Below are 56,578 nucleotides of genomic sequence, written 5' to 3'. Positions count from 1 at the left end.
TCTCCCGACGGCTTCGAGATCCTTGTGCCCGACAATGAGGTCGCCCCGCGTGCTGCCGCCTCCCTGGTCCGCCGGGTACTGATTGAGCTGCATCCGTGCGGAATGCCGCTCGGCGGCATGAGCCTTCAGTTGCTCCCACTCTTCCCACGCCATGTCTGGCCTCCCCATGCCTCCTGGCGCACCGTCAGGCACCCCGGTGAACAGCCATGTACCTTACAGGGCGCTTATGACGTGACCGAGGCGGCTCGGCGCTTGCACGTCCGGCGTCGATATGGCGTTCCTGTCAGGTCTCGGACTCCCCTGGCCGGGTGGCGATCTCGGCCCAGACCGTCAGGCCGTCGACCCTGCGGCTGCTCGACAACCCGCGCGAGCGTGTGTGCCACTCGGCCTCCAGGCACCCTCGGCTGCCCGCGCGGGGGTGGTCCGGCTGTTGTGGGACACCGACACCGCGGAAACTGCGGCCCAGCATCCAGCCGACTCCTGTGCAGATCCAGGCCCCGGACCGCGCCGCACCGCACCGGCATCGTGGTGAGATGCGCGTAGGTGCACGGGGAGGTCGGCGTTCTCCCCGCACGGTCACGGTGGGGTGACCGACCCACGGCGACGTCGTTGACCACGGCATCGCGTGCATGCACATCCGACCCCCGAGGATGGAAAGTGAACACTTCTGTAAGGTGGTGTGCATGACGGAGACGACTTACTCGATCGTGGAAGCCCGCGCCCGCCTGGGCGCCATCGCGCGGGAGGTCAGCGCAACCCGTGAACCGGTTGCCATCACCGATCACGGGCAGACCATCGCGATACTGGTCAGTCCTGCTGACGCCCTCGAACTGCAGGAGATGCGGGCCCTGGCTGCCTACCGCGCACGCCAGGACCGGGGCGAGGACGCCGGCCTCCCGCACGATGCGGCGTACCGTCGTGTGTTCGGTGGAGCTGAGGCGTGAGGTACGAGGTCATCTGGGAGCCGGAAGCCCTCACTCAGGCGGAGCGGCTCGCGAAAGGCGACCCGGCCGGGGTACGCCAGGTGTTCACCGCCGTCGACCGCCTCGCCGACGACCCCCGGCCTGACGGCGCATTCGGCAGCGCCGACCTGTTGCGCATCCACGTCGGGGTCTATCGCGTGATGTACGAGATCAGCGACCAGCAGATCCGCGTCAGTGTGATCCACCTCGGACGCGTGCGCTGAGCAGATCGGGTGCTCTGACGGGCCCGGAGTTCCCCGGGCAAGGTCAGGGTCGCTGGAAGCCATCGCCCCCCCTTCACGGCAGAGGAACCGGAGGCCGTCATGCCCCGAGAGGCGCCGTACCTCGAAGTCGCCGACGCGCTGTGCGCACGGGTCCTCGCGGGAGAGTGGGAAGCCGGAACGCGTCTGCCATCCCGGGCCCAGCTCGCGGAGGAGTACGGCGTCGGCCGCAATGTCACCCAGCGGGCCATGGACCGGCTGATCGTCGAGGGGCTGCTCGAAGGACGGGCGGGATCGGGCACGTACGTGCGGAAGCCGCGGGAGCGCATGCGCATGGTCCGCTCACGTCACCGGGAACGCCGGGGCGGCTCCCCCTTCCGGGCCGACATGAAGGAACGTGGCCGGAACGGCACTTGGGAGTCACACAGTCAGGCCCGTGTCCCGGCCCCGCAGGACATCGCCGAGCGGCTCGCCATCAGCCCGGGTGAGCTCTGCGTGACCACACGCTACGAGTTCCTCGCCGACGGGCAGCCCGTCCAGCTGTCGCAGTCCTGGGAGCCGATGGCCCTCACGGACGGAACTCCGGTCGTACTGCCGGAAATGGGCCCCCTGGCAGGTGCCGGGGTCGTCGAGCGGATGCGCTCCATCGGCGTACGGATCGACAGCGCGGTCGAGGTGCCACGGCCTTCCCGCGCCGACCAGGCGCAGGCGAATCTCCTGGGCATCAACGTGGGCGACCTGGTGCTGCAGATCGAAAGGACGTACTACGACACGGACGGGCGGCCCGTCGAAACGGCGGACATCACCATCCCGGACGTGCGCTGGGAAGTGGCCTACGAATTCCCCGTCGACGAGACTTCTTGAAGCGAACCGAGAAGCAGACCGAGAAGCAGACCGACCCGGTGAAAGGAGCCCGGTCCACCATGACCACGCGCCTGGCAGATGCAGGCACGCCCCCACTTCCCCCGATGTCCACGATCGGTGAACTCCGAGCCGCCCTCAGGACAGGCTACGGCTTCTCCGGTGATGCGGACCGCTTCGAGGCAGAGTTGGCCCTCGCGATCGATCACGCCGACCCCGCCGATCTCAGCTGCGTCGTCCGTCTCGTCGAGGAGTTCCGCGGCCGGGTCATCGCCCGGCAGGATCCCGGTTTCGACACTGCCGTCGCCATTGCCGTCGCCGAGATCCGCGCCGTACGACGGGCGGCCTCATGAAGAGGAACGTCGACCTCTCCACCGCCGTATGGGCCAAGAGCGAACTGAGCAACGGCGGCGACAACTGTCTGGAGGTCGCCTTCGTGGACGGCGTCGTCGCACTCCGCGACTCCAACGACACCGGTGCGCCCGATGCCCAGGTGCTCGTCATATCCGAGGACGACTACCGCGCCTTCACCGGGGGCATCGAGCGCGGGCAGCGCAACCTGCTGCTGCCCTGAGGCCGGTAGAACGACGGCCCGGAGGAGGGCACGCCCCCGGGCCGTCGCAGCATCCGCCCCCGCGTCAGGACAGCCGAACCGCCCCCGCCGACGGCACCGCCTCGAAGACCCGCGGGATCTTGTACCCGGCCGCCGTGAACGCCTCCTCGACCGCCTTCGTGATCACCGGGACGTCCGCCTCCTCCGCGAGGACGATCGCCGAGCCGCCGAAGCCGCCGCCGGTCATGCGGGCGCCGAGGGCGCCGGAGGCCAGGGCGGTGTCGACCACCAGGTCGAGTTCGGGGCAGGAGATGCGGAAGTCGTCGCGGAGGGAGGCGTGGCCCTCGATCAGGACGGGGCCGATGGCTCGGGTGCCGCCCGACTCCAGCAGGGCTACGACGCGCTCCACCCGCTCGTCCTCCGTCACCACGTGGCGGACCAGGCGGCGTACCTCCTCGTCGTCGCCCAGGCGGGACAGGGCGGCGTCCAGGTCGTCGTACGGTACGTCCCGCAGCGCGTTGACGCCCAGCAGCGCCGCGCCCTTCTCGCAGCCCGCCCGGCGCTTGCCGTACTCGCCGTTGCTGTGGGCATGTTTGACCTGGGTGTCGACCACCAGCAGGCGCATTCCCTCCGCCGCCAGGTCGAAGGGGATCTGCTTCTGGGAGAGGTCCCTGGTGTCGAGGAACAGGGCGTGGCCTGCCGAGCAGCATGCCGACGCGGTCTGGTCCATGATGCCGGTCGGGGCGCCCACATAGACGTTCTCCGCCCGCTGGCACACACGGGCCAGCTCCCAGCGCTTCAGGCCCAGGGAGTAGAGGTCGTTCAGAGCCAGGGCCACCACCACCTCCAGCGCCGCCGAGGAGGAGAGGCCCGCGCCTGTCGGGACCGTTGAGGACAGGTGGATGTCCGCGCCCGTCACGGCATGGCCGGCCTCCCGCAATGCCCAGACCACGCCCGACGGGTACGCCGTCCACTCCGAGTCCTCGCCGGGGGTCAGGGCGTCCACACGGAGTTCCGCCACGCTGCCTTCCACGTCGGAGGAGTGGAGGCGGAGGAGGCCGTCCGTGCGGCGGGAGACGGCCGCCGTCGTCACATGCGGCAGGGCGAACGGCATGACGAAGCCGTCGTTGTAGTCGGTGTGTTCACCGATCAGGTTGACCCGGCCCGGCGCCGCCCAGACGCCCTCCGGCTCGGCCCCGTACAGCTCGGCGAAGCGGTCGCGCACCTGCTGTGCTGCCCCCATCACTGCACCCATCACTGCTCCCTTGCGATGTTCTGCGCGAACTCCCAGGCGTCCGCGACGATTCCCGCGAGGTCCGCGCGGGACGGGTGCCAGCCGAGGCGCTCGCGGGCGGTCTCGGCGGAGGCGACCAGGGCGGCGGGGTCCCCGCCCCGGCGGGGCGCCACGACCTCGGGGATCGGGTGCCCGGTGACGGCACGCACGGTCTCGACGACCTCACGGACCGAGAAGCCGTTGCCGTTGCCCAGGTTGCAGATCAGGTGCTCGCCGGAGGTGGCGGCCTTCAGGGCGAGCAGATGGGCCTCGGCGAGGTCGGCGACGTGGATGTAGTCGCGGATGCAGGTGCCGTCCGGGGTCGGGTAGTCGTCACCGAAGACGGAGATCGCCTCGCGGCGGCCCTGCGCGACCTGGAGGACCAGCGGGATGAGGTGCGACTCGGGGTTGTGGCGTTCGCCGTACGCGCCGTAGGCACCGGCCACGTTGAAGTACCGAAGGGAGACCGCGCCGAGGCCGTGGGCCGCGGCCTCGCCGGTGATCATGTGGTCGACGGCCAGCTTGGTGGCGCCGTAGGGGTTGGTGGGCTTGGTGGGGGCGCTCTCCATGATCGGGACCTGCTCGGGCTCGCCGTAGGTCGCCGCCGTGGAGGAGAACACCAGGGTGCGCACGCCCGCTTCGCGCATCGCGCCGAGCAGCGCCATGGTGCCGCCGACGTTGTTCTCCCAGTACTTCTCCGGCTTCACCACCGACTCCCCGACCTGGGAGAACGCGGCGAAGTGCAGCACGCCGTCGTAGGAGTCGTCGAGCCACTTGCCGGCGTCGCGGATGTCGCCCTCGATGAAGGCGGCACCGGAGGGCACGCCCTCGCGGAAGCCGGTGGAGAGGTTGTCGAGGACGGTGACCTCGTGGCCCGCCTCCAGCAGATGCTGGGCCACGACACTGCCGACATACCCGGCGCCACCGGTGACCAGGTACTTACCGCTCATTGCTCGCTACCTCTCGCAGTCGCTCGGCCGCGTGTTCCGGCGGCACGTCGTTGATGAACACGTTCATGCCGGACTCGGAACCCGCGAGAAACTTCAGCTTGCCGGAAGTGCGGCGGATGGTGAAAAGCTCGAGGTGGAGCGCGAAGTCGTCCCTGGTCACACCGTCGAACTCGGCCAGCATCCCGAACGGGGCCTGATGCCAGGCCGCGATGTAGGGCGTGGGCGGCTCACCTTCGCCGAAGATCCGGTCGAAGCGCCTCAAGAGTTCCAGATAGACCTTGGGGAATTCTGTGCGGGCCGCCTCGTCCAGGGCGAGCAGATCGGGGACGCGGCGCTTGGGGTGGAGGTGCACCTCGTACGGCCAGTGCGCGGCGTACGGCACGAAGGCCACCCAGTGCTCACTCTCCAGCACGAGCCGTTCACCGGCGAGTTCCCGTGCCAGGACGGCGTCGAAGAGGTTCTCCCCGCCGGTCGCCTCCTTGTGCGACGCGAGCGACCTCAGCATCAGTGCGGTACGGGGGGTGGTGAAGGGGTAGGCGTAGATCTGGCCGTGGGGGTGACCGAGCGTCACACCGATCTCCGCGCCGCGGTTCTCGAAACAGAACACCTGCTCCACGGAGGAGAATTGGGACAGCTCGCACGTCCGGTCCGTCCAGGCGTCCAGGACCAGCCGGGCCTGCTCCTCCGTGAGATCGGCGAAGGACGCGTCGTGGTCGGAGGTGAAGCAGACGACCTCGCAGCGGCCGGAGTCACCGGCGAGCGAGGGGAAGCGGTTCTCGAACACGACCACGTCGTACGACGAGTCGGGAATCTCGCTGAGGCGGTCGCCCTGGGTGGGGCACAGCGGGCACTCGTCGGCCGGCGGGTGGTAGATGCGGCCCTGGCGGTGCGAGGCGACGGCCACCGAGTCGCCGAGCAGTTCGTCACGACGGATCTCGGAGGTCGTGACGGTCCGCTCCAGCGGCCTGCGGTCGACCGCGTCCCGGACGGTGTCGTCCCGCAGGTCGAAGTAGATCAGCTCACGACCGTCGGCAAGCCGGGTCGACGTCTTCTTCACAGCCGGACTCCTCATCGCCCGCTCAGATCAGCGCTACGCATCCAACATAACCCAACAAACCAAAACACAGCCCTCCTCAGGCGTCAACATCCACCGTGGTCATCATCACAATCCAACAAAGTCCATCAACAAAAGTGTTCATTTATTGAACGCAAGCGTAGGTTCCTGAGCCGGATCTGTTCACGCAACGAAGCGAGTGCACATGCAACCCCCCACACCCGCCGTTCAGTTGGCGGTGGAGCTACGGCTCCCCACCAACTGGCTCGACTACACGATCATGGCGATCTACTTCGTCGTCGTGCTGGGCATCGGCCTCGCCGCCCGCAAGTCGGTGAAGACCAGCCTCGACTTCTTCCTCTCGGGCCGCTCACTGCCCGCCTGGATCACCGGTCTGGCGTTCATCTCGGCCAACCTGGCCGCCACCGAGATCCTCGGCATGGCCGCCAACAGCGCCCAGTACGGTGCCTACACCGTCCACTGGTACTGGATCGGCGCCATCCCCGCCATGGTCTTCCTCGGCCTGGTGATGATGCCCTTCTACTACAGCAGCAAGGTCCGCTCGGTACCCGAGATGCTGCTGCTGCGCTTCGACAAGTGGGCGCATCTGCTCAGTTCCGTGCTGTTTGCCTTCGCCGCCATCCTGATCGCGGGCGTGAACCTCTACGCCCTCGCCATCGTCGTCGAGGCGCTGCTCGGCTGGCCCCAGTGGGTGGCCATCGTGGTGGCGGGGTTCTTCGTGCTCGCGTACATCACCCTCGGCGGTCTGTCCTCCGCGATCTACAACGAGGTGCTCCAGTTCTTCGTGATCCTGGCGGCCCTCATCCCGATCTCCGTGCTCGGCCTGAAGAAGGTCGGCGGCTGGGGCGGTCTGACCGACACGCTGACCAAGCAGCACGGCGGTGACTTCGTCTCGGCGTGGGGCGGCACCGGCATCGGCAGCGCCAACCCGCTCGGCGCGAACTGGCTGACCATCGTGCTCGGCCTCGGCTTCGTGCTGTCCTTCGGCTACTGGACGACCAACTTCGCCGAGGTGCAGCGCGCCCTGTCCGCGAAGAACCTCTCCGCCGCCCAGCGCACCCCGCTGATCGCCGCCTACCCGAAGATCTTCATCGTCTTCCTGGTGATGATCCCGGGTCTGGTCGCCGCCGCCCTGGTCCCCAACATCGGCACCTCCGGCTCCGGGCTCCAGTACAACGACGCGATCCCCTATCTGATGCAGGAGCTGCTGCCCAACGGCGTGCTCGGCATCGCGGTGACCGGTCTTCTGGCGGCGTTCATGGCCGGCATGGCCGCCAACGTGTCGTCGTTCAACACGGTGTTCACCACCGACATCTGGGCGAAGTACGTGGTCATCGGCCGCGAGGACGAGTACTACGTGCGCTTCGGCCGCATCATCACGGCGGTCGGCGTGATGGCCTCGATCGGCACCGCCTTCCTGGCATCGTCGTTCTCGAACATCATGAGCTACCTCCAGACGCTGTTCTCCTTCTTCAACGTGCCGATGTTCGTGGTGTTCATCGTCGGCATGTTCTGGAAGCGCGCCTCGGCGAAGTCCGGCTTCTGGGGTCTGCTCACCGGCACGGTGACGGCAATGGTGAACTACTTCGTGCTCTACAAGCACGACATCATCTCCATCCCCACCGACCAGGGCGCCAACTTCGTGTCCGCGATCGCCGGCTTCGTCGCCGGTGGTGTGGTCATGGTGGTCGTGTCCCTGTTCACCGCACCCAAGCCCGACGAGGAGCTCCAGGGCCTGGTCTACGGAACCCGCTCCCCCGGCATGTCGGAGGCACCCGCCGCCGGCGACGACGCCTGGTACCGCCGTCCCGCCCTGCTGGGCTGGGGCGCCGTGATCATCGCCGCCGCCTGCTACATCCCGTTCTCGTTCTGACCGGGGAAGGATTGAGAAACCATGACTGACTCTTCGAGCTCTTCCGACCCTTCCGGCTCTTCCGGGTTCTCGCACTACTCCGACAAGGACGTCCAGCGCGAGGTCACCGACCTCGAGGGCAAATCGGCGACCGCGGCGCGGATCTTCGACCTGCGCCGGATCATCGGCGGACTGTTCGTGCTGTACGGGATCATCGTCACGATCACCGGTATCACCGACGACCAGGCGGCGATCGACAAGGCCCAGGGCGTCAACATCAACCTGTGGACCGGCATCGGGATGCTGCTGCTGGGGGTGTTCTTCCTCGCCTGGCTGAAGCTGCGGCCGACCCCGTCGCCGGTGCCGGAGCCTCCGGCGGATGACGAACCCTCTGTCTGAGGGCGTGGCGCGTCGTGCCACACCATGCCGTTGCTCGGCTGCGGCGGCGTCGTGGCTGGTCGCGCAGTTCCCCGCGCCCCTGAAGAGCGCCCCTGACGGGGCCGCCCTTCAGGGGCGCGCGGCATGCAGAAGGGGCGCGCAGTGTGCGGAAGCCCGGCCGCTCAGTGCCCGCCCGTGTCCGGCAGCGGGCCCGCGCGGTCCAGTAGGCCGGTGCGGGCGGCGAGGGCTGCGGCTTCCAGGCGGGAGCCCACGCCCAGTTTCATCAGGACCCGCTGCACATGGGTACGGGCCGTGCTCGGGGCGATGCCCATGCCGGCCGCGATCAGCCGGGTGTCCTCGCCGTCGGCCACCCTCACCAGGACCTCGACCTCTCTCGGGGTGAGCATCTGGAGCAGCCGCTGGCCCTCGTCGTCGGGCTGGGCGGCGGGGTTGAGGAGTTCCGCGAAGGCGCCCTGGAGCAGTTGAGGTGCGACGGCGGCCTCACCGGCGCGCGCCTTCATGATGGCCCGCTCCACTCCCTCGATGCGCTCGTCGTGCCGTACATAGCCGGAGGCGCCCGCGGCGAACGCGGCGGCGATACCGCGCGGTGACGGCACCGGGCCCAGCACCAGCACCGCGACCTGCGGACGCTCCCGTTTGATCCGTACCACCGGGTCGAAGACGCCCGGCTCGGCCGGAGCGGCCGTCCCCAGCAGGCACACCTCGGGGGCGCGTGTGATCACCAGCTCCGCTGCGCCCGCGGCCGGCGCCGCCGCGGCGAGCACCCGGTGCCCGCGCAGCTTCAGCGCCGAGGCCAGCGCCTCGGCGAGCAGTCGGTGATCGTCGACCACCATGAGCCGCACTCCCATGCGGAAACCCCCCAGTCCCCCAGCGGACGCCCCACTATGGCCGCCCGCTGTCCACCAGGACAGAGGACCCCCCGGCACCTCGCCCCTCATGCCCCCGGAAGCTACACGCTTGTTCGACGTCGCGCTGCCCCTACTGATGAGAAGTGCCCCGGATCGACGGAATTCCTGGCATTCGCGGGCGATGAGCGGTACGCGCAGGCCCCGCCCCTGAGCAGGGATGCGACAGGGATGCGACAGGGACGGGGCCGGTGGGCGGGACGCGGTCAGTCTCCGGTGCCGAAGGCGATCGCCAGGTACTCCTTGCTGCTGTACGAGGACGACGACTTGTGCCCGTACACCGCCGACATGTACAGCCGGCCCTTGCCGTAGAGGAGCTCCGCGAACTCGGGGAGCATCGCGGTCTCCGCGTCGCGCACCGACTCCGTCGCCGGGTTCTCCAGCAGGACGGTCTGCTTGAAGGTGCTCCCGTCGACGCTGACGACCTGGCCGCCCTTGTCGTACGGCGGCCGCTTGTACGCCAGCAGGTTGGTGCCGTCCACGCGCAGCGGGGAGATGTTGTAGCCGTCGCCCGCGTCGGCGCGCTGGCCGGTCTGCTTGCCGGTGGCGAGGTCGAAGGCGACGATCTCGTTGGTCTTGCTGTACTGGCCGCTGCCGTCGTGCTCCTCGGTCGGCACGTACAGCTTGTCGTTGCCGACGGCGAGTTCCTTGCACTCCTCGATACGGGTGATGCCGTCGCAGCGGGCCGCGTACTTGGCGCCCGGCGCGGAGATGTGGGCGCGCAGGGTGCCGGTCTTGTTGTCGATGGAGAAGAAGTCCGAGATGCCGCTGCCGTCACCGGCACTGTCGCCGACGTCGGCGGCCACCACCAGCGGGTCGGCGGAGACCACGCTGGCGTACTCGATGCCCTGCGTCATCTTGTACTCGGCGATCACCTTGCCGGACTTCGGGTCGATGTTCTGGATGTGCAGCTGACGGCTGCCGTACTCGCCGCACTTGCGCACCGCGACCAGCTTGGCGCCGCCCGCGTACCCGGCGTCGTAGCAGGTGTCGGCGGGCTTCGGGGACCACAGGGCCTTGCCGCTGGCGACGTCGAAGGCGGCGCCGCCGTAGGTGGAGCCGACCGCGACGGCACCGCCGCCGAGGGTGATGTTGCTGAAGCTGATCGGGCTGTCACCGGAGTCGACCGTCTTCGTCCACAGCTTGCTGCCGGTCTTCAGGTCGATCGCGGCGATCTGGCTGCATCCGGCGCTGGAGTTCTTCGCCGGCATCTTCGGCTGGAAGAGGACGGCGGTACGGCCCTCGGCGTCGACGTGGTCGGTGGTCTCGCACACCGGGCCGGACAGCTTGAGCGTCCACTTCTTGGTGCCCTTGGCCGGGTCGTAGCCGGTGATCTCGGCGATGCCGGTCTTGGCGTACACCGTGTCGGTCAGCCAGGAGCCCGCGGTGACGACCGTGTCGTCCGTCTCCGGCATCGGGACCTGGAAAAGCACCTTGGACTCGGTGTCCGAGGGCACCTTCTCGGAGCCTCCGGAGAGGACGCCGCCCTTGGAGTCGTTCTTGCCGGTGCCGCCGGAGCTCGCGGTGCCCTTCTTGCCAGCGGCGCCGTCGTCGTTCCGGGAGTACAAGATGCCGCCGCCGACGATCAGGGCGATCACCACGACCGCCGAGACGATGATGGCCAGCGGTGCCTTCGACTTCTTCGGACCGCCGGGCGGCAGCGGCATCCCGGGCGCGCCGGGGAACTGGGGCTGCGTCGGGTAGCCATAGCCGTAGCCAGGGCCCGGCTGGGGCGCGTAAGGGTTCTGCGGGGCGGTGGCGTACGGGTTCGGCTGCGGCTGCGGCTGCGGCTGCTGGCCCGGGTAGCCGTAGCCGGGCTGCGGCGGGGCCGGGGGTGACTGCGGGAAGCCGTAGCCGGGCGGAGGGGTGGGGCCGGCCGGGGGCGCCTGGGGGTAGCCGTAGCCGGGTGGGGGCGGCGGGCCCTGCGGCGCGGCCTGCGGCGGGCCGAAGCCGCCCTGCGGGGGCTGCGGAGGCTGGCTCGGCGGCTGGTTGGGGGGCTGGTTCGGGGGCTGCGGAGGCTGGTTCGGCGGCTGGTTCGGCGGCGGCGGGGGCGGCTGGGTCATGACGTGGGTACCTCAGAGGACGGCGGCGGGGACGGCGGCGGAAACGGCGGTGACGGCGCGGGGGTGCCGTGGGCAGGGGTGCCCGGGGGCGGGCTCACTTGCCGAAGGCGAGCATGAGCTTCTCCTTCGCGTCGTCGTTGCCGGTCAGCCGGGTGGTGGAGATGTAGAAGCGGCCGTCGGCCCAGGCCACGTCCCGCGAGAAGAAGCCGCTCTCGATGGTCGCGGTGCCGGACGGGTTCTGGAGCAGCTTCGACGGGGTGTGGCCGGTGCCCGCGGTCGGGATCGACACGACCTGGCCGCCGGCGTCGTAGGACGGCCCGACGTACGCGATCAGCTGTCCGCCCTCGGTGCGGAGCGGGATCATCGACTCGTCGGCCGGGGACTTCACCCGCCATTTCTCCTTGCCGGTGGAGAGGTTGATCGCGACGATCTCGTTGGCGCCGGTGGTCGCCTCGGTGGGCAGATAGAGGGTGTCCGCGTCGGCGGCCGCGCCCTGGCAGCCCTGGAGGTTGCGTTCGAGGACGGCCCAGCCGCACTGGGGGGCGAAGTCCTCGTCGAAGCCGACCTCGGAGCGGAAGGAGCCGTTGGCGTCGAACGTGGAGATGTTCCACGCCTTCTTGTCCTCGTTGGTCATATAGACGACCAGCGGGTCGACGGAGTACGCCCGCGCGACCTTCCAGCCCTTCTTCACCTTCTGCGTCCACTTGACCGCGCCGGTCGCGGGGTCGAGTTCCTGGATCTCGTCGTGCTCGTTCGCGGTGGTCGCGGCGCAGGACGCCACCGAGATCAGCCGGGAGCCGCCCGCGAAGGCGGTCGGGAAGCAGGCGGCGCCGTACTTCTTCTTCTCGAACAGCTTCTTTCCGTTGCCGATGTCGTAGGCCACGCCGGACTGCGAGCGGCCCACCATCAAGGTCTTGCCGGTGAGGGTCAGTTCGACGGTGATGACGCTGTCGAAGAGCGCGCCGTCGGGGACCTGCGCCGACCAGCCCTTCTGTCCGGTGTCCAGGTCGATCTGCTGGAGCTGGTTGCACTTGGCGCGGGTGCTGGTGCCGCTCTCGTAAGCGACGACGACCTTGCCGTCGGAGGACTGCTCGCCGGTGACCGCGCAGATCTTCTGGGGGAAGGTGAGGGTGCTCCAGGCGGGGTCGCCACTGCCGACCCTGTAGCCGAAGACCTGCTTGTACGCGGCCTTCACCGCCGTCTTCCCGGTGATCCACATGCCGGGGGCGTCCGCGCCGGAACCGGGCGCGTCCGGCGCCGACTTGTACCAGAGCACCTTCGCCTCGCCGGGTTTCCGACCGGCGTTGAGGTCCTCGGGGTCGGCTGCGCCGGTGCCGTCACCGCTGCCGTCGCCGGGGTTCACCGCGTCGTCGGTGGCGGCCGTCCCGCCGCTGTCGGTGGGCGCGGCGACGGGGTGGCCGCCTCCGCCGTCACCGGATGCGGCGGCGAGCGCGTACACCGTGCCGCCGATCACGACCAGCGCGGCGACCGCGGCGGCGACGATCAGCGCGGGCTTCCTCCTGAACGGGCCGCGCGGGCCGCCGGTGCCGGGGCCCTGCGCGCCCAGCGGCATCGTGGCCGGGCCGCCCGGGTACGAGGGCGGCTGCGGGTAGCCGTAGCCGGGCTGCGGCGGCCCGTAGGGGCCGGGCTGCGGGGCGTACGGGCCCGGTTGCGGGGCGTACGGGCCCGGTTGCGGGGCGTACGAGCCTGGTTGGGGGGCAGCGCCGTACGGGCCCGGCTGCTGGTTGTAGGGTCCCGGCTGGGCGTACGGCCCCTGCGGTGCGGGCGAGTTGTAGAACCCGGGCTGCTGGGGGGAGCCGTAGCCGGGCTGCGGGCCTGCGGGGGGCATCTGCGGGGGCGGCGGGGTCTGGGGCGGGCCTTGTGGAGCCGGCGCGGTCTGTGGCGCCCCGAAGACCCCTGCGCCGCCGCCCGATTGCTGCTGCCCGCCTTGCTGCCCGTCCTGCGGCTGCCCTTCCGCCGGTTCCTGCGGCTCCTGCGGCTCCTGCGGCGCTCCGAAACCGCCCTGCTGCGGCGGCTGGTTGGGCGGCTGCGTCATCAGCGCGTTCCCCCTCATCCACTGATTTCTAGCCACGCCCCGAGGTTCGTGATGGACCCAAGGTCGTTCTCAGTAAGTTCTCAGACAGCTCTTTGTATCACCCGCCACCGACAGCACGACGGGCCGTGACCGCCCCTGTTCCCAAGGGAGGACCGGCCCGTGATGCCCTTGTTACGCGCCTTCACGCCCCCGGTACACGGCGCGCACGCCGTACCCGCCGACCGCCGGAGCCTCCCGGCGAGGGCTTACGCGTCCTCGGCGAGTTCCAGCCAGCGCAGCTCCAGCTCGTCCCGCTCACCGGCCAACTCGCGCAGCTCGGTGTCGAGTTCCGCCACCTTGGCGAAGTCGGTGGCGTTGTCGGCGATCTGAGCGTGCAGCTTGGTCTCCTTCTCGGAGATGCGGTCCAGCTGCCGCTCGATGCGCTGGAGTTCCTTCTTGGCGGCGCGGGCGTCCGCGGCGCTCTTCTCCGCCGCGGGCCGGACGGGCGCAGGCGCGGAGGCAGCCACCGCCGCCTCCATACGGGCCCGGCGCTCCAGGTACTCGTCGATGCCACGCGGCAGCATCCGCAGGGTGGCGTCGCCGAGGAGGGCGTAGACCTTGTCGGTGGTGCGCTCGACGAAGAACCGGTCGTGGGAGATGACGATCATCGAGCCGGGCCAGCCGTCGAGGACGTCCTCGAGCTGGGTGAGGGTCTCGATGTCGAGGTCGTTGGTGGGCTCGTCGAGGAAGAGCACATTGGGCTCGTCCATGAGCAGCCGCAGCAGTTGCAGGCGACGGCGCTCACCGCCGGAGAGGTCGCTGACGGGCGTCCACTGCTTCTCCTTGGAGAAGCCGAACGTCTCGCAGAGCTGCCCGGCGGTCAGTTCGCGCCCCTTACCGAGGTCGACGCGCTCCCGTACCTGCTGCACGGCCTCCAGGACCCGCCAGTCGGGGTCGAGTTCGGCGACCTCCTGGGAGAGGTAGGCGAGCTTGACCGTCCGCCCCACGGCGACCCGGCCGCCCACCGGCTGCACCTCGCCCTCGCTGCGCGCGGCGTCCGCCATGGCCCGCAGGAGGGAGGTCTTGCCCGCGCCGTTGACGCCGACGAGGCCGATGCGGTCGCCGGGGCCGAGCTGCCAGGTGATGTGCTTGAGCAGCACCTTGGGCCCGGCCTGGACGGTGACGTCCTCCAGGTCGAAGACGGTCTTCCCGAGCCGCGAGGACGCGAACTTCATCAGCTCGGAGCTGTCCCGCGGCTCCGGCACGTCCTTGATCAGCTCGTTGGCGGCCTCGACGCGGAAGCGTGGCTTGGAGGTGCGGGCGGGCGCCCCGCGCCGCAGCCACGCCAGCTCCTTGCGGACCAGGTTCTGCCGCTTGACCTCCTCGGTGGCGGCGATGCGCTCGCGTTCGGCGCGGGCGAAGACGTAGTCGGAGTAGCCGCCCTCGTACTCGTACACCGCACCCTTCTGCACGTCCCACATGCGGGTGCAGACCTGGTCGAGGAACCAGCGGTCGTGGGTCACGCACACCAGCGCCGAGCGGCGGTCCCGGAGATGCCGGGCGAGCCAGGAGATGCCCTCGACGTCGAGGTGGTTGGTGGGCTCGTCGAGGACGATCAGGTCCTGCTCCTCGATGAGCAGCTTGGCGAGCGCGATCCGGCGTCGCTCACCGCCGGACAGCGGCCCGATGACGGTGTCGAGCCCCTTCGGGAACCCCGGCAGGTCGAGCCCGCCGAACAGCCCGGTGAGCACGTCCCGGACCTTGGCGTTCCCGGCCCACTCGTGGTCGGCCATGTCGCCGATCACCTCGTGGCGGACGGTGGCCGCGGAGTCCAGCGAGTCGTGCTGCGTCAGCACCGCGAGCCGCAGCCCCCCGGAGTGGGTGACCCGCCCGGTGTCGGCCTCCTCCAGCTTGGCCATCATCCGGATCAGCGTGGTCTTCCCGTCCCCGTTCCGCCCCACGACCCCGATCCGGTCCCCCTCGGACACGCCGAGCGACACCCCGTCGAGCAGGGCACGGGTCCCGTACACCTTGCTGACGTTCTCGACATTGACGAGGTTGACGGCCATTTCACTCCTGTGCACGGGGGTCGGTCAGCCTTCAAGGGTAGGGCCTGAGGGGGTGAGGCCGGGGTGTGAGGGTGTCGTCACCCTTTGTGATGACACGATCGGGAGAAAGATCCGAGCAGGCGGGACGGGCCAGCAGAATCAGGGCCGTGCAAGCAACCACGGACGACCTCTTCAACCTGCCGGATCTCCCGCGGCGTGCCGAGCTGATCGACGGAATCCTGGTCTTCCCCCCTCCGCAGTGCGACTTCCACAGCGTTGCGACCGACCTCCTCGTCGGCGGCCTGCGCGCCTGTCTGCCCTCTGGATTCAAGGTCAGCCGACAGATGACCATCGTCCTCGACAAGCACAACGCCCCGGAACCCGACGTGGTGGTGGTCCGCGCCGACGCGATCACCGGCTGGGACCAGATGAGCTTCCGGGGCGAGGACGTGCTCCTCGCCGTGGAGGTCGTCTCCCCGGACTCCGAATTCCGCGACCGCACGACCAAACCGCAGAAGTACGCAGCCGCTGGGATCCCTCATACGATGACCAAGGCGTACGTGCACATGGGCATGCACCGGGACCAGCTCAAGGTGGCCAAGCCCTATGACATCGCCATCGACCTGACCGCCGTCGACCACCTCTGAGACCCCCATACTCAGCCCCTCCGGCGCTTGAGGACCGGGGGTCCGGGGGCGGAGCCCCCGGGGACGGGAACGGGAAGGGGAGGCGGGGGCGAGATCAGCCCGGCCGCAGCCCGCCTCACACCACCGTCGCGCCCGCCGCCGGTGCCGGGGCGGTCCGTACCGTGCGGCAGGTGCCCGACGATCGCAGCGTCGCCGCCACCTGCTCCGCCGACTCCGCGTCCCGGGCGAGGAACGCCGTCGTCGGGCCCGAGCCGGAGACCAGGGCGGCCAGGGCGCCTGCCGTGCGGCCCGCCGCGAGGGTGTCGGCCAGCGTGGGGAAGAGGGACAGGGCGGCGGGCTGGAGGTCGTTGGTGACCGTGGCCGCCAGGGCGTCCGGGTCGCCCTTGGCCAGCGCGGCGAGGAGATCCGCCGAGGCCACCGGCTCGGGGATGTCGCGGCCCTCGGCGAGCCGGTCGAACTCACGGAACACCGCCGGGGTCGACAGCCCCCGGTCGGCCATCGCGAACACCCAGTGGAAGCCGCCGCCGACCTCCAGCACCGTCAGCTTCTCGCCCCGCCCGGTGCCCAGCGCCGCCCCGCCCACCAGGCTGAACGGCACATCGCTGCCCAGCTCGGCGCAGATGTCGAGGAGTTCGTCACGGGTTGCGCCGGTGCCCCACAGCGCGTCGCACGCCAGCAGTGCGCCCGCGCCGTCCGCGCTGCCGCCCGCCATGCCTCCGGCGACCGGGATGTCCTTGGCGATGTGGATGTGCACGTCAGCGGGGCGGCCGTAGCGGTCGGCCAGCGCGAGAGCGGCGCGCGCCGCGAGGTTGGTGCGGTCCAGCGGGACCTGGTGGGCGTCCGGGCCCGTGCAGGTGATCCGGAGTTCCTCGGCCGGGGTCACGGTGACCTCGTCGTAGAGGCCGACCGCTAGGAAGACGTTGGCCAGGTCGTGGAAGCCGTCGGCGCGCGCGGCGCCCACGGCGAGCTGGACGTTGACCTTGGCCGGAACGCGTACCGTGACGCTCACTGCTGACCGGACTCCTCGGTGTCGGCGTGCTCTTCGGTGCCTGCGTGCTCTTCGGTGCTTACGGCAGGACGTGCGGGGGCGTTCTCCGCAATACGGGCGAACTCCTCCACCGTCAGGGACTCCCCCCTGGCCTGCGGTGAGACGCCCGCGGCGACCAGCGCGGCCTCCGCCGCGGCGGAGGAACCGGCCCAGCCGGCCAGCGCCGCGCGCAGGGTCTTGCGGCGCTGCGCGAAGGCGGCGTCGACGACGGCGAAGACCTCCCGCTTCGACGCGGTCGTCTTCACCGGCTCCGCGCGCCGCACCAGCGACACCAGACCGCTGTCGACGTTCGGCGCGGGCCAGAAGACGGTGCGTCCGATGGCCCCGGCCCGCTTCACCTCGGCGTACCAGTTCGCCTTGACGGACGGGACGCCGTACACCTTCGAGCCGGGTGCCGCGGCGAGCCGGTCGGCGACCTCCGCCTGCACCATGACGAGGGTGCGCTCGATGCTCGGGAAGGTGTCGAGCATGTGCAGCAGCACGGGTACGGCGACGTTGTACGGCAGGTTCGCGACCAGCGCGGTCGGCGCGGGGCCGGGCAGTTCGGTGACGTGCATCGCGTCGGAGTGGACCAGCGCGAAGCGGTCTGCGCGGTCCGGCAGCCGTGCGGCGACGGTGGCGGGCAGCGCGGCGGCGAGGACGTCGTCGATCTCGACGGCGGTGACCCGGCCGGCGGTCTCCAGCAGCGCCAGGGTGAGCGAGCCGAGCCCGGGGCCGACCTCGACGACCACGTCGTCCGGCCGCACGTCGGCGGTGCGCACGATCCGGCGGACGGTGTTGGCGTCGATCACGAAGTTCTGGCCGCGCTGCTTCGTCGGCCGTACGCCAAGGGCTGCCGCGAGTTCACGGACGTCGGCGGGGCCCAGCAGGGCGTCGGGGGCGGGGCTGCTGCTCACGGGACAAGGGTACGGGGCCGCCGGACGGGTCCCGCCGGGAACGGGGCGACGGCGGTCTGCGAGGGTGGTCTCAGTAGCCGAAGGCGCGGGCGGTGTTCGCCGCGAGTGCCGTCGCGAGGGTGTCCTCGTCGATGCCGCGTACGGCGGCCATGGCCCGCACGGTGACCGGCACGAGATACGGCGCGTTGGGCCGCCCCCGGTAGGGCATCGGCGTCAGGAAGGGCGCGTCGGTCTCCACCAGGACCAACTCCAGCGGGGCCACGGCCAGGGCGTCGCGCAGATCCTGGGCATTCTTGAAGGTCACGTTGCCCGCGAAGGACATGAACCATCCGGCGCGGGCGCAGATCTCCGCCATCTCGGCGTCGCCGGAGTAGCAGTGGAAGACGGTCCGCTCGGGGGCGCCCTCCTCCTTGAGCACGCGCAGCACGTCGGTGTGGGCGTCGCGGTCGTGGATGACCAGGGTCTTGCCGTGCCGTTTGGCGATCTCGATGTGGGCGCGGAAGGAGCGTTCCTGGGCCGCCATGCCCTCCGGGCCGGTGCGGAAGAAGTCGAGGCCGGTCTCGCCGACGCCCTTCACGTGGGGCAGCCCGGCCAGCCGGTCGATCTCGGCGAGCGCCGCGTCGAGTCCGGCATCGCCGCCTGGTGCGCGTGTGCCCTGCCGGGACCAGCCGTCGGGGTCTCCGTGCACGATGCGGGGGGCCTCGTTCGGGTGCAGGGCGACGGCGGCATGGACGCTGTCGTACGCCGCCGCCGTCTCGGCCGCCCACCGGGAGCCGTTGATGTCGCAGCCGACCTGGACGACCGTCGTCACCCCCACCGACGCGGCCTTCGCCAGGGCCTCGTCGACAGTGCCGGACTGCATGTCGAGGTGGGTGTGGGAGTCGGCGACCGGCACCCTCAGCGGCTCCGGCAGCGGCGGCGCCGCGTTCCTGTCGGCCGTGGCCGTGGCCGTGGCCGTGGGCGTGGCCTTGGCCTTGGCCTTGGCCTTGGCCTTTACGGAGCCTGCGGCATTCGGGTCGGTCGAAGACATGCCCCGATCCTACGGAAGCGGCTCCCGCGGCCGGGGCATGCCCTCCTCCGACCGCGCTCAGCCGACGCAGCGCCGCCTCAGCCCACGCTGCGGTGGAAGGGGTGCAGAAGATCGGACAGGTGCCAGTGGTGGTGCGGCTGGTGCTGCTGGTCGTTCGCCTCCTCCGACGGCTGCCGCGTCTCCGCACGCCGCAGATGGCTCTGCACCGACGACACCTGGCCCGCCGCCATGATCCGCACAAGGTGCCCGTCGCACTTGGCGCAGGTGGGCCTGCTCAGCGGCGACGGCACGATCCGGCCGTCGGCCACGTACAGGACGAAGACGGTGCCGTCCGCGTCCGTGTGCTGCTCGATCTCGTACGACTGCTCCCAGCCGTGTCCGCACCGCATACAGGCGAAGGAATAGGACTCGTGAACAACGGTTGCTGCCGCGCCGTGGAGGTCGGTCTGCCCTGCGATCTCACTCACTGCCAGCTCCTCTTGTCCGCCGGACAAGCGCCCCGGCAACGGGGATTCCCCCCGGAATCCCGGTGGGGGCGAGGGACGGGGACGTCCCACATTCCAGTGGACGCCGCCCAGGGCCCGAATGCACCCGTCCTGTCGACTGTTGGAGCCGTTTTGGGCTTTCCTTGCCGAATTCACCCGACCGCGCCGCCGCATTTTGCCTGCGCGACAGCCCGCTTTGCCGCCGCATGGAGCGCGCGCTCAGCCGAGAAGCATCGCGCTCATACGACACAAAACCCCAGGTAGGAGGCGCACGCGCCCCACACCCGCCCCCGCGCGACACACCCGGGAGACACTCACCCCCGCCGCGCGCCCCCACCCGCGCCACCCGCGCCGCCCACGCCGCCCTCGGCGTGCTTCGCCGCCACCACCGCGTCGAACACCTCCCGCTTCGGCAGCCCCGCCGCCGCGGCGACCGCGGCGATCGCCTCCTTGCGCCGCTCCCCCGCCTCCTCCCGCACCCTCACCCGCCGCACCAGCTCGGCCGCGTCCAGTGGCTCGGCGGGCCGGTCCGGGGCACCTTCGACGACGACGGTGATCTCGCCGCGCACCCCCTGGGCGGCCCACTGCGCGAGCTCCCCCAGCGGACCTCGCCGGACCTCCTCGTAGGTCTTGGTCAGCTCGCGGCAGACGGCGGCCCGCCGCTCGGTGCCGAAGACCTCGGCCATCGCGGCGAGGGTGTCGTCGAGGCGGTGCGGGGCCTCGAAGAAGACGAGAGTGCGCCGCTCGTCCGCGGCCTCGCGCAGCCGGGAGAGCCGTTCGCCCGCCTTGCGCGGCAGGAACCCCTCGAAGCAGAACCGGTCGACGGGCAGCCCGGACAGCGCGAGCGCGGTGAGGACGGCGGACGGTCCCGGCACCGCCGTGACCCGTATGTCCCGCTCGACGGCCGCGGCCACCAGCCGGAACCCGGGGTCCGACACCGACGGCATGCCCGCGTCGGTGACGAGCAGCACCCGCGCCCCGCCGGCCAGTTCCTCCACCAGCTCGGGCGTACGGGCGGCCTCGTTGCCCTCGAAGTACGACACCACGCGCCCCTTGGGCGTCACACCCAGGGCCTGGGTGAGCCGGCGCAGCCGCCGGGTGTCCTCGGCGGCGACGACGTCGGCGGCGGCGAGTTCCTCGGCGAGCCGGGGAGGCGCGTCGGCGATGTCGCCGATGGGGGTGCCGGCAAGGACCAGGGTTCCGGGAGCACCGGGAGCAACTGTCACGTATCCATCCTCGCAGGGCCCGGCAGGGCAAGAACGAGACCGAACAAGACCGAATGCATCCGTACCGTTACGGCACATGCACGGGACTCGCACAGCCGCTTTCCCTACGATGGCGCGCGTGACCAGTACCGCGTCCTCCACGGACACCCGGCAGGGCCAGGCACCGCACGACCAGCGTCCGTCGTGGCCGCAGCGGCTGCGCCGCTTCGGCTACACCCCGAGGCCGGTCGTGGACGTCCGCGACCGGCTGGTGCCGCCGTACGCGGAACCCGGCGCGCGCATGTGGCAGGTGCTGGGGGTGCCCCCCACCCTCGCCGACCGCATCGTGCGCTGGTCGGGCTGGGGCGGGCCGCTGCTGGTGACGCTCCTGGCGGGCGTCATGCGGTTCTGGCATCTGGGCAGCCCCAAGGCGGTGATATTCGACGAGACGTACTACGCGAAGGACGCGTGGGCGCTGGTCCACCGCGGTTTCGAGGTCAACTGGGACAAGAACGCCAACGACCTGATCATCCAGTCGAACGGCCATGTGAAGATCCCGCTGGACGCGGCGTACGTGGTGCATCCGCCGGTCGGGAAGTACGTCATCGGCCTCGGCGAGCTGATGTTCGGGTTCAATCCGTTCGGCTGGCGGTTCATGACCGCCCTGCTCGGCACGCTGTCCGTGCTGATGCTGTGCCGGATCGGCCGCCGGCTGTTCCGCTCCACCTTCCTCGGCTGCCTCGCGGGCACGCTGCTGGCGGTGGACGGGCTGTCGTTCGTGATGAGCCGCACCTCGCTGCTGGACGGGGTGCTGACGTTCTTCGTGCTGGCGGCGTTCGGCTGTCTGCTGATCGACCGCGACCGGGCGCGCGCGAGACTGGCCGCGGCGCTCCCGGCGGACTCGGACGGCCGGATTCGCCCCGACGCGCACATCGCGGAGACGCTGAAGCTGGGCTGGCGGCCGTGGCGCTGGACGGCGGGCGTGCTGCTGGGGCTCGCCATCGGCACCAAGTGGAACGGCCTGTACTTCCTGGCCGCGTTCTGCGTGATGGCTGTGTTGTGGGACGCCGCCTCGCGCAGGGTCGCGGGCGCCCCGTCCGCGTTCGCGGCGGCCCTGCGGCGCGACACCGGCATCACCTTCCTGGCCACGGTCCCGGTCGCGATCGCCGTCTACCTCGCCTCCTGGATCGGCTGGATCCTGTCCCCGGCCGACGGCAGCGGCGGCTACTTCCGCAACTGGGCGGCCACCGCGGGCAAGGGCGGCTTCTTCAGCTTCCTGCCGGACTGGCTGCGCAGCCTGTGGCACTACGAGCACGAGGTCTACAAGTTCCATGTGGGCCTGTCGTCGCCGCACACCTACCAGTCGAACCCGTGGAGCTGGATCGTCGACGGCCGCCCGGTCTCGTACTACTACGTGTCCCCCTCGCCCGGCGTGGACGGCTGCCCGTCGAACGCGGGCGCCAAGTGCGCGCGCGAGGTGCTGGCGCTCGGCACCCCGCTGCTGTGGTGGGCGGCGTGCGTGGCGCTGGTGTACGTGCTGTGGCGCTGGGCGTTCCGCCGCGACTGGCGCGCGGGCGCGATCGCCTGCGCGGTGGCGGCCGGCTATCTGCCCTGGTTCATGTACCAGGAGCGCACGATCTTCTTCTTCTACGCGGTCGTGTTCACGCCATTCTTGTGCCTGGCTGTGGCGATGCTGATCGGCGCGATCATCGGTCCGCCCGGCTCCGGCGAGACCCGCCGGGTGGTGGGCGCCGTGGGTTCGGGCGTGCTGGTGCTGCTGATCGCGTGGAACTTCATCTACTTCTGGCCGCTCTACACCGGTCTGTCCATCCCGATCGAGCAGTGGCGTTCACGGATGTGGCTGGACACCTGGATCTGAGGCGCCCCGATTCCGTCTTCTGATCTCCGTTCGGCCAACAAACGTCATCCTGCAACACAGGCAACCCTCATCCGGCCTACAGTTCACTGGACCGATCAGGAGGGGAACGGCCATGCGCAAGGGGGTCAAGGCCGCTGTCGTGGGCGGGGTGTTCGTCGCGCTGGTGGGCGGGGCGGGGTACGGGGCGCTGAACATCGTGTCCGCGCTGAACAATTCCGCCACGGGCGGGGCGGCGCCGGAGCGGACCGGGCCGCCGACGGGCGACGAGGTCAAGGACACCACCGCCGCGTTCTTCGCCGCCTGGCAGAAGGGGGACGCGCACCAGGCGGCGTCGTACACCAACTACCCGGTGGCGGCGGAGAGTCTGCTCGCGGCCTACGGCGGGACCGCGCACATCACCGATGTGCGGATCACCCCGGGCACGGCGAGCGGCAGCGTCGTGCCGTTCTCCGTGAAGGCAACGGTGTCGTACCAGGGCAGGACCCAGCCCCTCGGCTACAGCAGCAAGCTGACGGTCGTACGGGGCGAGAGCACGCACCGGCCGCTCGTCGACTGGCAGCCCTCGGTCGTCCACCCGAAGCTGCACACGGGCGACACCCTGGTGACCGGCGAGTCGGAGGCGCCGCCGATCGAGGCGGTGGACCGCGACGGCAAGGTGCTGACGCAGGAGAAGTACCCGTCCCTCGGGCCGATCCTGGACGGACTGCGCCAGAAGTACGGTGACCAGGCCGGCGGTTCGCCCGCCGTGGAGCTGAGCATCAAGCACGCCGCAGCCACCACCGCCGACACCCCGCTGCTGACCCTCGCCAAGGGGAAGGCGGGCAGGCTGCGCACCACGCTGAGCGCGGCCGCCCAGGCGGCGGCGGAGACCGCGGTCACCAAGTTCGCCGAGTCGTCCGTGGTCGCCGTCAAGCCGAGCACCGGCGAGGTGCTGGCCATCGCCAACCACCGCAACGACGGCTGGAACGCGGCCTTCCTGGGGCGGCTCGCCCCCGGCTCCACCATGAAGATCATCAGCGCGGCCACCCTCATCGACAACCGCCTCACGAGCGCAAACGGCCCCGCGCCCTGCCCTGACCAGGCCGTCTGGCAGAGCGAGACCTTCCACAACCTCGACGGCATGAAGGCCGACGAGCACGCCACCCTGTCGGACAGCTTCTCCCGTTCCTGCAACACGGCGTTCGTGAAGTACGCGGACTCGGTGCAGGTGGACTCGCTGACCAAGGAGGCCGAGGACCGCTTCGGACTCGGCCGGGACAACTGGAAGGTCGGCATCCCCTCCTTCGACGGCTCGGTCCCCGCCTCCGGCGGCCCGAACACCGCGGCCAACATGATCGGCCAGGGCCAGGTGCAGCTCAGCCCGCTGAACCTCGCCTCGGTGACGGCGACCGCCATGACGGGCACCTTCCGCCAGCCGGTCCTGGTGCCGGCCAAGCTGGACCACCGCTCGCTGGCGACGGCGAAGGGGCTGTCCGCGTCGACCGTGGCGCAGCTGCGCGCGATGATGAACCGCACCGCCGTCAGCGGCACCGCGGCCCGCGCGATGGCCGGGCTCGGCGGCAGCGTCGGCGCGAAGACCGGCTCCGCCGAGGTCGACGGGCAGGAGAGGTCCAACAGCTGGTTCACCGGCTACCGCAACGACGTGTCGGCGGCGGCCATGACCCAGGAGGGCGGCCACGGCGGCGACGCGGCGGGCCCGATCGTGGCGGCGGTGCTGCGGGCGGCGGGCTGAGGACGACGATTCGAGGACGGGGGACGGGGGGCGGGGCTGAGGACGTCCGCAGTCCCGGCCGGCGCCGACCCCGGCCCGGCCCCTGTGTGGCCGACATCACCTGTGACGCACGGCCACAGATCGGGACTCTAGTGTGGTCGTCGTCGTTGAGAACGATGTGGGGCGGGGGCCCGGGGAAGGCGCGGAGGATCGGGAGCAGTGGGCACGAGGGGCAAGAGACGACGGACCGTGGAGCGGCGGGCACCGAAACCCGCCGTGCTGGCCGGAATGGCCGTGACGGTCCTCGCGGGCGCCGGTTTCGGCGTGTACGCGATCTACGGCGGTGGGGCGGCCGCCGACGAGAACGGCCGCGCGGCCGACCACAAGGCGGTCAAGACCGGACCGCTGTCCGCCACCGAGGTACAGACCGCCGCGCAGACGTTTCTGACGGCCTGGCAGTCCGGCAGCGTCACCCGGGCAGCCGCCGCCACCGACGACTCGGCCGCCGCCGCGAAGCTGCTCACCGGCTACACCAAGGACGCCCGCATCAAGGACGTCACCCTCACCCCCGGCACCCGCACCGGCGCCAAGGTCCCCTTCGCCGTGAAGGCCACCGTGTCCTACAAGGGCGTCAGCAAGCCGCTCGCCTACCACTGCGCGCTGACCGTCGTACGGCGCGCGGCGGACGGCAAGCCGCTGGTCGACTGGCACGCCTCCGTCGTCCACCCGGATCTGAAGGACGGCGACACTCTGGTCACCGGCGAGTCCGGCACCCCGCCGATCACGGCGTACGACCGTGCCGGCGGCGAGCTCACCGCCGCCAGGTACCCGTCGCTGGGCACCGTCCTGGACGGGCTGCGCGAGAAGTACGGCAAGACGGCCGGCGGCAAGGCGGGCGTCGAGCTGCGCGTGGTGCGCGGCAAGGAGTCCGAGAAGGCCAAGCTGTCCGACAAGACGCTCGTCGAACTGAGCAAGGGCACCCCGGGCTCGGTGAGGACGACGCTGAGTCCGAGCCTCCAGGCCGCCGCCGAGAAGCAGGTGGCCAAGCGCGAGCGGGCGTCGGTCGTGGTGCTGCGCCCGTCGACCGGCGAGATCCTCGCGGTGGCGAACGCCTCGCACGGCTTCAACACCGCGTTCCAGGGCTCGCTCGCCCCCGGCTCCACGATGAAGATCATCACCTCGTCGCTGCTGATCGAGAAGGACCTGGCGTCGGCGGACAAGAAGCACCCCTGCCCCAAGACGTTCAAGTACGGCGGCTGGACCTTCCACAACGACGACGACTTCGAGATCAAGGGCGGCACCTTCAAGGCGAGCTTCGCCCGCTCCTGCAACACCGCCTTCATCAGCCAGGCCGGGAAGCTGGACAACGACTCCCTGACCAAGCAGGCCCAGCAGGTCTTCGGGCTGGGCATGGACAACTGGGCGATCGGTGTGCCGTCGACGGACGGCTCGGTGCCGGTGCAGTCGGCGGCGCAGAAGGCGGCGGCGCTGATCGGGCAGGGCGCGGTCCGGATGAACCCGCTGAACATGGCGTCGGTCGCCGCGACGGTGAAGTCGGGCACCTTCCACCAGCCCTATCTGGTCTCCCCGAGCGTCGACCACCGCACGCTGGCGACCGCTTCACGCACCATGTCCGCGGGCACGCTGTCGCAGCTGCGCGAGATGATGCAGTACACGGCCGCGTACGGCACGGCCGCCGAGGCGATGGTCGGTCTCGGCCCGGACTACGGCGCGAAGACCGGCTCGGCGGAGGTCGACGGGCAGAAGAAGCCGAACGGGTGGTTCACGGCGTACAAGGGCGACCTCGCGGCTGCGGGCGTGGTCCAGGCGGGCGGCCACGGCGTCGACACGGCGGGGCCGATCGTGGCCGCGCTGCTCAAGCAGGGCAGCTGACAGACCTGACAGACCTGACAGACGTGCGCGGAGGGGCCGGCCTTCAGGGGGCCACCGGCTGCCCGGCGAGATAGGTGCGGCGCAGAAATCTGAGCAGCGCCTTGGACTCGAACTGCACCACGGACACGCCGCCCTGCTCGGAATGCAGCTCGACCACGGCCTGCACCCGCCCGCAAGGCCACACCCGTACGTCGCCCTGCTCGGTGGGGGCCCGCAGGCCCTGTTCGAGGAGTGCCCGGGAGAAGGTCCACTCGTGCGTCCCGGGCAGCCCGACCTGCACGGAGCGGGGGTCGGCGTCGGGGTCGTAGCGCAGGACGACCGGGACGGCCGCCTGTCCGTCGCGGAGCCCCTCGTCCGCGTCGGTGGTGATGTGGGCTCGCGCGTACTGTTCGACAACGGACATCGGACGGCCCCTAACGCTGCATGACCTGAGCGAAAGCTCTGCCTCCGCTTCTCATCCAACTCATCCAATGTCCCATATTCCGCGGATTACGCTTCCGGGGCACGGATCGGGCGTTTGACATGAGCGATCTCACATCGGACACGGTCTTCGGTGGCTTTCGTTGGCCTTCGGCGGTCGTCGGGGATCTTCGGGGGATCTTCCGCGTCTCCCGCATGACCGGCAAATAAACAATCGACTCGCTCTTGCAAGTAGTTCGCAACAAGCCCCTATCATCGGACCGTGCACGTACCCGACGGATTCATCGACGCCCCCACCTCCGCCGTGACCGGCGTGATAGCTGCCGGCGCCATCGCTGTCAGCCTGCGTGGCGCACGCCGCGAACTCGACGAACGCACCGCACCGTTGGCCGGTCTGGTGGCCGCGTTCATCTTCGCGGTGCAGATGCTCAACTTCCCGGTGGCCGCGGGCACCAGCGGCCATCTGCTCGGCGGCGCGCTCGCCGCGATCCTGGTCGGCCCCTACACAGGCGTGCTGTGCGTGTCCGTGGTGCTGCTGATGCAGGGCATCCTCTTCGCGGACGGCGGGCTGACCGCGCTCGGCGTGAACATCACCGACATGGCGATCGTGACGACGGTGGCGGCCTACGCCGTCTTCCGGCTGCTGGTGAGGGCGCTGCCGCGCAGCCGCCGTACGGTCACGGTCGCCGCCTTCCTCGCGGCGCTGGTCTCGGTCCCGGCGGCGGCGCTCGTCTTCACGCTGATCTATTCGGTCGGCGGCACCACGAACGTGCCGATCGGCAAGGTCGCCACCGCGATGATCGGCGTCCACGTCCTCATCGGCCTCGGCGAGGCCGTGATCACCTCGCTGACGGTCGGCGCGGTCATCGCCGTACGGCCGGACCTCGTGCACGGTGCGCGGGGGCTCGGGCGGACGCTGAAGCTGCGGGTGAACGGCGAGCTGGTCGACGCGCCCGCCGCCCACCCGGTGCCCGTCGCGCGTGCCTCCCGCCGCACGGTGTGGATCACCGGCGCGGTCGTCTCGCTGCTACTCGCCGGGTTCGTCAGCTTCTACGCCTCCGCCAGCCCCGACGGTCTGATGAAGGTCGCCCACGACCAGGGCATCGACAAGGGGGCGCAACGGCACGCGAGTGACGGCTCGCCGCTCGCCGGGTACGGCGTCAAGGACATCGCGGACGCCCGGCTGTCCGGCGGCCTCGCGGGCGTGATCGGGGTCGGCTCGACCGTCGTCGCGGGCAGCACCGTCTTCTGGGTGGTGCGCAGGCGCCGTACGGGCGAGGCGCCGTCGCAGGTGACCCGCACCGCCGAGCCCTCGCGAGCGGCCTGACATGGGAGCGGGACACGCACACCGGCTCTACCGGCAGGGGCACTCCCCCGTGCACGCCCTGCCGCCGCACACCAAGATCGCCGCCGTGTTCGCGTTCGTCGTGGTGGTCGTGTCGACGCCGCGCACGGCCGTGTGGGCTTTCGCGCTGTACGCCGTCCTGCTGGGCGGCGTCGCGTACGCCGCGCGGGTGCCGGCGGGCTTCCTGCTGGGGCGGCTGCTGATCGAGGTGCCGTTCGTGGCGTTCGCGGTGCTGATGCCGTTCGTGGCCGAGGGCCCGCGCACCGATGTCCTCGGGCTCTCGCTGAGCGTCGAGGGCTTGTGGGGCGCCTGGAACGTGCTCGCCAAGGGCACCCTGGGCGTCGCCGCCTCCGTACTGCTGGCGTCGACCACCGAACTGCGCGAACTGCTGCTCGGGCTCCAGCGGTTGCGGCTCCCGTCGCTGCTGGTGCAGATCGCGTCCTTCATGATCCGCTACGGCGATGTCATCACCGACGAGATGCGCCGGATGCGGATCGCCCGGGAGTCCCGTGGCTTCGAGGCGCGCGGGATCCGGCACTGGGGTGTGCTCGCCAAGTCGGCGGGCGCTCTGTTCATCCGGTCCTACGAGCGCGGCGAGCGGGTGCATCTCGCCATGGTCAGCCGGGGTTACGCCGGTTCGATGCCGGTCATCGACGAGGTGACCGCGTCCCGGGCGCAGTGGTCGTACGCCCTCGCCCTGCCCTCCACCGCCCTTGTCGTCTGTCTTCTGGGATGGTTCCTGTGACTGCCGTGCCCGATGTGACCGACGCGTCCGCCGTGACCGACGCGTCCGCCGTGGCTGACGCTTCTTCCGATGGTGTGCCCGCGTCCCTGGAAGTGTCCGGGCTCGCCTTCGCCTACCCCGACGGTCATCAGGCGCTGTTCGGGGTGGACTTCCGTATCGGGCGCGGTGAGCGGGTCGCCCTGCTCGGGCCGAACGGCGCGGGCAAGACGACGCTTGTGCTGCATCTCAACGGCATCCTCACCGCGGGCGCCGGGACGGTGACCGTCGCGGGGCTGCCGGTCGGGCGTCGGCACATGGCGGAGATCAGGCAGAAGGTCGGCATCGTCTTCCAGGACCCCGACGACCAGTTGTTCATGCCGACGGTCCGGGAGGACGTGGCGTTCGGGCCCGCGGCGGCCGGGCTGAGGGGCGCCGAGCTCGACGCCCGGGTGCGGACGGCGCTGGAGCGGGTGGGCATGGCGGACTTCGCGGACCGCCCGCCGCACCATCTCTCCTTCGGGCAGCGGCGCCGGGTGGCCGTGGCGACGGTGCTGGCCATGGAGCCGGAGATCCTCGTCCTCGACGAACCGTCCTCCAACCTCGACCCCGCCTCCCGACGCGAACTCGCCGACATCCTGCGGTCCCTGGATGTCACGGTCCTGATGGTCACGCACGATCTGCCGTACGCGCTGGAGCTGTGCCCGCGCTCACTGATCCTCAGCGACGGCGTGATCGCCGCCGACGGCACCACCGGCGAGCTGCTGTCCGACGACGCCCTGATGCGCGCCCACCGTCTGGAACTGCCCTTCGGCTTCGACCCGCGCTCCGTGACCCCGCCCTCGGTGACCCCGCGCTCGGTGACCCCGCGCTCGGTGACCCCGCGCTCGGTGACCCCGCGCTCGGCGGCTCCGCGTACGTGACGACGCCCACGTGCCCGGACGGGCGCGCGGCGGAATCCGGAACCCCGGGGAGATGTTGCACCGTCCGTCAAAGGCGGGCGGAAGCAACGGCGGGGACGGGAACGTGGACGTGGACCGGGACGTGGACGTGGATGTGCACGGCACCGTGGCCGAGGGCTTCGAGCCGGTCAGGGAGGCGTTCGCCCGTAACTTCACGGCGTTCGGCGAGCGGGGCGCGGCGGTCGCCGTCTACCGGCACGGCCACAGGGTCGCCGACCTGTGGGGCGGCGCCAAGAACGCCGACGAACCGGCCGACGGGACCGCCGAGGGGTCACCGTGGGAGCGGGACACCGCCCAGATCGTGCGCTCGGCGACGAAGGGCGTCGCCGCGGCCGTCGTCCTGCTGCTGCACCAGCGCGGCGAGCTGGACCTGGACGCGCCGGTCGGCCACTACTGGCCGGAGTTCAAGGCGGCGGGCAAGGAACGGACGCTGGTACGGCACCTGCTGGCGCACCGGGCCGGGGTACCGGCGCTGGACCGCCCGCTGACCCCGGCGGAGGCCGCCGACCCGGACCTCGGCGCGCAGGCGGTGGCCGCCCAGACACCGGCCTGGGAGCCGGGCACGGACCACGGCTATCACGCGCAGACGTACAGCTGGCTGACCGGCGAACTGGTGCGCCGGGTGATGGGCCGCTCGATGGGCGAGTGGATCGCCGCGGAGATCGCGGCCCCGCTGGCCGCCGACCTGTGGCTGGGCCTGCCGCCGCCCCAGGCATCGCGGGTGGGCAGGGTGGCCAAGCTCCCGGCCGCGGCGACGGCCGGTCCGACCGGCCTGAGGACGCGCCCCAAGCGGGCGGTGGCCGAGGCGTACGCAGACCCTGACTCCCTCACCCGCCGGGCGTTCGCCGCGATCACCCCACTCCCCGACGAGAACGACCCCGTCTACCGGGCCGCCGTCCTGCCCGCCTCCAACGGCATCGCCACCGCCGACGGCCTCGCCCGTGTCCACGCCGCGCTGATCGGCCCGGTCGACGGCGGACGGCGCCTGTTCACCCCGGGCACGATGGAGCTGGCGCGCGCCGAGCAGTCGGCGGGCCCGGATCGCGTGCTCGTGCTGAACACACGGTTCGGCCTCGGCTACATGCTGCACAGCGGCGCGTCCCCGCTGCTGTCCCCGGGCTCCTTCGGCCACCCCGGCAGAGGCGGCGCCCTGGCCTTCGCCGACCCGGAGCAGGGCATCGCCTTCGCCTATGTCACCAACGGCTTCCTGACCGGCGTGACCGCGGACCCGAGGGCCCAGTCCCTGGTGAGAGCCGTACGCACGTCCCTGGAACACCTGGGAACACCCGTACGACGGGACTGACCGCGCAAGCGGCTCGTACGACCGATACGACTCACGCGACTCACGCGACTCTTACGACTCTTTCGACTCTTGCGACTCTTGCGACTCCTACGACTCACACGTGGATCGGGTGGGACGTACGTCCCGAGGCCTGGTCTATTTCGACGTGGGCCTTGGTCAGCAGTTCCATCGCCAGTTCGTTGAGGGCGCGGGCTCCGGCTATCTCCTCGCCCACCCGGGGCTGGTTGGAGTCGGAGTGGTGCCGGGCGGCGTGCCCGTGCGCCCGTACTTCCGAGCCGTCGGGCAGACGTAGCAGGGCGACGGCTTTCGTGTGTTCCTCGTCCTCCATGAACTCCAGCTCGACGTGCCATCCCACAGTGCTGTGCATCATCACGACCACCTCCGGAATCCGTGCTTCCAGGGTGCGCCGCGACGGCCCGCCGGGCCACCGAAGTCACGAGAGGTCATACGGCGGCCGGTGGCTCACCCTCGTCGAAGCTGGCGTAGTAGGCGGCGGCCATGTCCTCGTCGCCGTGCCCCTGCGCCGTGGCCCGAGCGAACCGCTCGGCACTTGCGGCGGCCACGTCCAGCCGCACCCCGTGGGCCTCCCCCGCGGCGACGATGAGCCGGGCGTCCTTCTCCGCGGTGGCCACGGCGAAACTCGCCGGGGTCAGCCCGCCCTCCAGGATCAGCTTGCCCTTGGCCCGCAGATACCCCATGTCGAGCGGACCGCCGGCGATCAGGTCGAAGAAGTCCGCCGGGTCCACGTCGAGCCCCTGGGCCAGGGCCAGCGTCTCACCGGCCGCCGCGGTGACCGCGACGACCCAGCTGTTGGCGACCAGCTTGAGCCTGGTCGCGGCGGCCGTCGTACCGTCGTCGCCGGTCCACACGGTGCGCGCCCCGACCGCCTCGAACACCGGCGTCACGCTTCCGCGCCCCTCGGCGGGCCCGGCCGCCAGCACCGTGAGCTGCCCGGCCTCGGCGGGCTGGCGGGTGCCGAGCACGGGGGCGTCGTAGAAGACCAGCCCGTGCGCGGCGGCGAAGGACGCGAGGACGGGCACGGCGTCGATGCCGACGGTCGTGGACTGCACCCACACCGTGCCGGGCCGCAGTGCGGGGGCCGCCTCGCGCATGACCTCCAGGGCGGCGCCGCCGTCGTAGAGCATGGTCAGGACGACGTCGGCGCCCCGGACCGCCTCCTCGGGGCTGTCGGCGATGTGCGCGCCGTCGGCGGTGAGCGGTTCGGCCTTGGCGCGGGTGCGGTTCCAGGCACGGACGGTGTGCCCGGCGCGGGCGATGTTGCGGGCCATCGCCGCACCCATGATGCCGGTGCCGAGAACGGCCACGGTGAGCTTGCCGGTGTCGGTCATGTCGTGGGTTCCCTCATCGTCGGTCACGTTGTGCGCCGGAGACGTCGGGCTGGTGCTCCTCGACGGGTCGGCCTTCCCGGGACATGAACCCCCAGGCCAGGCCGTGCCCCAGGACGACGAGCAAGATCAGCAGGATCGCTGCGGCCTGGATCGGCTTCAGGTCCACCCGGTCCACGAGCTCGGGTCTGGCGCCCACCACCGCGATCAATGCATAGCACACAGCCGCCACCGCCTGTACCAGCCTCGGGAACCGTGAGGAGCCGTCCGGGCGAGTGCGCCGGGTCAGACGCAGTATCGACACACAGCCGATCACGGCGAGCGCAACGAAGCTGGCCCGCCAGATCTCCGGGTTCTCCGTTCCACCGACCTGCGCGAACAGGCCCATCAGTCCGGGAAGCAGGAACGAGATGTAGATGCCGCCGACCATGCGGCGCAACTGCGGATCGCGCATCCACTCCTCATGCCCCTGGCCCACTTCCCACCAGAGGCCGACCAGCGTGAAGCAGGTGGCCGAGAAGAGTGCGTAGAACGTGCTGACATCCACTGGGCCTCCACGTCAGGATTCGCACGGCCGTCGCCGGGATCCCCTCGAACGGTCATGGTTCTGGCGACACGGCCTCCTGATGGGGCGCGCGCGGAGTGCAGTGAGCGTCTCATGACCACGCCGCCGCCTTGGCGAACCAACACTCGGCTCGCACCCCATTGGGCGGTGGGCTGGACGGCATGTGCTCCCCCGCCGTCGCCACGGACGCCGGCGCCGTCCCCCACCATGGAGAAGGACCGGCCGGTGAGGGCCGCCCCGTCCCCACGGAGCCCTCACCGGCCGGTCCTTCGCTGTCCCCCGCACCCGGAGGCGTTACGGCGTCACACGCGCGCCGCCTCCAGGTCCGCGTCGGACCCGGGGTGCCCGCCGTCGGCGTCCCCGGCACCGGCACCGCCGTCGGCCAGGGCGCGCAGCCCCTCGCCCTCGACGTCCACGTCGGGCAGCGCCCGGTCCAGCCACTTCGGCAGCCACCAGGCGCGCCGCCCGAGCAGGGCCAGCACCGCCGGCACGATCGCCATGCGCACGATGAACGCGTCGAAGAACACGGCGATCGCGAGACCGAAGCCGATCATCTTGATCATCGACTCGCTGGAGCCCATGAAGCCGGAGAAGACGGCGATCATGATGATCGCGGCGGCGGTCACGACCCGCGCCCCGTGCCGGAAGCCGGTCACGATCGCCTGGCCGGGGTTCTCCCCGTGGACGTGCGCCTCGCGCATCCGGGTCACGAGGAACACCTCGTAGTCCATCGCCAGGCCGAACACCACGCCGACCATGAAGATCGGCATCATCGACATGACCGGCCCGGTCTGCTCGACGTTCATCAGGCCGGACAGCCAGCCCCACTGGAAGACGGCGACGACCGCGCCGAGGGCCGCCATGACGCTCAGCAGGAAGCCGAGGGCGGCCTTGAGCGGGACGAGCACCGAGCGGAACACCACGATCAGCAGCAGGAACGCCAGTCCGACCACCAGGACGAGATACGGCACCAGTGCGTCGTTGAGCTTCTGCGAGACGTCGATGTTCATCGCCGTCGAGCCGGTGACCAGGACCTTCGCGTCCGTGTCGGCCTTGATGTCCGCGCCCTTGCCACGGATGGCCTGCACCAGGTCCTCGGTGGAGGAGGAGGACGGCTTGGACGCGGGGATCACCGTGATGGTGGCCGTGTCACCGGCCTTGTTGTACGTCGCCGGGGTGACCGTGACGACGTCCTTGAGGCCCTTGACCGCACCGGCGACGGTGTCGACGGCCGCCTTCGGGTGATCGCTCGCACCGGCGTCGACGACGACCATGAGGGGGCCGTTGAAGCCCGGTCCGAAGCCCTCGGACAGCAGGTCGTAGGCCCGGCGCTGGGTGGTGGAGGCCGGCTGCGAGCCGTCGTCGGGCAGGCCGAGTTCGAGGGAGGCGGCGGGTATCGCGGCGGCGCCCAGGCCCACCACGCCGAGCAGCAGGACGGCGACGGGGCGGCGTACGACGAAGCTGGCCCAGCGGGTGCCCATGTTCGGCCGGGCGGGCTTCTTCGCCGTCCGCCCACCGCCCAGGAACCTGCTCTTCTCACCGGCCGGACGCACCCGGCCGCCCACATAACCGAGCAGCGCCGGTATCAGGGTCAGCGCGATCAGCACCGCGATGGCGACCGTGCCCGCGGCGGCGATGCCCATCTTCGTCAGCATCGGGATGTTGACGACGGACAGGCCGACCAGAGCGATGATCACCGTCAGACCGGCGAACACCACGGCGGAGCCCGCCGTGCCCACGGCCCGGCCCGCCGCTTCCTCGCGCTCCCGGCCCTCGGCCAGCTCGGAGCGGTAGCGGGAGACGATGAACAGCGCGTAGTCGATGCCGACGGCGAGGCCGATCATGGTGGCCAGGATGGAGGTCGTGGAGCCCAGGTCGAGGGTGTTCGCGAGGGCGGTGATCGTCGAGACGCCGATGCCGACGCCGATGAGCGCCGTCACCAGCGGCAGCCCGGCCGCGAGCAGCGAGCCGAAGGTGACGATCAGGACGACGGCCGCGATCACGACGCCGACGACCTCACCGGCGCCTGTCTCGGGGATCGTCTTCAGCGCGTCGCCGCCGAGTTCGACGGTCAGCCCGGTGTCACGGGCGTTCTGCGCGGCCTTCTTGAGGGCGTTGCGGGTGGCGTCGGTGAGTTCCAGGCCGGTGACCTTGTACTTCACGGAGGCGTAGGCGACCGTGCCGTCACGGCTGATCGCCATGGCCTGGTAGGGGTCGGCGACCGAGGCGACCTCGGAGCCGTGCTCCAGCGTGCGCACCAGCGTCTCGACGGCCGCCTTGTTGTCGGCGTCCGTCATCTTCGCGCCCTCGGGCGCCTTGAAGACGACGCGTGCGGTCGCCCCGTCGGCGCTCATCCCGGGGAAGCGCTGTTCCAGCAGATCGAAAGCTTTCTGCGCCTCGGTGCCGGGGATGGAGAAGGAGGTGGAGCCGGCGGTCGGCGCGGAGGCGGAGCCCACCCCGGCGAGAGTGAGCAGCGCCACCCAGAACAGGGCGACGAAGTGCCGTCGCCGGTGGGCCAGGCGGCCCAGCCGGTAGAGGAAGGTGGCCACGAGGACGTACTCCCGGTCAGTCGTTGACGGTTCAAGGGCAGGGTGGTCCCCCGGCAGGACGCAGGGGGGATCAGCCCGACGACGTGAGCGGTGACGTCAGGTGGTGCCGGTGCCGCTGGGAAGGGGCTGGGGTGTCAGGGGACGCGGATGCCGAGGGCGGGGAGGACCACGGCGTCCATGTACGAGGTGAGGAAGGCCCGGGTCGGCGGCTGGTCGTCGAGCAGCGCACGGGTGGCGAAACCGCCGACCAGCATGTGCACGAGGAAGTCGAGCGCCGGGCAGTCGGCCCGGATCTCGCCCCGGTCGACGGCTCGCTGGAGCATCCGCCGGAATTCCTTGATCTCGGGTTCGACCAACTGGTCGCGGAACGCCTGCCGCAGATCCGGGTTGTGATGGATCGCCATGGCCACACCGCGCATCAGCGCGGTGTTCTGTTCCATGGTGCAGTCGTCCTCCTGCGCCACCATGGCGTGCAGATCGCCCCGCAGAGACCCCGTGTCGATCTCGCCGAGCTTGCCCGGCTTGCCGTGCCGGATGGCTCTGACGACCAGTTCGGCCTTGCCGCCCCACTGGCGGTAGAGCGTCGCCTTGCTGGACCGGGTGCGCGCGGCGACGGCGTCCATGGTGAGGGCGTCGTAGCCGACCTCCCGGAGCAGATCGAGCACGGCCCCGTACAGCTCGGCCTCGCGCTCGGGCGTGATGCGACTGCGACGCGGTGCTGCGACCTCAGCCATGACCCTCACCCCTTTCCGCTCCGGTCCCGCCCGGGCCCGGGCTCTCCGGGACTCCGAACGACACGGTTTCGTACATGACGAAGGTAGCGCAACTCCCGAAGGAAACGAAACCGTTTCGTACGTGTCTTGGGTCACGCCGGTCACGCCGGGGCGGGACAACCGTCCGGTGCGGTGCGGGACACCGTCCGGGGCGGGGCGGGGCGCAACGACGTGGGGGGCGGGCGCGGGACGTGGGGGGCGGGCAGGGAGCCGGACGCAAGGGTGGGCAGCGGGCCGGGCCCTGCGGCAGAAGTTGCTCCAGCCCCCTGAGGGGAAAAGCATGGGGAGGTGACCTATCTGCGCCTGCCGCACATCAGCGGCGACCGGCTGTGCTTCGTTGCCGAGGACGACCTCTGGCTGACCGAGCTCGACGGCTCCGGCCGGGCCTGGCGGATCACCGCCGACCGCACCAAACTCGGCCACCCCCGCTTCTCCCCCGACGGCGGCACCATCGCGTACACGAGCTGGCGGAGCCTCGACCCGGAGCTGTATCTGGTCCCGGTAGAGGGCGGCGAGAGCCGTGAGCTGACCTACTGGGGCAGCCCGGACACCCGGGTCTGCGGCTGGACCCCGGACGGCGCCATCCTCGCCGTCGGCTCCCAGGGTGAGCCGTTCTCCTACTTCACCTGGGCCTACAAGGTCACCCCCGACGGCGACCCCGGCCGCAAGCTGCCCTGGGGCCCGGTCTCCGACATCCAGGTCGCCGACTTCGACGGCGAACGCAGGACCCTGCTCCTCACCGGCACCCCGCCGCACGAGCCGGCCGCCTGGAAGCGCTACAGGGGCGGCGCCACCGGCCGGCTGTGGCTGCACGGCGAACGGCTGCTCCCGGACATCGGGGGCCATCTGCACTCCCCGATGTTCGTCGGCGACCGCATCGCCTTCCTCTCAGACCACGAGGGCGTCGGCAACCTCTACTCCTGCGCCCACGACGGCTCCGACCTGCGCCGCCACACCGACCACGACGACTTCTACGCCCGGCACGCCTCCTCCGACGGCACCCGCGTCGTCTACCAGTGCGCGGGCGACCTGTGGATCGTCGACGACCTGTCCGCGGACTCCGAGCCGCGCCGTCTCGACGTACGGCTCGCCGGACCGCGCTCGGGACGCCGTCCGTACCAGATCCCTGTGTCGCAGCATGTGAACGGCATCGCCGTCGACGAGACCGGCCGGGCGAGCGCAGTCGTCGTGCGCGGCAGCCTGCACTGGCTCACCCACCGCGACGGCCCGTCCCGCACCATCGCCGACACCCCGGGCGTACGCGTGCGGCTGCCGGCGATGCTCGGCTCCAGCGGGCAGGTCGCCCATGTCACGGACGCGGAGGGCGAGGACGCCGTCGAGATCACCTGGCTGCCCCGGGCGAGCGGCGACCGTCCGCCGCGCCGACTGGCCGGCGGCGAGCTGGGCCGGGTCATGGAGCTGGTGTCCGACCCGGACGGGGAGCGTCTCGCCGTCGCCTCGCACGACGGTCGGCTGCTGCTCGTGGACCTCGCGGACCTCGCGGACCTCGCGGACTCGGCCGCCGACTCCGCGGAACCCGCGGAACCCGCGGAGTCGGTGAGCGCGGCGATTGCGGCGCAGGAGGCCGGCCCCGGCGAGGCGGAGAGCGCGACGGAGCGGGACCGGGTCACGGAGCTGATCCGGTCGATCAACGGCCCGGTCCGGGACCTGGCGTTCTCCCCCGACGGGGCATGGCTGACCTGGTCGCACCCGGGCATCGGCCGCTCGCTGCGGCAGATCAAGATGGCGCGCATCAAGGACCGTACGATCGTCGACGTCACCAACGGCCGCTTCGAGGACGAGAATCCGGTGTTCACCCGGGACGGCCGGTATCTCGCCTTCCTGTCCTGGCGCGGCTTCGACCCGGTGTACGACGTCCACACCGGGGACCTGTCCTTCCCGCTGGGCTGCCGCCCCTATCTGGTCCCGCTGTCGTCGGCGACCCCCTCGCCCTTCGCCCTCAGCCCGGACGGGCGCCCCGCCGCCGGTGGCCTGGATCCCGTGGCGGACGAGGAGGGCGTCGCACTGGGCGCGGGCGACGGCAGCACGGTGACCGTGGAGGCCGAGGGGCTGGCGAGCCGGGTGACACCGTTCCCGGTGTCCGCCTCCAAGTACTCGGCGCTGCGGCCGGTCGCGGGCGGCGGGCTGGTCTGGCTGCGCTGGCCGATCTCGGGCGCGCTGGGCGAGACCTTCGTCAACCCGGTCGACACCAGCGGCCGTCCGACCCTGGAGCACTTCTCCATCACCAAGGCGAAGAAGTCCGAACTCGTCGACCATCTCGACTGGTTCGCGGTGAGCGGCGACGGCAGCCGACTGGTCGTGGTCGACGAGGGCGAACTGCGCGCGGTGCCCGCGACCGAGCCAGGCGACAGCGACTCGACGACCTGGATCGACGTACGCCGCATCCTGCACGAGGTGGACCCGGGTGCGGAGTGGCGCCAGTCGTACGAGGAGGCGGGGCGGCTGACCCGCGCCTACTTCTGGGACCCGGGGATGTGCGGCGTCGACTGGGACGCGGTGCTGGCGCAGTACCGTCCGCTGGTCGAACGGGTCGCCTCCCCCGACGAGTTCGCCGACCTGCTGCGCGAGGTCCTGGGCGAACTGGGCACCTCCCACGCCTACGTCACCGCCGCCCGCCGCAACGAGGGCCCGCCGCACTACCGGCGCGCACAGGGTCTGCTGGGCGCCAACCTGGTGCGCAGGGAGGCCGGTTGGACGGTGCGGCGGATCCTCGCAGGCGACTCCTCGGACTCCAGGGCCCGTTCACCGCTCGCCGGTACGGGCATCCGTGAGGGCGCGGTCCTCACCCATGTCGACGGCCGCCCGGTGGACCCGGTCGCGGGCCCGTATCCGCTGCTGGCGGGGGCGGGCGGTACGACGGTGGAGCTGACCTTCACCCCGGCCGAGGGCAAGGGCCGGGCACGCCGGGTGGCGGTGCTCCCGCTGGTCGACGAACGTCCGCTGCGCTACCAGGACTGGGTGGCCAAACGCCGTGCGGTGGTACGGGAGCTGAGCGGCGGAAGGTGCGGCTATCTGCACATCCCGGACATGGGCGGCTCGGGCTGGGCCCAGTTCAACCGCGACCTGCGGATGGAGGTGTCCCGGCCCGCGCTCATCGTCGACGTGCGCGGCAACGCGGGCGGCAACATCAGCGAACTGGTCATCGAGAAGCTCACGCGCACGATCCTCGGCTGGGACCTGACGAGAAACGCCCAGCCCGTGTCGTACGCCTCCAACGCCCCGCGCGGTCCCGTGGTCGCCCTGGCCGACGAGGCGACCTCGTCCGACGGCGACATGATCACGGCGGCCTTCAAGCTGCTCAAGCTGGGCCCGGTGGTCGGTCAGCGGACCTGGGGCGGAGTCGTCGGCATGACCGGACGGCACCGGCTGGGCGACGGGACGGTGATCACGGTGCCGATGAACGCGGCGTGGTTCGAGGACTACGGCTGGTCGGTCGAGAACCACGGCGTCCTGCCCGACCTGGAGATCCAGCGCACCCCCCTGGACTGGGCAGAAGGCCGCCACGCCCAGCTCGACGACGCGGTGACCCTGGCCCTGAACCTCCTCACCACCACCCCACCCGCCACACCCCCCGACCCCCACAACCCCCCCAACCACACCCGCCCCAAACTCCCCCCAAGGCCCTGACCCGAGCGCCGCGGAGCGGCTTCGCCCACAGCGGGGGCGAAGCCGCCAGCCCACCCACCCCGCCACCGCCCCGCTGCCGTACCGCAGCCACCCCGCGGACCCCCGCCGCCGCCCTGCGGCCACGCCCACAGCCACCCCCGCTGCCGCCCCGCTGCGCCGCGGCCGCTGCCGCTGTGGGCAACCGCCCGCCGCCGCGAGCGCTGTGGGCAATCGTTCCGCAGGGGCGGAACGGGTGGGCACAGCCCACAACACCGGGTCCCCCGGCAACCCCGGCCCACTGCACCCACGGCAGCACAACAAGCACACCCAGGCAACGGCACACCCAGGCAACGGCTTGCACAGCCAGCAGCACGCGCAGCAAACCGCACGGACACCAAACGGGGCGCCCAGAAACCCCGGACGCCCCGAACAGCCAGCCGCAAAAGCTACAGCTCGTAATCCTGATCCATCCGATCCCGCATCGACTCCTCCGTGTCCTCCATATCCCGAATGTCCTCAGGCAGCGAGGAACTCGAAGAGGACCGATCCGGCGTCTTGGACGACCCACCCGGCTCCCGCCCCGACCCGCCGGAGGTCCGCTCGCCGTGCCCCTTCCCCTGCCCGTGCCCCGACTCCTGGTCCTGGAACTTGTCCTGCATACCCATATGACTCACTCCCGTGGTGCGTGAGGCAACCGCCTCCATCGGCCCCGTCCAGACCCACCGGACCCCGCGGCACCCCGCAGAAACCCAGCGGTCGAACCCCCGACCCCGCCCACACTCACACGCCCCGCCACCCCCCGCACGTCGATCACTCCCCCCGCGCCCCCGGAACCCCCCGCACCCCCCGATACGCCTCGTCCGCAGCCCCACCCGCCCCCACCAACCCCGTCCGCATCCCCCGCAACCGCGGAGCGAACCGCCGCATCTCCCGCTGTCCCACGGTCCCGATCAGCCCCGGCAGATACCCCCGCACCCCCTGCATCCCCCGCAGCCACCGCTGCCCGTAGACATGAGCGGACCGCCGCTCGATCCCCGCGACGAGCCGGTCGACCGCCGGCCCCAGCGGATACGTCTTGTTGGAAGGCCACGGCAGCCGCTGCCGCAGTTCCCGCATGACGTCCTCCTGGTCCGCGCCGCGCACCATGTCGGTGTCGGTCCAGGACAGATACCCGACCCCGACCCGCACGCCCAGGTGCGCGACCTCGGCCCGCAGACTGTGCGCGTACGCCTCGACGCCCGACTTGGACGCGCAGTACGCGGTCATCATCGGCGCCGGGGTCATGGCCGCGAGGGAGGCGATCTGAAGCAGATAGCCGCGGCTGGCCACCAGCAGCGGCAGAAAGGCGCGCGCGGTGACCGCCGAACCGATCAGATTGACCTCGACGACCCTCCGCCAGGCCTCCGGATCGGAGTCCATGAAGGGCCCTCCGGTGGCGACCCCGGCGTTGGCGACGACGATGTCCGCCTTGCCGAACCGCTCCTCGACCTCCCGGGCGACCCGGGTCATCGCCTCGTGGTCGGTGACATCGGCGTACCAGTGGGCGCTGTCGGTGTGCAGCCGCTCGGAGACCTGCTTGAGCGCATCCGGTTCCAGCCCCACCAGCGCGATCTTCGCACCGCGCGCGGAGAGCTTGCGCGCGAGCAGCTCGCCGACGCCGCGCGCCGCCCCGGTGACGACAGCGACCCGCCCCTCCAGACCCACCCTGCTCACGCACCCTCCTCGACCGGCAGGACCTCTGCGCCTTCCTCGACCGGCAGGACCGCTGCGTCTGCCGCGTCGTCCGCTTCTGCCGCGGCGGCTCCGCTGACCGCATCCCGCATACCCCGCATGTCCGTCATACCCCGCATGCCCGTCGCATGCCCCAGATAGGCGGCGGCCAGTTCCCGGATCCGCCCGGTGACCAGCTCCGGCGCCTCCACCGGAGTCATATGGCCGAGGCCGGGCAGCTCGGTGATGCCGACGCAGTGGGGGAGCGCGGCGACCAGCGCGCGGGCGTGCACCAGCGGGGTGAGCCGGTCCGCCGTACCGGCGATCACCGCCGTGGGCACGCGCAGTTCCCGTACCCCGTGGTCGAGGTCGAGCACGGCCAGCGTCCGCGACCAGGCGTGCCGTACCCGGGCGGGGCAGGCGTGCACGATCCGTGCGCACGCCTCCACCATCTGCGGGGCGGATCCGGCGCCCATGGTGGCGTACTTGAGGATCCGGCGCGCGGGAGGCGTGACGGGCCCGAGCGGAGCACGCAGCCCGAGACCGCGCGCCGTGAGCCAGGTCCGTACGCGCCCGGCGCGCAGCGGCACCACACGCGCCTCGGCCACGAGTCGGGAGCTGCCGGTGCTGCACAGCAGGACGGCGGCGGCGTGCTCCCGGAAGCGCGGCCGCGCGACGGCGGCCATGACGGTCATGCCGCCCATGGAGTGCCCGGCGATCACGGCCCGCTCGCCGCGCGCGAGGGTGGCGGCGAGCACTGCTTCGAGGTCGTCGGCGAGCGCGTCGGTGGTGCAGGTTGGGCTGGCGGGGCTGCGTCCGTGGCCCCGCTGGTCGTAGGCGATCACCCGGTGGTCGTGGGCCAGTTCGCGGACCTGCCAGGCCCAGAAGGCGGTCGAGCAGGTCCAGCCGTGCGCGAGGACGACGGCGGGCGCGTCCTCGGGCCCGTGCACCTCGACATGCAGCCGGGCTCCGTCGGCGGAGACGGCGGTGAGCTCGCGGACGGGGAGGGGCGGGGCGTACGGCCCGGAGGCCACGTGCGTCAGTCGGCTCATGCGCTGGCCTCCAGCTTCTTCGCGCTGCTGTTGTCACCGACGGCGCTGTTGTCACCGACGGCCTGAGAGGGCACCGCCCCCGTGACGGCGCCGGGCGCCCGCAGGACGTCGTACTCCCCGAGGTCCACGCGTCGCGTGACCCGCCGGAATTCGGTCGTCGTGCCCGGCCAGACGGTGGTGTTGCGGCCGTTCGCGTCCAGGTACCAACTGGTGCAGCCGCCGGTGTTCCAGACGGTGCGCCGCATCCGTTCCTGCACACCGCGGTTCCAGGCGGCGACGGCGTCCGGGCGGGCGTCGAGGGCGACGCGGCCGCCGAGGACGTCGAGCTGGCGGACGTAGTCGGCCAGGTAGTTCAGCTGGGACTCGATCATGAGGATCATCGAGGAGTTCCCGAGGCCGGTGTTGGGCCCGATGATCGTCATCCAGTTGGGGAATCCGGTCGCGGTGGCCCCGCGCAGGGCCTGCATGCCGTCCTTCCACGCCTCGGCGAGGGTCCGGCCGTCCGCGCCCACGACCCGGTCGGCGATCGGCATGTCGGTGACGTGGAAGCCGGTCCCGAAGACGATCGCGTCGACCTCCGCCTCGGTGCCGTCGCCGGCGACGGCGACCGGGCCGCGCACCTCGGCGAGCCCGCCGTCGACGACGTCCACATTGGGCTGGACGAGCGCCGGGTAGTAGGCGTTGGACAGCAGGATCCGTTTGCAGCCGATGCGGTAGTCGGGGGTGAGCCTGGCGCGCAGGGCCGGGTCCTTGACGGCGCGGGTCATGTTGAGCAGGGCGAGCCGCTCGACGAGGCCGAGTTCGTCGGGGTGCTTGGTGAACGCCTGGACCTGGAGTTCCCGGATGCCCCACAGCACCGCGCGCCGGGCCTTGGCGGTCGCCGGGAGCAATCGGTGCAGTGCCCGCTCGGCGCCGGTGATGGGGCGGTCGACGCGGGGCATCACCCAGGGCGGGGTGCGCTGGAAGACGGTGAGCCGGGCGACCTCGGGCTGGACAGCGGGCACGATCTGGATGGCGGAGGCGCCGGTGCCGACCAAGGCGACGCGCTTGCCGCGCAGGTCGTAGCCGTGGTCCCAGCGGGCGGAGTGGAAGACCTTGCCGGGGAAGGTGCCGAGCCCGGGGACGTCGGGGATCTTCGGGTCGGACAGCGGCCCGGTGGCGGAGACGACGAGGTCGGCGGAGAAGTCACCGCGGGTGGTCTCGATGTCCCACCACAGCCGCTCGGTGTTCCAGGCCATCCGCAGCACCTCGTGCCCGAGACGCAGATGCGGCCGCAGCCCGAAGACGTCCGTGACGTGCTCCAGATAGGCGCGGATGTGTTCCTGGCCGGAGAAGGCGCGCGGCCAGTCGGGGTTGGGGGCGAAGGAGAACGAGTAGAGGTGGGAGGGCACGTCGCAGGCGCAGCCCGGATAGCTGTTGTCCCGCCAGGTGCCGCCGACGTTGTCCGCCCGTTCCAGGACGACGAAGTCGGTGATGCCCTCGCGCCGCAGCCGCACGGCGGCCCCGAGCCCGCCGAACCCGGACCCGATCACCGCGACCCGCGCATGCGCCGCAGTCCCCGGATCACGCCGTCGACGCTGCCGCGCCCGCTGCTCCCGCTCGTTCTCCCTCTCGTTCTCCCGCTCGTTCTCGCTCTCGCTCTCGCTCTCGTGGACCATCCCGGAACCTCCGCGCGCCGACGCCCGAACCCTGCAACCGCGCCAGTGAACACTGGCGCAATGAGGAGGTTAGAGCAGCTCCCTACCGATGGGTAGGGGTCGGACCGAGGAAAGTTACCGGCGGTACGCCTTAGGGTGCCGGTGTGGCAGAAGGCGGAGGACGACCCGGCGGACGGCGTGAGTACCGGATGGAGGAGCTGGCCGAACTGGCCGGCATCACGGTGCGCACCCTGCGCTTCTACCGCGAGCGCAAGCTGATCCCGGCGCCCCGCCGACAGGGCCGTATCGCCTGGTACGACGACCGCCATCTGGCCAGGCTGCGCACCATCTCGGCACTGCTGGAACGCGGTCACACCCTGACCGGGATCGCGGAGCTGGCGGAGGCCCTGGACAACGGCCGGGACGTGGCCGACCTGCTCGGCGTGGAGGCGCCCACCGAGGAGGAACCGGTGCGCCTGACCCCCGAGGAACTCGCCGCCCGCTTCGAGGGCGAGGTCACGCCCGAGAACCTGGCCGCCGCCCTGGAGCTGGGCTATCTGGGCACCGACGGCGGTGAGATCGTCCACATCAGCCGCCGCCTGCTGGACGTCTCCTCGGCCCTGGTCCGCGAGGGCATCCCGCTGGCGGATGTCCTGGCCGCCGGCAAGCGGGTACGGGAGCACGCCGACGCGCTGGCCGCCCTCTTCGCCGACTTGGTTCTGCGCCACGCCCCCGAGGAGGACCTCCAACGCCTGCGCCCGCTGGCCCGCAGCGTGGTGGACGCGGAACTCTCGCTGGCGCTGGACCGGCGGCTGCGCAAACAGGGCTGACCGCAGTCACCCCACGGAGTGATGGCCGACGTCGTAGACAACAGTGACCGGAGCATGATCGGACCACCGCTCGCCGTGCGTGGCGGCCCGCTCCACGACTCCCTTGACGGCTTTGTTGGCAAGCCTCGGGTGAGCGACATGGTAGTCAATGCACCACGTGATTGAAACAGAGTCCAGTACGATCCGGGCCATGACGCACCAACTGCGGGCACTGAGCGCCATCCGCCTGTCGGTCCGGACTGACGAGACGACGTCACCAGGGCGCCAGCGCGCCGCCAACTCGAACGAAGCCGCGCGCCGTGGCGCTGTCGTCGTTGGCGAAGCAGAGGACCTGGACGTATCCGCAACGAAGACGGCGCCCTTCGACCGGCCGGAGCTAGGCGCCTGGCTGGCCCGCCCCGACGACTTCGACATGATCATCTGGTGGCGCATGGACCGCGCCGTCCGCTCCATGGCTGATATGGCGGAGCTGGGCCGCTGGGCGAAGGACCACGGGAAGCTACTGGTCTTCGCGGAGGGTCCCGGCGGCGCCCCGCTGGAACTCGACATGCGGACCCTATCGCCCGTGTCAGAGCTGATCATGATGATGCTGGCCTTCAGTGCCCAGATGGAGGCACTGGCCATTCAGGAGCGCGTCACGGGCGCCCAGGCCGCTCTCCGCGCCCAGGGCCGGTACTCCGGCGGTCTCGTTCCGTACGGGTACGAGAAGGTCAGGAACCCGGACGGGGAGGGCTTCAAGCTGGCCCCTGATCCGGAGGCCGTGAAGACCCTGTCCGGCATCATCCGTGACGTCCTGGACGGCCGGTCCCTCACCGCTGTCGCCATGGCGCTGAACGAAGCGGGGATCCTGGTCCCCCGCGACTACCAGGCCGTGAAGGCGGGCCGCGAGCCAGGCGGGATGCGTGGTGCGCGCCGTCACGACCGCTTCCGCTGGACTGCGGGGACCCTGTCGAAGGTCCTCCGCTCCCCTGCTCTGATGGGCTACCGCCTCCACCAGGGGAAGCCTGTCAGGGACCGCGATGGGAACCCTGTCCTGATCGGCGAACCGGTCCTGTCACGGGAGGAGTTCGACGTCCTTCAGGATCACATGAACGCACTGACGCCCCAAAAGAACCGCACCCGCAAGGGCACCCAGGCCGTGCTCCTGGGCGTCGCGAAGTGCCGGGGGTGCGGCGGGAATCTGTACCTCTCGAAGCGGGCGGGAGGCACGGACTACAACTGCCGGGCCACGGCCAGGGGTGAACGCTGCCCAGCCCCCGCCGGCATCCGCGCTGACTGGCTGGAGGCGTACGTGGAGTCAGAGGTCATGGCCCGCATCGGGGACGCCCATATGACGAAGGTCGTCACGTACAAGGGCTACGACCCGACCCCGGAGCTCCGGGAGGTAGAGATCGAGCTACGCGCCCTGTACGCCGACAAGGACGCCCGCAAGTCCCGTACTGGCCGGATGATCTGGCAAGAGGAGGTAGACGCCCTGGAGAGGCGCGCGGAGGCCCTGGAGGCTACGCCCCGCACAGAGGCCCGGACGGAGACCGTGGAGACAGGCGAGACGTACGCCAGCTTCTGGGCTCGGCATGACGCCGCTGGCCGCCGCCAGCTTCTCCTAGACGCTGGCGCACGCGCGACCGTGGCGAAGGGCCGTTCAGGCGGAGGGGCTGAACGGCTGAAGGGCCCGGACCAGGGGCGCCTGTCGTTCACGTTGGCGTCGCATGAGGACCTGTCCGTGGCGCGGCTGGAGGAGATCGCGGCGGAGGAGGACGCAGTGTCGTACGCGTGACGCGCTGGCAGCGACGGAGAGGGGTCGGCCCAGACCGGGTCGGCCCCTTCTGTGTCCGGGGCCGCTGGCCAGGCAGCGGAGAAGCGACGCGGTCGCCGTGGCGTACAACGAGGGACACCGCACCGCCATCGCCGAACTCGGCACCCAGTCCGACCGCGCCCGCGCCCTGGTCGACGACGTGAACCCGAACGCGCAGGCCGTCGACCGCCTCGCACAGGAAACGGTCGACGTGGTCACCACGACACACCGCCTCGACGGGTTCCACGGGGTGTCGACGACTGGCGGCGCCGTCGTGCATCAGTGGCTCCCCGACTTCACCGCCCAGGGCACCGTCAAGAAGGGCGAGGTGGAACTCGGCCCGGTCGCGGTCGTCCTCAAGACCAACAAGGCCGCCGCGGTGCTGCGGAACATCAAGGTGCAGTGATGCCCGTATTCAAGATCACCGCATCCGGGGAGGGGCGCAGCGGGCAGCTGCTCGGCGCGCACTTCCGCCACGGCCACGCCACGCTCGACGACCCGTCGCCGGGCGTCCTGCTGTGGTTCCGGCGCTACGGGTTCGCTGTCAGCACGGTCGCACGGCACCGGCACACTGGAGTGCCCGAGCTGTCCACGGAGAGAAGAATTCACCAGCCCATGAACATCCGCCGAGTGTCCTTCGACCACCCCGACGCCGTGAAGCTGAACGACGAGGTTCAGGCCGAGTACCACGTGCGCTACGGCGACGGGGGCGACGCCACACCCCTCGACCCGGCCCACTTCGAGCCCCCGAACGGCGTCTACTTCATCGCGTACGACGACACGGACCGACCGGTAGCCACGGGCGGCTGGCGCAGCCAGGAAGGTAACGAGGAGGGTCACGAGGACGGCGATGCCGAGCTCAAGCGCATGTTCGTGATCGGACAGGCCCGCGGCAGGGGCCTGGCCCGCCGTATCCTGGCCGCCCTGGAGGAGGACGCTCGCTCGGCAGGCCGTGTCCGCATGGTCCTGGAAACCGGCACCAAGCAGCCGGAGGCTATAGCCCTCTACACCTCCAGCGGCTACGAGCCCTGCACCAAGTTCGGCTACTACCGCCACTACGACGACAGCCTCTGCTACGCCAAGCCCCTGCACCCGAACCCCAGCCACCCCCGCACCGACCGGAGTTGACCCCACCCCGCCGGAACACCCCAGAGGGGCGGCCACTCGAAATGGAGTGGAGTCGGGGCAGCCACGCACGGCAGAGTGGGACAGTGAATGAACTGCGGGCACATACCCTGACGTGGGCAGATGTGGATCCTGCTCGATACCCGTTCGTGATGAACGCCGATGCGGCGGAGGAGTTGGCGAGCCTTGTCGCTCCCTTGCTGCCCAGCGCTGAAGTCGCTCGCGAGGATCGCCGGCGATCGCTGGATCCCGTCACCGAGTTCCTGACGGACCGGTACGGCCGGTGGGCCTGCGGATGGAACTGGTCCACCGGCGAGGGTGATACGGACGGAGGCGTCGTCGAGGCGTGGTGCTGTTCATCCCATTCCGTGACGACCCCGGATGCAACGGCCCCGCTGGTTGTTGAAGCCCTTCAGGAATGGCGTGGCTGGCTGGAGGACCTGGCGGAGCGGTTCGCGGCCCTGGCCCCGCCGGACGACACCCCGGTGTCCTCGGCGGACCGCTGGTACTGGGAGCGGGCGTGCGCGCGCCTGGTCACCGTGGTGGCTGACCGCACCCGGGCCGACAGCGGCTGGTACGGGCACTGCATGCAAGTCCTCGAATGGTTCCTCGCCTACAACGGCATCGACGAGGGCCAGGCCCAGGAGATCGTCAAGAACGCGGTCGGGGGCCGGTTCGGCAGTTGGATCGCACCTGACGTTCTGGTGGTCGACGCGGTGAGCTCGCGGTTCGCCAGAGGCGTGGGCGGAATCGGATGACTTCCGGGCCCGGCCGGCCGAAGGACAGCCTTGGCGACTGGCTGCTCATCCGGACGGAGATCTCCTGGCCACCCTGGCACGGCGCATGCCCCGCGTCTGGAACACCGGCCCGCGACGGCTTCCGGAATTTCTTCATGGCGACGCGAGGCGGCCGTGACAGCGAGGGAACCACGCGGGTCCTGACCGCCCTCGACTTGAGTCTCGCCGACGCGGAGCGGGGCAGGCCGCTGACCTTCGCCCTCATGGCGAAGTGGCAGCGGACCGTGCTGGGCCACGACCTCGCCGGTTTCCGCACGATGCCGGCCTTCGCGAAGGGCGGACGGGAGCGTTACGGGCTCGCCCCCGATACACGGGCGCGATTCGAGCGCTGTCTGTCCGAGAGCGCTCAACCGGATCTGCCCCTTCCATCACGCGCCGCCCGGACCTACCTCGACATCTCTAGGGGTGGATCAGTCCCACCAGAAGTCCCAGTTGTGGGCACCGGTGATCCGCCCTGCGTATGCGGTCAGTGTGTACGGCCTGCTGCCTTGCCAGATGTTGTCGGGGCAGAAGGCGAAGTGCTCGGCCGCGACCAGGAGGGAGTCCTCTTCAGTCGTCGGTGGGGCTGCGACGCTGAGGTGCAGGGTGGAGAAGCCGACCGCGACGACACGGACGCCGAATCGGCTCTCCCAGTCGCCGACGACCGCGGAGAACTTCGCCGTGTCGTTGTCGTAGTTGGCGGGACCGGACCAGCCTGCGGTGGTGACGGCTTCGGCACCGGATGCGGCAGTGACCAGCCCCAGCCGGGACTGGGGTCGGCGGCAAAGGAACGCCTCGGCGTAGTCGGCGGCCAGTTGGCCGGCGCTCGTCACGGGCTCTCTGCCGGGTGCGCGTCCGGGCCAGCTTTGTCCGAAGGGGGCGGTGACGGCGAGACGCTGCTCGATCGCGAGCATGTCGTCGTCTTCGCCGGGTGCGGTATACGTCGCCCACCACTTCGCGAGAAGGGCGCCTGGGTCGTGGCTCGCGGTGGCGGACATCTGTTCCGGGAAGATCTCGCCCGATCCCCAGGGGCGGAATTCGGCATCCTCCGGAATGAGCGCGTCGAGCAGCAGGGGCCACTGGCCGGAGCGGTCGTGTTCGGCGTGCTGCCGAGCCCACAGCCCGGCCGCGGCCGGCCCGTCGCTGAGCCATAGGGGTTGTCTGTCTCCATCACCTTCACAGGACGTGATCATCCGGCCGGCGGGCATCACTGAGCAGACCCGATCACACGGTCACGGAACTGCTGGAAGGCATGCCAGCCTGACGTCTGCCCCGGCGTGATCAGATCCCCTTCTGCACAGTCGATGACCTTGCATCGCAGCGCTTCAGCCAGACGGAAGACGGGCGCGAGTACGTCGTCACCGGAGCCCCGGACGTGGAGCATGATCGAGTCCACCGGGTCGTCTTCGCCGATGTTGAGTTCCATCGACCAAGTGGGCCCGAGGAGTTCACCCCAAGCGGGGTCGGAGAGGTCGGCCTGAGGGACGGCTTGAGCGACGGTCACAAGGACATCGTCGCGGCGGCCGAACGGTTCCGGCATGTAGTCGTCGGGGATCTCCTGCACCGAGGTGATGTCGTCGGGCAGACGGAGGAGGAGTATGTCCCAGCTCATGGCAGCATTCCATGCCTTCCCGCTCTGTTGTCTGACTGCGGAATCTTGACAGGAGGCACTGACAACGGTCGCGCTCACCGTGCCGTGGACGTCGATGGCGTCGATACGGCGGCCGCGGGTCGGTTCGTCCGGTGTCGGCCAGTTCTGGAGGAGGGCGCAGTACTCGTCCGGGCGCCAGGAGTCGAACGGTCCGCCACGGCGGGGACCGTGGCGGCGACGGCGTTGTCGGCCTCGGGCGTGGCCGGGGTGCAGGCCAGACCCGTTGCGCAGCACGTTCTTTCCCACCGCCCAACTCCCAAAGGACGAATGGCTCAACCCACCACCAGCAGACTAACTGCCCCGCGTCTGCGGCAAATCCGACACCGCGGGCGACCTCAAGACCGCCAAGTTTCGGCAGGACAGCCGCTACCTGTCCGACGGCTGGATCGCCGCCTACAAGCCCGTCCGCCCGCATTCCCCGGCCACCAGCACAGCCGCAGACGGAACAACCCGCATGGACCGGACGGCGGCCGCCACCCATCACCCGGAACAGGCTCGAACAGACTCCGGAAACGACAAAGATCCCGATCGATCGTGAAGATCGACGGGATCTCGTCAGCCGCTCCCGAGTCAACTCGAGAACAGTCGTGCGTGGACCTGAGGGGATTTGAACCCCTGGCCCCCTCGATGCGAACGAGGTGCGCTACCGGACTGCGCCACAGGCCCTTGCAACGAGTGAAACTCTAGCATCCCCACACGGCTGCCCGGAAATCCATTCCGAACCAGGTCAACAGCCCCCTTCTCAGCCCGTCCGGCGTTTGAGGACGAGGCCCGAAGGGCCGAAAGGGGGGTCTGGGGGCGCAGCCCCCAGGGACGGGAACGGGAAGGGGCGGCCGGGGCGAAACACCCCGGCCCCCACCCCGGCAGGGCCCGTCACTCGTTGGCCGCCCGAGGCCGCTCCCCCTCCTCGTACTGGTCGAACAACGGCGTACGCCCCCGCCCCCGAGCCCGCCGAGCTGACGCCGCGCGCCGGGCATCACTACGCCCATCCGCCCCCGACACCCGCTCCTCCTCCTGACCAACGGGCTCGGGCTCGGCCTGGGCCTCCGTCTCCGCCCCCAACCCCTCCCTGTACTCCTCGAACTCCGCCCCGTCAGGCACCACCGCACTGGACCGGGCAGAACTCCACGTGTCCGGCGCCCCGAGATCGATGTCGGACGTGGCACGCGGAGCGACCGGCGCCGTCACATAGGTCGGCAGCGGCACCGGCACAGGGTCCCAGCTGTCCCCGTGCCCCGGCCGCCGCTGCCGCTCGCGCTGCTGGTCGACCCACTCGGCGTGATCGGTCTGCTCGACAAGGGCACGCCGGTCGGCGGCGAGGGCGGACAGTTCGGGGTCGGTCCGGGGCTCAGGTCCGTCGTCCGGTTCGTCGGCGTCGATGTCCGCGTCCGCGCCGTTGCCGGCACCCGCCTCGACGGAGGCGCGCCGTCGCGGCTGGCGTTCGCGCTCCCGCAGCCGCTGGGCGGCGGCCTCGGCGCGGCGGCGGTCCATCTGGTAGGCGAATCGGCGGCGTTCCTTGTTGCGCAGATAGGCGATGTACGCGCTGAGCAGCACGGCGGGCAGGCCGGGCGCCCACAGGAAGGCGAGCCCCCCGACGGCGGCGACGATCGAGCCGAGGGTGAAGGCGAGGAAGAGCATGACGGTGGTACGACGACGGCGCGCGAGAACCTTGGTGCGCCGGGCACGCGCCGCGGCCGCCTCCGAGGAGTGCGTACGCCGTGGCGCGGGCACCCGCTTGCGCCCCCGCGCGGCCCCGGACCCGGCTACCCCGGAACCAACCGCCCCGGAGCCGGACTTGGCCGCCACAGAGCCGGACTTAGCCACCGCACCGGCGGACTGGGACGCCGCCGCGACCGACTGGTCACGCCCCGGCTCACGCGCGGGCTCACGTCCCGCGTCCGCCCGCTCCGGCGCACGCTCCGCCGCCTCAGGCTGCACACGCGCGCGTGTCTGCCGGCGGTTGGGAGGCATGGCGAAGGCCCGGACGTCCACCGAATCGGTGACGGCGTCCGGCCCGTCGGCGTCCGGCTCCCCCTCCTCGGCGGAGCGCGCCCGCAGGTCCCTGGCGTACCGGCGCTCCATCCCCGCCCGTCCGGACAGCAGCCGGATGGCGGTGCTGAAGCGTTCCGTCGGACGAGCCTCGTTCAGCTCGTCCTGCCTACGGAGCCACATAGGCACCAAGTAGGCGGCCCAGGCCCCGACAATGACTGCGTAGATGAGGCCGCTGCTGCTCACGCCTCACACCGTAGAGGGGTTTGCGTGAGGCCATCCGCCAATTGGACCGGTGTGTCGCACGATCTGGCTGATATTTCCGGCTTTTTTTCTGACGGATGCGATCAGCTGGCCGCCGAGGCCGCGAATTCAACGGCCCGAGACGGTCAACAGCCGATCAAATTCGAACACGTATTCAATTATGTGGCTGCCCTGTCACTCATGCGAGTGGCTAAGCGGGATTCCCCGGCGTGTTCTGCGGCGCGCCGTGTGATGCGTTACGCGCCGGATTGCCCGCTGTGTCGCCCGCGCCGGAGCCGGTCTGCCGTATGCCCTGGGAGCGTGCCCGCTGCCAGCGGCCCACCAACCCGTCGGGCACCTCTTCCGCGGTGAGCGCGAAGACGAGATGGTCCCGCCAGGCGCCGTCGATGTGGAGATAACGGGGCCTGAGCCCCTCCTCGCGGAATCCGAGTTTCTCGACGACCCGGCGGCTCGGCCCGTTCTCGGGGCGAATGCATACTTCTATGCGGTGCAGTCCGACGTTGTGGAAACAGTGGTCCACGACCAGCGCCACGGCCGTCGGCATCACTCCGCGGCCGGCCACCGACTGGTCCACCCAGTAGCCGATGTGCCCCGAGCACATGGAGCCCCAGGTGATCCCGGCCACCGTCAGCTGGCCGACCAGCCGCCCCTGGTACTCGATGACGAACGGCAGCATCCGGCCCCGGTTCGCTTCCGACCGCAGATGCCGGACCATCTGCCGGTACGTCGGCCGGTGCGCGACCGGTCCGCTGGGCGTGGGCGGCGGGATCGTCGCCTCCCAGGGGCGCAGCCAGTCCCGGTTGCGCCGGTTCACCTCGCGCCAGCCCCGCTGGTCGCGCAGCCTGATGGGCCGGAGGACGACATCGCCGTCCGCCAGCACGACGGGCCAGGACGGGCTGTTCAGCGCGCACCCCCTGGATGTCTCGAACGGTCCTCGTCGGCCCCCGCGCGCGCGGTCTGCGCCGTCTGCCCTGTCTCCACGGCCTGTGCGGACGCAGCGTCCGGCCGGGGATGGTCGCCGCCGGCGAGCTGGTCGACGGCGTGGACCAGCAGGGGGGCCAGCACGGCGAGCCCGTCCTTCACCCCACCCGTGGAGCCCGGCAGGTTGACGATCAGCGTCCGTCCGGCGACCCCTGCGAGCCCCCGGGACAGCGAGGCGGTCGGGACCTTGTCCCGTCCGAACGCGCGGATGGCCTCCGCGATGCCCGGCACCTCGTAGTCGATCACCGCGCGGGTCACCTCGGGGGTGCGGTCGGTCGGCGACAGGCCGGTGCCGCCGGTGGTGACGATCACGCCGTACCCGGCCTCCACACCGGCGCGCAGCGCCGTCTCGACGGGATCGCCGTCGGGGACGATCTGCGGTCCCTGTACGGCGAAGCCGAGACCGCGCAGGCCCTCGGCGATCAGCGGGCCGCCCTTGTCCTCGTACACGCCCGCCGCGGCCCGGTTGGAGGCGGTGACGACCAGGGCGCGGTACGCCGGGGCGGTCATGCCCGGCTCCAGTCGCCCGACTTGCCGCCTGTCTTCTCCTCCACGCGCACGTCCGTGATGACCGCTCCCTTGTCGACCGCCTTGACCATGTCGATCACGGTGAGCGCGGCGACGGAGACCGCGGTGAGGGCCTCCATCTCGACGCCCGTGCGGTCCGTGGTCCGCACGGTGGCCCGGATCTCCACGGCGTCGTCCGCGACCGACAGATCCAGTGTCACACCCGACAGCGACAAGGGGTGGCACAGCGGGACGAGGTCCGGGGTGCGCTTGGCACCCATGATCCCCGCGATGCGCGCGACGGCGAGCGCATCGCCCTTGGGGACGCCCTCGCCGCGCAGCAGCTCGATCACCCGGGGCGCGACGAGGACCCGTCCGCTGGCACGGGCGGTGCGCGCGGTCACGTCCTTCCCGGATACGTCGACCATGCGGGCGGCGCCCGCCTCGTCGATGTGCGTGAGTCGGTCCTGCGTGCTCATGGTGTGCCGCTCCCGGTCGCGGTCCGGCGCGCTGGGGCGCTCGGGCCTGTTGTGCGCGACACGGTACCTCCATGCCGCCGCGAACAGCGGCCCAGGACCATTCCGGTCCGGCCGGGTGGCGCGGTGCGTCCGGTGCCGGGACGTGTGCACGCGCGCGTACGGTGCCGGAACGCGCCGGAACGTCGCCGCGCGCGCGTGGGGTACGCCGCCCCCGCCGGCCGTCACCCACCCCCTCAGCCCAGGCCGTCCCCCGCTCCCTCAGCCCGGGCCGTCACCGCCCTCGACCCGGGCCGTCACCCGCCGCCCTCAGCCCAGCAGGACGACCTCGACCTCGGTGCCGGGTTCGACGGAGGTCACCTCCTCGGGGACGACGATCAGCGCGTCGGCGTGCGCGAGGGCGGCGACCAGATGGGATCCGGCGCCGCCGACCGGGGTCACCGTTCCGTCGGTGTAGCGCGCGCGCAGGAACTGCCGGCGGTCCTTGAGCGAGTTCAGCGGCTTGTCCGCCGTGAGGGTGGCCGTGGTGCGGGGCCGGTGGACGTCCTTCAGGCCCATCAGGGTGCGGATCGCCGGGCGGACGAAGACCTCGAAGGAGACGTACGACGACACCGGGTTGCCCGGCAGCGCGAGCAGCGGGGTGTGGTCGCGGCCGACGGAGCCGAAGCCCTGGGGCTTGCCGGGCTGCATGGCGATCCTGCGGAACTCGACTCCGCTGCCGGGCTCGTCCTCGTCGCCGGTGGACGACAGCGCCTCCTTGACGACGTCGTACGCGCCGACGCTGACGCCGCCGGTGGTGACCAGGAGGTCGGCGCGGATCAGCTGGTCCTCGATGGTGGCGCGGAGCGTCTCCGCGTCGTCGTCGACGCCGCCCACCCGGTAGGCGATGGCGCCGGCGTCGCGGGCGGCCGCGGTGAGGGCGAAGCTGTTGGAGTCGTAGATCTGTCCGGCGCTCAGTTCCTCGTCGGGCTGGACGAGTTCGGTGCCGGTGGACACGACGACCACACGCGGGCGGGGGTGCACGCGGACCGTGGCGCGGCCGATCGCGGCGAGCAGCGCGATCTGCGTCGGCCCGAGGACGGTCCCGGCGTCGAGGGCCCGGTCGCCGGCCTTCACGTCGCTGCCCTTGGCGCGCACGTGCGCGCGTGCCTCCACCGGCCGGTGGACGTTCACCTGGCCGGCGGCGCCCTCTGGGGCGAGGCTGCGGGCGCGCATCCCGGTCACCGGGCCCTCGCCGAGGCCCCCGTCGGTCCATTCGACGGGGACGACGGCCTCGGCGCCGTCGGGCAGCGGGGCGCCGGTCATGATGCGTGCGGCCTGGCCGGGGCCCACGCGCAGTGCCCCGGCGGAGCCCGCCGCGACGTCCCCGACGACCTCCAGGGCGGCCGGGAACTCCTCACTGGCGCCCGCCACGTCCGCGACGCGTACCGCGTACCCGTCCATCGAGCTGTTGTCGAACGGCGGGAGGGAGACGGGCACCGTGACGTCCTCGACCAGCACACAGCCCTGGGCGTCGAGCAGTTGCAGCTCGATGGGCTCCAGGGGGCGGACGGTGGCGAGAATGTCCTCCAGGTGCTCGTCCACCGACCAGAGGTGGTCCGGTCCCGGGGTCTGGGTCGCGGTCGTGCTCAACGTGGTTACATCTCCTCGGCTACGTAACTGCGAAGCCAGGTCCGGAAGTCCGGGCCCAGGTCTTCACGTTCGCACGCAAGTCTGACAATGGCGCGCAGATAGTCGCCACGGTCCCCGGTGTCGTAGCGGCGGCCCTTGAAGACGACGCCGTGCACCGGGCCGCCGATGCTTTCGTCCTGGGCGAGCTGCTGGAGGGCGTCGGTGAGCTGGATCTCGTCGCTGCGGCCGGGCTCGGTCTTGCGCAGGATGTCGAAGATGTGCGGGTCGAGGACGTAGCGGCCGATGACCGCGTAGGTCGAGGGGGCGTCCGCCGCGTCCGGCTTCTCGACCAGGCCGGTGACCCGTACGACGTCGCCGTCCTCGGTGGCCTCCACGGCCGCGCAGCCGTAGAGGTGGATCTGCTCGGGCGCGACCTCCATGAGGGCGATGACGCTGCCCCCGTGCAGTTCCTGGATCTCGACCATGCGCGAGAGCAGCGGGTCGCGCGGGTCGATCAGGTCGTCGCCGAGCAGGACGGCGAAGGGCTCGTGCCCCACGTGCGGGGCGGCGCA

The 56,578-nt window shown here is 71.0% G+C and carries 52 protein-coding genes and 1 tRNA gene (2 of these 53 only partly in view); 21 read left to right on the top strand and 32 right to left on the bottom strand.

The window, feature by feature from the left end:
• A protein-coding gene (locus ACSYGN_RS23825) for a hypothetical protein (RefSeq protein WP_460398847.1) crosses the window boundary here: on the bottom strand, positions 1-153 show its beginning. Its footprint begins 294 nt before the window's first position; 153 of the gene's 447 nt are visible here — the first part of the coding sequence; it begins with the start codon at positions 151-153; the stop codon falls past the left edge of the window.
• A 130-nt stretch (positions 154-283) separates the two neighbouring features.
• A complete protein-coding gene (locus ACSYGN_RS23820) occupies positions 284-469 on the bottom strand; it encodes a hypothetical protein (protein ID WP_460398845.1) in 186 nt (61 codons plus the stop codon).
• A gap of 214 nt (positions 470-683) precedes the next feature.
• Between ACSYGN_RS23820 and ACSYGN_RS23815 the strand changes: the two genes are divergently transcribed.
• From ACSYGN_RS23815 to ACSYGN_RS23795, 5 genes are all read left to right on the top strand, one after another.
• The gene (locus tag ACSYGN_RS23815; protein ID WP_460398843.1) at positions 684-944 is read left to right on the top strand and encodes a type II toxin-antitoxin system Phd/YefM family antitoxin; all 261 of its coding nucleotides are present in this window, start codon (positions 684-686) and stop codon (positions 942-944) included.
• Positions 941-1,186 carry a type II toxin-antitoxin system RelE family toxin gene (locus ACSYGN_RS23810; RefSeq protein WP_460398841.1) on the top strand — a complete coding sequence of 82 codons (246 nt, stop codon included), beginning with the start codon at positions 941-943 and terminating at the stop codon, positions 1,184-1,186. Before ACSYGN_RS23815 ends, ACSYGN_RS23810 begins: the two co-directional genes overlap by 4 nt.
• A gap of 99 nt (positions 1,187-1,285) precedes the next feature.
• Complete coding sequence (locus tag ACSYGN_RS23805) at positions 1,286-2,047, top strand: GntR family transcriptional regulator (RefSeq protein ID WP_460398839.1); 762 nt, start codon at positions 1,286-1,288, stop codon at positions 2,045-2,047.
• A 59-nt stretch (positions 2,048-2,106) separates the two neighbouring features.
• Positions 2,107-2,397, top strand: a complete 291-nt coding sequence (locus tag ACSYGN_RS23800; RefSeq protein ID WP_460398837.1) for a hypothetical protein — start codon at positions 2,107-2,109, stop codon at positions 2,395-2,397.
• Complete coding sequence (locus ACSYGN_RS23795; protein WP_460398835.1) at positions 2,394-2,618, top strand: DUF397 domain-containing protein; 225 nt, start codon at positions 2,394-2,396, stop codon at positions 2,616-2,618. The genes ACSYGN_RS23800 and ACSYGN_RS23795 overlap by 4 nt, the downstream gene beginning before the upstream one ends.
• 64 nt (positions 2,619-2,682) lie before the next feature.
• Here the strand turns inward: ACSYGN_RS23795 and galK are convergent, their stop codons facing one another.
• The 3 genes from galK to galT are packed head-to-tail and all read right to left on the bottom strand — an operon-like array spanning position 2,683 to position 5,877.
• Positions 2,683-3,852, bottom strand: coding sequence for a galactokinase (gene galK, locus ACSYGN_RS23790; RefSeq protein WP_460398833.1), 1,170 nt, complete (start codon positions 3,850-3,852; stop codon positions 2,683-2,685).
• Positions 3,852-4,820 (bottom strand): UDP-glucose 4-epimerase GalE, encoded by a 969-nt coding sequence (gene galE, locus ACSYGN_RS23785; RefSeq protein WP_460398831.1) that lies wholly within the window; start codon positions 4,818-4,820, stop codon positions 3,852-3,854. The genes galK and galE overlap by 1 nt, the downstream gene beginning before the upstream one ends.
• Positions 4,810-5,877, bottom strand: coding sequence for a galactose-1-phosphate uridylyltransferase (galT, locus tag ACSYGN_RS23780; protein WP_460398829.1), 1,068 nt, complete (start codon positions 5,875-5,877; stop codon positions 4,810-4,812). The genes galE and galT overlap by 11 nt, the downstream gene beginning before the upstream one ends.
• A 202-nt stretch (positions 5,878-6,079) precedes the next feature.
• Between galT and ACSYGN_RS23775 the strand changes: the two genes are divergently transcribed.
• Both ACSYGN_RS23775 and ACSYGN_RS23770 read left to right on the top strand, forming a co-directional pair.
• A complete protein-coding gene (locus ACSYGN_RS23775) occupies positions 6,080-7,768 on the top strand; it encodes a sodium:solute symporter family protein (RefSeq protein ID WP_460398827.1) in 1,689 nt (562 codons plus the stop codon).
• Between the two features lie 21 nt (positions 7,769-7,789).
• The gene (locus ACSYGN_RS23770; protein ID WP_460398825.1) at positions 7,790-8,146 is read left to right on the top strand and encodes a hypothetical protein; all 357 of its coding nucleotides are present in this window, start codon (positions 7,790-7,792) and stop codon (positions 8,144-8,146) included.
• A 161-nt stretch (positions 8,147-8,307) separates the two neighbouring features.
• On the opposite strand, the gene ACSYGN_RS23765 is transcribed toward ACSYGN_RS23770, so the two are convergent.
• The 4 genes from ACSYGN_RS23765 to ACSYGN_RS23750 form a co-directional block, all read right to left on the bottom strand.
• The gene (locus ACSYGN_RS23765; protein WP_460398823.1) at positions 8,308-8,994 is read right to left on the bottom strand and encodes a helix-turn-helix transcriptional regulator; all 687 of its coding nucleotides are present in this window, start codon (positions 8,992-8,994) and stop codon (positions 8,308-8,310) included.
• 263 nt (positions 8,995-9,257) lie between these two features.
• Positions 9,258-11,114 (bottom strand): outer membrane protein assembly factor BamB family protein, encoded by a 1,857-nt coding sequence (locus ACSYGN_RS23760; protein ID WP_460398821.1) that lies wholly within the window; start codon positions 11,112-11,114, stop codon positions 9,258-9,260.
• 94 nt (positions 11,115-11,208) lie between these two features.
• On the bottom strand, positions 11,209-13,170 hold the full coding sequence (locus tag ACSYGN_RS23755; RefSeq protein WP_460398819.1) for an outer membrane protein assembly factor BamB family protein: 1,962 nt from the start codon (positions 13,168-13,170) through the stop codon (positions 11,209-11,211).
• Between the two features lie 245 nt (positions 13,171-13,415).
• Positions 13,416-15,218 carry an ABC-F family ATP-binding cassette domain-containing protein gene (locus ACSYGN_RS23750; RefSeq protein WP_460398817.1) on the bottom strand — a complete coding sequence of 601 codons (1,803 nt, stop codon included), beginning with the start codon at positions 15,216-15,218 and terminating at the stop codon, positions 13,416-13,418.
• 146 nt (positions 15,219-15,364) lie between these two features.
• Here ACSYGN_RS23750 and ACSYGN_RS23745 point away from each other — a divergent pair, with 146 nt between their 5' ends.
• The gene (locus ACSYGN_RS23745) at positions 15,365-15,844 is read left to right on the top strand and encodes a Uma2 family endonuclease (RefSeq protein WP_460398815.1); all 480 of its coding nucleotides are present in this window, start codon (positions 15,365-15,367) and stop codon (positions 15,842-15,844) included.
• Positions 15,845-15,959: 115 nt separating this feature from the next.
• Here ACSYGN_RS23745 and ACSYGN_RS23740 read toward each other — a convergent pair whose 3' ends face one another.
• The 5 genes from ACSYGN_RS23740 to rsmI form a co-directional block, all read right to left on the bottom strand.
• On the bottom strand, positions 15,960-16,853 hold the full coding sequence (locus tag ACSYGN_RS23740) for a 4-(cytidine 5'-diphospho)-2-C-methyl-D-erythritol kinase (RefSeq protein ID WP_460398813.1): 894 nt from the start codon (positions 16,851-16,853) through the stop codon (positions 15,960-15,962).
• Positions 16,850-17,788, bottom strand: coding sequence for a 16S rRNA (adenine(1518)-N(6)/adenine(1519)-N(6))-dimethyltransferase RsmA (rsmA, locus tag ACSYGN_RS23735; protein ID WP_460398811.1), 939 nt, complete (start codon positions 17,786-17,788; stop codon positions 16,850-16,852). Before rsmA ends, ACSYGN_RS23740 begins: the two co-directional genes overlap by 4 nt.
• 70 nt (positions 17,789-17,858) lie before the next feature.
• Positions 17,859-18,818, bottom strand: a complete 960-nt coding sequence (locus tag ACSYGN_RS23730) for a TatD family hydrolase (protein ID WP_460398809.1) — start codon at positions 18,816-18,818, stop codon at positions 17,859-17,861.
• Between the two features lie 77 nt (positions 18,819-18,895).
• Positions 18,896-19,285, bottom strand: a complete 390-nt coding sequence (locus ACSYGN_RS23725; RefSeq protein WP_460398807.1) for a hypothetical protein — start codon at positions 19,283-19,285, stop codon at positions 18,896-18,898.
• 332 nt (positions 19,286-19,617) lie between these two features.
• Positions 19,618-20,529: a 16S rRNA (cytidine(1402)-2'-O)-methyltransferase gene (rsmI, locus tag ACSYGN_RS23720; protein ID WP_460398805.1), complete on the bottom strand. Its 912-nt coding sequence runs from the start codon at positions 20,527-20,529 to the stop codon at positions 19,618-19,620.
• Between the two features lie 118 nt (positions 20,530-20,647).
• On the opposite strand from rsmI, the gene ACSYGN_RS23715 reads away from it, so the two are divergent.
• From ACSYGN_RS23715 to ACSYGN_RS23705, 3 genes are all read left to right on the top strand, one after another.
• Positions 20,648-22,387 (top strand): dolichyl-phosphate-mannose--protein mannosyltransferase, encoded by a 1,740-nt coding sequence (locus tag ACSYGN_RS23715; protein WP_460398803.1) that lies wholly within the window; start codon positions 20,648-20,650, stop codon positions 22,385-22,387.
• 112 nt (positions 22,388-22,499) lie between these two features.
• Positions 22,500-24,119 carry a penicillin-binding transpeptidase domain-containing protein gene (locus ACSYGN_RS23710; RefSeq protein ID WP_460398801.1) on the top strand — a complete coding sequence of 540 codons (1,620 nt, stop codon included), beginning with the start codon at positions 22,500-22,502 and terminating at the stop codon, positions 24,117-24,119.
• A gap of 267 nt (positions 24,120-24,386) precedes the next feature.
• On the top strand, positions 24,387-25,991 hold the full coding sequence (locus tag ACSYGN_RS23705) for a penicillin-binding transpeptidase domain-containing protein (RefSeq protein WP_460398799.1): 1,605 nt from the start codon (positions 24,387-24,389) through the stop codon (positions 25,989-25,991).
• Between the two features lie 43 nt (positions 25,992-26,034).
• Here the strand turns inward: ACSYGN_RS23705 and ACSYGN_RS23700 are convergent, their stop codons facing one another.
• On the bottom strand, positions 26,035-26,394 hold the full coding sequence (locus ACSYGN_RS23700) for an SsgA family sporulation/cell division regulator (RefSeq protein ID WP_460398797.1): 360 nt from the start codon (positions 26,392-26,394) through the stop codon (positions 26,035-26,037).
• Positions 26,395-26,673: 279 nt separating this feature from the next.
• Between ACSYGN_RS23700 and ACSYGN_RS23695 the strand changes: the two genes are divergently transcribed.
• The 4 genes from ACSYGN_RS23695 to ACSYGN_RS23680 all read left to right on the top strand — a co-directional run bounded on the left by ACSYGN_RS23695 (position 26,674) and on the right by ACSYGN_RS23680 (position 30,742).
• Positions 26,674-27,738 carry an energy-coupling factor ABC transporter permease gene (locus ACSYGN_RS23695; RefSeq protein WP_460398795.1) on the top strand — a complete coding sequence of 355 codons (1,065 nt, stop codon included), beginning with the start codon at positions 26,674-26,676 and terminating at the stop codon, positions 27,736-27,738.
• A 1-nt stretch (position 27,739) separates the two neighbouring features.
• Positions 27,740-28,501, top strand: a complete 762-nt coding sequence (gene cbiQ / locus ACSYGN_RS23690; RefSeq protein WP_460398793.1) for a cobalt ECF transporter T component CbiQ — start codon at positions 27,740-27,742, stop codon at positions 28,499-28,501.
• A gap of 74 nt (positions 28,502-28,575) precedes the next feature.
• A complete protein-coding gene (locus ACSYGN_RS23685; RefSeq protein WP_460403679.1) occupies positions 28,576-29,400 on the top strand; it encodes an energy-coupling factor ABC transporter ATP-binding protein in 825 nt (274 codons plus the stop codon).
• Between the two features lie 127 nt (positions 29,401-29,527).
• A complete protein-coding gene (locus ACSYGN_RS23680) occupies positions 29,528-30,742 on the top strand; it encodes a serine hydrolase domain-containing protein (RefSeq protein ID WP_460403677.1) in 1,215 nt (404 codons plus the stop codon).
• Positions 30,743-30,836: 94 nt separating this feature from the next.
• Here ACSYGN_RS23680 and ACSYGN_RS23675 read toward each other — a convergent pair whose 3' ends face one another.
• The 5 genes from ACSYGN_RS23675 to ACSYGN_RS23655 all read right to left on the bottom strand — a co-directional run bounded on the left by ACSYGN_RS23675 (position 30,837) and on the right by ACSYGN_RS23655 (position 35,936).
• Entirely contained in the window at positions 30,837-31,112 is a 276-nt protein-coding gene (locus tag ACSYGN_RS23675) for a DUF1876 domain-containing protein (RefSeq protein ID WP_460398791.1), read from the bottom strand.
• A gap of 73 nt (positions 31,113-31,185) precedes the next feature.
• Positions 31,186-32,091, bottom strand: coding sequence for an NAD(P)-dependent oxidoreductase (locus ACSYGN_RS23670; RefSeq protein ID WP_460398789.1), 906 nt, complete (start codon positions 32,089-32,091; stop codon positions 31,186-31,188).
• A 13-nt stretch (positions 32,092-32,104) separates the two neighbouring features.
• Positions 32,105-32,635, bottom strand: coding sequence for a hypothetical protein (locus ACSYGN_RS23665; protein WP_460398787.1), 531 nt, complete (start codon positions 32,633-32,635; stop codon positions 32,105-32,107).
• A gap of 320 nt (positions 32,636-32,955) precedes the next feature.
• The gene (locus ACSYGN_RS23660; RefSeq protein ID WP_460398785.1) at positions 32,956-35,202 is read right to left on the bottom strand and encodes an MMPL family transporter; all 2,247 of its coding nucleotides are present in this window, start codon (positions 35,200-35,202) and stop codon (positions 32,956-32,958) included.
• 134 nt (positions 35,203-35,336) lie between these two features.
• Complete coding sequence (locus ACSYGN_RS23655) at positions 35,337-35,936, bottom strand: TetR/AcrR family transcriptional regulator (protein ID WP_460398783.1); 600 nt, start codon at positions 35,934-35,936, stop codon at positions 35,337-35,339.
• Positions 35,937-36,263: 327 nt separating this feature from the next.
• On the opposite strand from ACSYGN_RS23655, the gene ACSYGN_RS23650 reads away from it, so the two are divergent.
• Positions 36,264-39,623 carry a S41 family peptidase gene (locus ACSYGN_RS23650; protein WP_460398781.1) on the top strand — a complete coding sequence of 1,120 codons (3,360 nt, stop codon included), beginning with the start codon at positions 36,264-36,266 and terminating at the stop codon, positions 39,621-39,623.
• A gap of 789 nt (positions 39,624-40,412) precedes the next feature.
• Here ACSYGN_RS23650 and ACSYGN_RS23645 read toward each other — a convergent pair.
• The 3 genes from ACSYGN_RS23645 to ACSYGN_RS23635 are packed head-to-tail and all read right to left on the bottom strand — an operon-like array spanning position 40,413 to position 44,022.
• Entirely contained in the window at positions 40,413-41,315 is a 903-nt protein-coding gene (locus tag ACSYGN_RS23645; RefSeq protein WP_460398779.1) for an SDR family oxidoreductase, read from the bottom strand.
• On the bottom strand, positions 41,312-42,364 hold the full coding sequence (locus ACSYGN_RS23640) for an alpha/beta fold hydrolase (RefSeq protein ID WP_460398777.1): 1,053 nt from the start codon (positions 42,362-42,364) through the stop codon (positions 41,312-41,314). Before ACSYGN_RS23640 ends, ACSYGN_RS23645 begins: the two co-directional genes overlap by 4 nt.
• Positions 42,361-44,022 carry a flavin-containing monooxygenase gene (locus ACSYGN_RS23635; RefSeq protein WP_460398775.1) on the bottom strand — a complete coding sequence of 554 codons (1,662 nt, stop codon included), beginning with the start codon at positions 44,020-44,022 and terminating at the stop codon, positions 42,361-42,363. The genes ACSYGN_RS23640 and ACSYGN_RS23635 overlap by 4 nt, the downstream gene beginning before the upstream one ends.
• Before the next feature lie 188 nt (positions 44,023-44,210).
• Here ACSYGN_RS23635 and ACSYGN_RS23630 point away from each other — a divergent pair, with 188 nt between their 5' ends.
• The 5 genes from ACSYGN_RS23630 to ACSYGN_RS23610 all read left to right on the top strand — a co-directional run bounded on the left by ACSYGN_RS23630 (position 44,211) and on the right by ACSYGN_RS23610 (position 48,509).
• Positions 44,211-44,831, top strand: a complete 621-nt coding sequence (locus tag ACSYGN_RS23630) for a MerR family transcriptional regulator (RefSeq protein ID WP_460403675.1) — start codon at positions 44,211-44,213, stop codon at positions 44,829-44,831.
• A gap of 190 nt (positions 44,832-45,021) precedes the next feature.
• Entirely contained in the window at positions 45,022-46,608 is a 1,587-nt protein-coding gene (locus tag ACSYGN_RS23625) for a recombinase family protein (protein ID WP_460398773.1), read from the top strand.
• A gap of 97 nt (positions 46,609-46,705) precedes the next feature.
• Positions 46,706-47,032 carry a hypothetical protein gene (locus tag ACSYGN_RS23620; protein ID WP_460398771.1) on the top strand — a complete coding sequence of 109 codons (327 nt, stop codon included), beginning with the start codon at positions 46,706-46,708 and terminating at the stop codon, positions 47,030-47,032.
• A gap of 209 nt (positions 47,033-47,241) precedes the next feature.
• Entirely contained in the window at positions 47,242-47,754 is a 513-nt protein-coding gene (locus tag ACSYGN_RS23615; protein ID WP_460403673.1) for a GNAT family N-acetyltransferase, read from the top strand.
• A gap of 365 nt (positions 47,755-48,119) precedes the next feature.
• Positions 48,120-48,509 carry a hypothetical protein gene (locus ACSYGN_RS23610; protein WP_460398769.1) on the top strand — a complete coding sequence of 130 codons (390 nt, stop codon included), beginning with the start codon at positions 48,120-48,122 and terminating at the stop codon, positions 48,507-48,509.
• 449 nt (positions 48,510-48,958) lie between these two features.
• On the opposite strand, the gene ACSYGN_RS23605 is transcribed toward ACSYGN_RS23610, so the two are convergent.
• The 9 genes from ACSYGN_RS23605 to galU form a co-directional block, all read right to left on the bottom strand.
• Entirely contained in the window at positions 48,959-49,720 is a 762-nt protein-coding gene (locus ACSYGN_RS23605) for a DUF4253 domain-containing protein (RefSeq protein ID WP_460398767.1), read from the bottom strand.
• Positions 49,721-49,734: 14 nt separating this feature from the next.
• Entirely contained in the window at positions 49,735-50,139 is a 405-nt protein-coding gene (locus tag ACSYGN_RS23600; protein WP_460398765.1) for a hypothetical protein, read from the bottom strand.
• A gap of 631 nt (positions 50,140-50,770) precedes the next feature.
• Positions 50,771-50,844, bottom strand: a tRNA-Ala gene (locus tag ACSYGN_RS23595).
• Positions 50,845-51,051: 207 nt separating this feature from the next.
• On the bottom strand, positions 51,052-52,413 hold the full coding sequence (sepX, locus tag ACSYGN_RS23590) for a divisome protein SepX/GlpR (protein ID WP_460398763.1): 1,362 nt from the start codon (positions 52,411-52,413) through the stop codon (positions 51,052-51,054).
• A 208-nt stretch (positions 52,414-52,621) separates the two neighbouring features.
• Positions 52,622-53,311 carry a GNAT family N-acetyltransferase gene (locus ACSYGN_RS23585; protein ID WP_460398761.1) on the bottom strand — a complete coding sequence of 230 codons (690 nt, stop codon included), beginning with the start codon at positions 53,309-53,311 and terminating at the stop codon, positions 52,622-52,624.
• A 20-nt stretch (positions 53,312-53,331) separates the two neighbouring features.
• Positions 53,332-53,922 (bottom strand): MogA/MoaB family molybdenum cofactor biosynthesis protein, encoded by a 591-nt coding sequence (locus ACSYGN_RS23580; RefSeq protein ID WP_460398759.1) that lies wholly within the window; start codon positions 53,920-53,922, stop codon positions 53,332-53,334.
• Positions 53,919-54,398 carry a cyclic pyranopterin monophosphate synthase MoaC gene (gene moaC / locus ACSYGN_RS23575; protein ID WP_460398757.1) on the bottom strand — a complete coding sequence of 160 codons (480 nt, stop codon included), beginning with the start codon at positions 54,396-54,398 and terminating at the stop codon, positions 53,919-53,921. The genes ACSYGN_RS23580 and moaC overlap by 4 nt, the downstream gene beginning before the upstream one ends.
• 306 nt (positions 54,399-54,704) lie before the next feature.
• A complete protein-coding gene (gene glp, locus ACSYGN_RS23570; protein WP_460398755.1) occupies positions 54,705-56,027 on the bottom strand; it encodes a molybdotransferase-like divisome protein Glp in 1,323 nt (440 codons plus the stop codon).
• Positions 56,028-56,032: 5 nt separating this feature from the next.
• Positions 56,033-56,578 carry the 3' portion of a UTP--glucose-1-phosphate uridylyltransferase GalU gene (gene galU / locus ACSYGN_RS23565; RefSeq protein ID WP_460398753.1) on the bottom strand. It continues 357 nt past the right edge of the window, so the window shows 546 of its 903 coding nt (coding positions 358-903); its start codon lies beyond the right edge, outside the window; it ends in the stop codon at positions 56,033-56,035.

Source organism: Streptomyces sp. YIM S03343 (assembly GCF_054729195.1).
This window is presented reverse-complemented; position numbering and strand designations above follow the sequence as displayed.

Excerpts from the sequence above, each read along its gene's own strand:
- ACSYGN_RS23795 (WP_460398835.1), top strand. The coding sequence starts at position 2,394 with ATGAAGAGGAACGTCGACCTCTCCACCGCCGTATGGGCCAAGAGCGAA.
- ACSYGN_RS23605 (WP_460398767.1), bottom strand. The coding sequence starts at position 49,720 with ATGATCACGTCCTGTGAAGGTGATGGAGACAGACAACCCCTATGGCTC.
- ACSYGN_RS23760 (WP_460398821.1), bottom strand. The coding sequence starts at position 11,114 with ATGACCCAGCCGCCCCCGCCGCCGCCGAACCAGCCGCCGAACCAGCCT.
- ACSYGN_RS23615 (WP_460403673.1), top strand. The coding sequence starts at position 47,242 with ATGAACATCCGCCGAGTGTCCTTCGACCACCCCGACGCCGTGAAGCTG.
- ACSYGN_RS23775 (WP_460398827.1), top strand. The coding sequence starts at position 6,080 with ATGCAACCCCCCACACCCGCCGTTCAGTTGGCGGTGGAGCTACGGCTC.
- moaC (WP_460398757.1), bottom strand. The coding sequence starts at position 54,398 with ATGAGCACGCAGGACCGACTCACGCACATCGACGAGGCGGGCGCCGCC.
- ACSYGN_RS23815 (WP_460398843.1), top strand. The coding sequence starts at position 684 with ATGACGGAGACGACTTACTCGATCGTGGAAGCCCGCGCCCGCCTGGGC.
- ACSYGN_RS23765 (WP_460398823.1), bottom strand. The coding sequence starts at position 8,994 with ATGGGAGTGCGGCTCATGGTGGTCGACGATCACCGACTGCTCGCCGAG.
- ACSYGN_RS23800 (WP_460398837.1), top strand. The coding sequence starts at position 2,107 with ATGACCACGCGCCTGGCAGATGCAGGCACGCCCCCACTTCCCCCGATG.
- cbiQ (WP_460398793.1), top strand. The coding sequence starts at position 27,740 with ATGGGAGCGGGACACGCACACCGGCTCTACCGGCAGGGGCACTCCCCC.
- ACSYGN_RS23730 (WP_460398809.1), bottom strand. The coding sequence starts at position 18,818 with ATGTCTTCGACCGACCCGAATGCCGCAGGCTCCGTAAAGGCCAAGGCC.
- ACSYGN_RS23625 (WP_460398773.1), top strand. The coding sequence starts at position 45,022 with ATGACGCACCAACTGCGGGCACTGAGCGCCATCCGCCTGTCGGTCCGG.
- galK (WP_460398833.1), bottom strand. The coding sequence starts at position 3,852 with ATGGGTGCAGTGATGGGGGCAGCACAGCAGGTGCGCGACCGCTTCGCC.
- ACSYGN_RS23770 (WP_460398825.1), top strand. The coding sequence starts at position 7,790 with ATGACTGACTCTTCGAGCTCTTCCGACCCTTCCGGCTCTTCCGGGTTC.
- ACSYGN_RS23820 (WP_460398845.1), bottom strand. The coding sequence starts at position 469 with ATGCTGGGCCGCAGTTTCCGCGGTGTCGGTGTCCCACAACAGCCGGAC.
- ACSYGN_RS23750 (WP_460398817.1), bottom strand. The coding sequence starts at position 15,218 with ATGGCCGTCAACCTCGTCAATGTCGAGAACGTCAGCAAGGTGTACGGG.
- ACSYGN_RS23655 (WP_460398783.1), bottom strand. The coding sequence starts at position 35,936 with ATGGCTGAGGTCGCAGCACCGCGTCGCAGTCGCATCACGCCCGAGCGC.
- ACSYGN_RS23635 (WP_460398775.1), bottom strand. The coding sequence starts at position 44,022 with ATGGTCCACGAGAGCGAGAGCGAGAGCGAGAACGAGCGGGAGAACGAG.
- ACSYGN_RS23805 (WP_460398839.1), top strand. The coding sequence starts at position 1,286 with ATGCCCCGAGAGGCGCCGTACCTCGAAGTCGCCGACGCGCTGTGCGCA.
- ACSYGN_RS23670 (WP_460398789.1), bottom strand. The coding sequence starts at position 32,091 with ATGACCGACACCGGCAAGCTCACCGTGGCCGTTCTCGGCACCGGCATC.
- ACSYGN_RS23705 (WP_460398799.1), top strand. The coding sequence starts at position 24,387 with ATGGCCGTGACGGTCCTCGCGGGCGCCGGTTTCGGCGTGTACGCGATC.
- ACSYGN_RS23700 (WP_460398797.1), bottom strand. The coding sequence starts at position 26,394 with ATGTCCGTTGTCGAACAGTACGCGCGAGCCCACATCACCACCGACGCG.
- ACSYGN_RS23630 (WP_460403675.1), top strand. The coding sequence starts at position 44,211 with ATGGAGGAGCTGGCCGAACTGGCCGGCATCACGGTGCGCACCCTGCGC.
- ACSYGN_RS23600 (WP_460398765.1), bottom strand. The coding sequence starts at position 50,139 with ATGAGCTGGGACATACTCCTCCTCCGTCTGCCCGACGACATCACCTCG.
- ACSYGN_RS23580 (WP_460398759.1), bottom strand. The coding sequence starts at position 53,922 with ATGACCGCCCCGGCGTACCGCGCCCTGGTCGTCACCGCCTCCAACCGG.
- ACSYGN_RS23640 (WP_460398777.1), bottom strand. The coding sequence starts at position 42,364 with ATGAGCCGACTGACGCACGTGGCCTCCGGGCCGTACGCCCCGCCCCTC.
- ACSYGN_RS23710 (WP_460398801.1), top strand. The coding sequence starts at position 22,500 with ATGCGCAAGGGGGTCAAGGCCGCTGTCGTGGGCGGGGTGTTCGTCGCG.
- ACSYGN_RS23675 (WP_460398791.1), bottom strand. The coding sequence starts at position 31,112 with ATGATGCACAGCACTGTGGGATGGCACGTCGAGCTGGAGTTCATGGAG.
- galE (WP_460398831.1), bottom strand. The coding sequence starts at position 4,820 with ATGAGCGGTAAGTACCTGGTCACCGGTGGCGCCGGGTATGTCGGCAGT.
- ACSYGN_RS23755 (WP_460398819.1), bottom strand. The coding sequence starts at position 13,170 with ATGACGCAGCCGCCCAACCAGCCGCCGCAGCAGGGCGGTTTCGGAGCG.